The sequence below is a fragment of the Pseudomonas sp. NBRC 111130 genome (assembly GCF_001320485.1).
GTDB classification, from domain to species: Bacteria; Pseudomonadota; Gammaproteobacteria; order Pseudomonadales; family Pseudomonadaceae; genus Aquipseudomonas; species Aquipseudomonas vlassakiae.
Map to the genome: position 1 here is coordinate 115173 of NZ_BCBG01000011.1, position 57671 is coordinate 172843.

The 57671-nt window shown below is 63.9% G+C and carries 47 protein-coding genes and 2 pseudogenes (2 of these 49 cut by a window edge); 18 read left to right on the forward strand and 31 right to left on the reverse strand.

Annotated features, from left to right (window positions below):
* Positions 1 to 4095 carry the 5' portion of an NEL-type E3 ubiquitin ligase domain-containing protein gene (locus APH33_RS06005; RefSeq protein ID WP_054884277.1) on the reverse strand. 1449 nt of this gene lie to the left of the window's left edge, so only the first 4095 of its 5544 coding nucleotides appear in the window; its start codon is at positions 4093 to 4095; its stop codon lies beyond the left edge, outside the window.
* A 173-nt stretch (positions 4096 to 4268) separates the two neighbouring features.
* On the opposite strand from APH33_RS06005, the gene pip reads away from it, so the two are divergent.
* From pip to APH33_RS06040, 7 genes are all read left to right on the forward strand, one after another.
* Positions 4269 to 5240, forward strand: coding sequence for a prolyl aminopeptidase (pip, locus tag APH33_RS06010; protein ID WP_054884278.1), 972 nt, complete (start codon positions 4269 to 4271; stop codon positions 5238 to 5240).
* A complete protein-coding gene (dtd, locus tag APH33_RS06015) occupies positions 5237 to 5674 on the forward strand; it encodes a D-aminoacyl-tRNA deacylase (RefSeq protein ID WP_054884279.1) in 438 nt (145 codons plus the stop codon). Before pip ends, dtd begins: the two co-directional genes overlap by 4 nt.
* A gap of 263 nt (positions 5675 to 5937) precedes the next feature.
* Positions 5938 to 7674 carry a glucan biosynthesis protein G gene (locus tag APH33_RS06020; RefSeq protein ID WP_212632771.1) on the forward strand — a complete coding sequence of 579 codons (1737 nt, stop codon included), beginning with the start codon at positions 5938 to 5940 and terminating at the stop codon, positions 7672 to 7674.
* Entirely contained in the window at positions 7667 to 10240 is a 2574-nt protein-coding gene (gene mdoH / locus APH33_RS06025; protein WP_054884281.1) for a glucans biosynthesis glucosyltransferase MdoH, read from the forward strand. Before APH33_RS06020 ends, mdoH begins: the two co-directional genes overlap by 8 nt.
* Positions 10241 to 10516: 276 nt before the next feature.
* Complete coding sequence (locus tag APH33_RS06030) at positions 10517 to 11314, forward strand: transporter substrate-binding domain-containing protein (RefSeq protein WP_025752328.1); 798 nt, start codon at positions 10517 to 10519, stop codon at positions 11312 to 11314.
* 79 nt (positions 11315 to 11393) lie between these two features.
* Positions 11394 to 12356, forward strand: a complete 963-nt coding sequence (locus APH33_RS06035) for an amino acid ABC transporter permease (protein ID WP_054884282.1) — start codon at positions 11394 to 11396, stop codon at positions 12354 to 12356.
* A complete protein-coding gene (locus tag APH33_RS06040; RefSeq protein ID WP_054884283.1) occupies positions 12349 to 13083 on the forward strand; it encodes an amino acid ABC transporter ATP-binding protein in 735 nt (244 codons plus the stop codon). The genes APH33_RS06035 and APH33_RS06040 overlap by 8 nt, the downstream gene beginning before the upstream one ends.
* A 99-nt stretch (positions 13084 to 13182) precedes the next feature.
* On the opposite strand, the gene APH33_RS27910 is transcribed toward APH33_RS06040, so the two are convergent.
* The 12 genes and pseudogenes from APH33_RS27910 to ubiE form a co-directional block, all read right to left on the reverse strand.
* Positions 13183 to 14076: a methyl-accepting chemotaxis protein gene (locus tag APH33_RS27910; protein ID WP_371263236.1), complete on the reverse strand. Its 894-nt coding sequence runs from the start codon at positions 14074 to 14076 to the stop codon at positions 13183 to 13185.
* 9 nt (positions 14077 to 14085) lie between these two features.
* Positions 14086 to 15375 (reverse strand): annotated as a pseudogene (locus tag APH33_RS27915) (methyl-accepting chemotaxis protein); the annotation flags it as partial.
* Positions 15257 to 17173 carry a methyl-accepting chemotaxis protein gene (locus tag APH33_RS06050; protein ID WP_054884285.1) on the reverse strand — a complete coding sequence of 639 codons (1917 nt, stop codon included), beginning with the start codon at positions 17171 to 17173 and terminating at the stop codon, positions 15257 to 15259. The gene APH33_RS06050 and the pseudogene APH33_RS27915, both read right to left, overlap by 119 nt.
* A gap of 100 nt (positions 17174 to 17273) precedes the next feature.
* Entirely contained in the window at positions 17274 to 17981 is a 708-nt protein-coding gene (locus APH33_RS06055; RefSeq protein WP_054884286.1) for a 16S rRNA (uracil(1498)-N(3))-methyltransferase, read from the reverse strand.
* Positions 17978 to 18769 (reverse strand): twin-arginine translocase subunit TatC, encoded by a 792-nt coding sequence (gene tatC, locus APH33_RS06060; RefSeq protein WP_054884287.1) that lies wholly within the window; start codon positions 18767 to 18769, stop codon positions 17978 to 17980. The genes APH33_RS06055 and tatC overlap by 4 nt, the downstream gene beginning before the upstream one ends.
* Complete coding sequence (tatB, locus tag APH33_RS06065; RefSeq protein ID WP_054884288.1) at positions 18766 to 19143, reverse strand: Sec-independent protein translocase protein TatB; 378 nt, start codon at positions 19141 to 19143, stop codon at positions 18766 to 18768. The genes tatC and tatB overlap by 4 nt, the downstream gene beginning before the upstream one ends.
* A 3-nt stretch (positions 19144 to 19146) precedes the next feature.
* Positions 19147 to 19434 carry a twin-arginine translocase TatA/TatE family subunit gene (locus tag APH33_RS06070; protein ID WP_054884289.1) on the reverse strand — a complete coding sequence of 96 codons (288 nt, stop codon included), beginning with the start codon at positions 19432 to 19434 and terminating at the stop codon, positions 19147 to 19149.
* 25 nt (positions 19435 to 19459) lie between these two features.
* The gene (locus tag APH33_RS06075) at positions 19460 to 19795 is read right to left on the reverse strand and encodes a phosphoribosyl-ATP diphosphatase (protein WP_013974545.1); all 336 of its coding nucleotides are present in this window, start codon (positions 19793 to 19795) and stop codon (positions 19460 to 19462) included.
* A 1-nt stretch (position 19796) separates the two neighbouring features.
* A complete protein-coding gene (gene hisI / locus APH33_RS06080; protein ID WP_027592414.1) occupies positions 19797 to 20189 on the reverse strand; it encodes a phosphoribosyl-AMP cyclohydrolase in 393 nt (130 codons plus the stop codon).
* Positions 20190 to 20261: 72 nt separating this feature from the next.
* On the reverse strand, positions 20262 to 21884 hold the full coding sequence (gene ubiB, locus APH33_RS06085; RefSeq protein ID WP_054884290.1) for a ubiquinone biosynthesis regulatory protein kinase UbiB: 1623 nt from the start codon (positions 21882 to 21884) through the stop codon (positions 20262 to 20264).
* Complete coding sequence (locus tag APH33_RS06090; protein ID WP_054884291.1) at positions 21881 to 22504, reverse strand: SCP2 domain-containing protein; 624 nt, start codon at positions 22502 to 22504, stop codon at positions 21881 to 21883. Before APH33_RS06090 ends, ubiB begins: the two co-directional genes overlap by 4 nt.
* Entirely contained in the window at positions 22504 to 23274 is a 771-nt protein-coding gene (gene ubiE / locus APH33_RS06095; protein ID WP_054884292.1) for a bifunctional demethylmenaquinone methyltransferase/2-methoxy-6-polyprenyl-1,4-benzoquinol methylase UbiE, read from the reverse strand. The genes APH33_RS06090 and ubiE overlap by 1 nt, the downstream gene beginning before the upstream one ends.
* Before the next feature lie 124 nt (positions 23275 to 23398).
* Between ubiE and APH33_RS06100 the strand changes: the two genes are divergently transcribed.
* Positions 23399 to 23674, forward strand: coding sequence for a polyhydroxyalkanoic acid system family protein (locus tag APH33_RS06100; RefSeq protein WP_054884293.1), 276 nt, complete (start codon positions 23399 to 23401; stop codon positions 23672 to 23674).
* A 27-nt stretch (positions 23675 to 23701) separates the two neighbouring features.
* Here the strand turns inward: APH33_RS06100 and APH33_RS06105 are convergent, their stop codons facing one another.
* Positions 23702 to 28366: a DUF6543 domain-containing protein gene (locus tag APH33_RS06105; protein WP_156351899.1), complete on the reverse strand. Its 4665-nt coding sequence runs from the start codon at positions 28364 to 28366 to the stop codon at positions 23702 to 23704.
* A gap of 269 nt (positions 28367 to 28635) precedes the next feature.
* Here APH33_RS06105 and APH33_RS06110 point away from each other — a divergent pair, with 269 nt between their 5' ends.
* Together APH33_RS06110 and APH33_RS06115 are read left to right on the forward strand one after the other, a co-directional pair.
* The gene (locus tag APH33_RS06110; RefSeq protein ID WP_054884295.1) at positions 28636 to 29055 is read left to right on the forward strand and encodes a phasin family protein; all 420 of its coding nucleotides are present in this window, start codon (positions 28636 to 28638) and stop codon (positions 29053 to 29055) included.
* A gap of 10 nt (positions 29056 to 29065) precedes the next feature.
* Complete coding sequence (locus APH33_RS06115) at positions 29066 to 29836, forward strand: phasin family protein (RefSeq protein WP_054884296.1); 771 nt, start codon at positions 29066 to 29068, stop codon at positions 29834 to 29836.
* Between the two features lie 131 nt (positions 29837 to 29967).
* Here the strand turns inward: APH33_RS06115 and APH33_RS06120 are convergent, their stop codons facing one another.
* The 14 genes and pseudogenes from APH33_RS06120 to gshB all read right to left on the reverse strand — a co-directional run bounded on the left by APH33_RS06120 (position 29968) and on the right by gshB (position 44007).
* Positions 29968 to 30582 carry a TetR/AcrR family transcriptional regulator gene (locus tag APH33_RS06120; protein ID WP_054884297.1) on the reverse strand — a complete coding sequence of 205 codons (615 nt, stop codon included), beginning with the start codon at positions 30580 to 30582 and terminating at the stop codon, positions 29968 to 29970.
* A gap of 13 nt (positions 30583 to 30595) precedes the next feature.
* Positions 30596 to 32278, reverse strand: a pseudogene (gene phaC / locus APH33_RS06125) (class II poly(R)-hydroxyalkanoic acid synthase).
* A 67-nt stretch (positions 32279 to 32345) separates the two neighbouring features.
* Positions 32346 to 33197: a poly(3-hydroxyalkanoate) depolymerase gene (gene phaZ / locus APH33_RS06130; RefSeq protein ID WP_054884298.1), complete on the reverse strand. Its 852-nt coding sequence runs from the start codon at positions 33195 to 33197 to the stop codon at positions 32346 to 32348.
* 63 nt (positions 33198 to 33260) lie between these two features.
* On the reverse strand, positions 33261 to 34940 hold the full coding sequence (gene phaC, locus APH33_RS06135) for a class II poly(R)-hydroxyalkanoic acid synthase (protein ID WP_054884299.1): 1680 nt from the start codon (positions 34938 to 34940) through the stop codon (positions 33261 to 33263).
* Positions 34941 to 35293: 353 nt separating this feature from the next.
* Positions 35294 to 35671: a gamma-butyrobetaine hydroxylase-like domain-containing protein gene (locus APH33_RS06140; RefSeq protein WP_054884300.1), complete on the reverse strand. Its 378-nt coding sequence runs from the start codon at positions 35669 to 35671 to the stop codon at positions 35294 to 35296.
* A gap of 171 nt (positions 35672 to 35842) precedes the next feature.
* Positions 35843 to 37186, reverse strand: coding sequence for an ATP-dependent protease ATPase subunit HslU (gene hslU / locus APH33_RS06145; RefSeq protein ID WP_054884301.1), 1344 nt, complete (start codon positions 37184 to 37186; stop codon positions 35843 to 35845).
* Between the two features lie 74 nt (positions 37187 to 37260).
* The gene (hslV, locus tag APH33_RS06150; protein ID WP_054884302.1) at positions 37261 to 37791 is read right to left on the reverse strand and encodes an ATP-dependent protease subunit HslV; all 531 of its coding nucleotides are present in this window, start codon (positions 37789 to 37791) and stop codon (positions 37261 to 37263) included.
* Between the two features lie 244 nt (positions 37792 to 38035).
* Positions 38036 to 39307 (reverse strand): dihydroorotase, encoded by a 1272-nt coding sequence (locus APH33_RS06155; protein ID WP_054884303.1) that lies wholly within the window; start codon positions 39305 to 39307, stop codon positions 38036 to 38038.
* A complete protein-coding gene (locus APH33_RS06160) occupies positions 39304 to 40308 on the reverse strand; it encodes an aspartate carbamoyltransferase catalytic subunit (RefSeq protein ID WP_054884304.1) in 1005 nt (334 codons plus the stop codon). Before APH33_RS06160 ends, APH33_RS06155 begins: the two co-directional genes overlap by 4 nt.
* Positions 40309 to 40321: 13 nt before the next feature.
* Entirely contained in the window at positions 40322 to 40840 is a 519-nt protein-coding gene (pyrR, locus tag APH33_RS06165; protein WP_054884305.1) for a bifunctional pyr operon transcriptional regulator/uracil phosphoribosyltransferase PyrR, read from the reverse strand.
* 61 nt (positions 40841 to 40901) lie between these two features.
* Complete coding sequence (gene ruvX, locus APH33_RS06170) at positions 40902 to 41327, reverse strand: Holliday junction resolvase RuvX (RefSeq protein ID WP_054884306.1); 426 nt, start codon at positions 41325 to 41327, stop codon at positions 40902 to 40904.
* Complete coding sequence (locus tag APH33_RS06175; protein WP_054884307.1) at positions 41327 to 41896, reverse strand: YqgE/AlgH family protein; 570 nt, start codon at positions 41894 to 41896, stop codon at positions 41327 to 41329. Before APH33_RS06175 ends, ruvX begins: the two co-directional genes overlap by 1 nt.
* Positions 41897 to 42056: 160 nt before the next feature.
* A complete protein-coding gene (locus tag APH33_RS06180; RefSeq protein WP_054884308.1) occupies positions 42057 to 42962 on the reverse strand; it encodes an energy transducer TonB in 906 nt (301 codons plus the stop codon).
* 91 nt (positions 42963 to 43053) lie between these two features.
* On the reverse strand, positions 43054 to 44007 hold the full coding sequence (gene gshB, locus APH33_RS06185) for a glutathione synthase (RefSeq protein WP_054884309.1): 954 nt from the start codon (positions 44005 to 44007) through the stop codon (positions 43054 to 43056).
* A gap of 196 nt (positions 44008 to 44203) precedes the next feature.
* Between gshB and APH33_RS06190 the strand changes: the two genes are divergently transcribed.
* The 7 genes from APH33_RS06190 to APH33_RS06220 all read left to right on the forward strand — a co-directional run bounded on the left by APH33_RS06190 (position 44204) and on the right by APH33_RS06220 (position 53781).
* Positions 44204 to 44605 (forward strand): PleD family two-component system response regulator, encoded by a 402-nt coding sequence (locus APH33_RS06190; RefSeq protein WP_054884310.1) that lies wholly within the window; start codon positions 44204 to 44206, stop codon positions 44603 to 44605.
* A gap of 45 nt (positions 44606 to 44650) precedes the next feature.
* Complete coding sequence (pilH, locus tag APH33_RS06195) at positions 44651 to 45016, forward strand: twitching motility response regulator PilH (protein WP_054884329.1); 366 nt, start codon at positions 44651 to 44653, stop codon at positions 45014 to 45016.
* Positions 45013 to 45567, forward strand: a complete 555-nt coding sequence (locus APH33_RS06200; protein WP_054884311.1) for a chemotaxis protein CheW — start codon at positions 45013 to 45015, stop codon at positions 45565 to 45567. The genes pilH and APH33_RS06200 overlap by 4 nt, the downstream gene beginning before the upstream one ends.
* Positions 45568 to 45614: 47 nt before the next feature.
* Positions 45615 to 47639, forward strand: coding sequence for a methyl-accepting chemotaxis protein (locus APH33_RS06205; protein ID WP_189660540.1), 2025 nt, complete (start codon positions 45615 to 45617; stop codon positions 47637 to 47639).
* Between the two features lie 9 nt (positions 47640 to 47648).
* Positions 47649 to 52538, forward strand: a complete 4890-nt coding sequence (locus tag APH33_RS06210; RefSeq protein WP_054884313.1) for an Hpt domain-containing protein — start codon at positions 47649 to 47651, stop codon at positions 52536 to 52538.
* Positions 52531 to 53004: a chemotaxis protein CheW gene (locus APH33_RS06215; protein WP_054884314.1), complete on the forward strand. Its 474-nt coding sequence runs from the start codon at positions 52531 to 52533 to the stop codon at positions 53002 to 53004. Before APH33_RS06210 ends, APH33_RS06215 begins: the two co-directional genes overlap by 8 nt.
* A gap of 159 nt (positions 53005 to 53163) precedes the next feature.
* Positions 53164 to 53781, forward strand: coding sequence for a hemolysin III family protein (locus APH33_RS06220; RefSeq protein ID WP_054884315.1), 618 nt, complete (start codon positions 53164 to 53166; stop codon positions 53779 to 53781).
* 8 nt (positions 53782 to 53789) lie between these two features.
* Here APH33_RS06220 and APH33_RS06225 read toward each other — a convergent pair whose 3' ends face one another.
* The 3 genes from APH33_RS06225 to APH33_RS06235 form a co-directional block, all read right to left on the reverse strand.
* Positions 53790 to 54512: a 16S rRNA (uracil(1498)-N(3))-methyltransferase gene (locus tag APH33_RS06225; protein WP_054884316.1), complete on the reverse strand. Its 723-nt coding sequence runs from the start codon at positions 54510 to 54512 to the stop codon at positions 53790 to 53792.
* 147 nt (positions 54513 to 54659) lie between these two features.
* On the reverse strand, positions 54660 to 56066 hold the full coding sequence (locus tag APH33_RS06230) for an adenosylmethionine--8-amino-7-oxononanoate transaminase (protein WP_054884317.1): 1407 nt from the start codon (positions 56064 to 56066) through the stop codon (positions 54660 to 54662).
* 78 nt (positions 56067 to 56144) lie between these two features.
* Entirely contained in the window at positions 56145 to 56636 is a 492-nt protein-coding gene (locus tag APH33_RS06235; protein ID WP_054884318.1) for a hypothetical protein, read from the reverse strand.
* A gap of 203 nt (positions 56637 to 56839) precedes the next feature.
* Between APH33_RS06235 and APH33_RS06240 the strand changes: the two genes are divergently transcribed.
* Positions 56840 to 57671, forward strand: the start of a protein-coding gene (locus APH33_RS06240) for a flavin monoamine oxidase family protein (RefSeq protein WP_054884319.1). The gene runs 959 nt beyond the window's last position; only the first 832 of its 1791 coding nucleotides appear in the window; it begins with the start codon at positions 56840 to 56842; its stop codon lies beyond the right edge, outside the window.

A 57671-nucleotide genomic window follows, 5' to 3' on the forward strand; every position in this document is an offset into this window, starting at 1 on the left:
GGTAAGGTGGGTGAAGCGCTGAAGCAAAGCGTCCAGCTCCGCCAGTGTCATGCTCACCCGGGTCAGGGTGAGGCTGCGGACCTCGGCGGTAAAAGAGGCTGGAAGCTGCGGCGGGAAATGCGCCAGGGCGACGTCCGTGAGTGCCAGGGGCTCGCGCGCTGCGCCAGTGGGCAGGCGGTCCCAATATTCGACCAACATCCGGTTGATGGCTAACCGGCCAGCCAGGTTCGTATCGAATGGCGACGCCGTATCACTGGCAGTGTCCACCCAATGGGACAGTACCTCACGAAGTTCATCGCGCCCACGGAGGTGTTGCTCAAGCACGCCAAACGAGCCCCGCTGCACGCCCAGATTGAAGGTGAATCGATGGTTCGGGCCGTCAGGGTTGAGCTGGATCTGTTGGCCCACCGAGGCAAGCAGCGAGTTGCCACCCAGTGCAACGCGCGTTTGACGCGCTGCAGGCTCGGCATTGTCCAACAAGAAGCGCGGCAGCTCGATCAGCGAATTGTTGCGCAAAGACACCTCGGCGATGGTGTCTAACGCGTTGGCGTCCAGCCAGCTCGGCCAGCTGTAGAAACCCATGCGGTCGAGCCCCAGATAGTCGAGCGTCATGCCCGGCCCCGGTGCGCCGGCAGTCCACGCCAGGGCATTGCCGCTCAGGTCGAGATGGCGCAGTTGGCCCAGGGTGCCGAGGCGGTTCAGGTCGGCGGTGAGTATCATGGCGCCTTGGTTGACGAAGCTCAGGCGGGTGAGGGCCGGGAATTGGGTCGGAATCTGAATCAGCGCCATGGCGAAGATGGAGTATCTGTGGATCATGAACGCTGGGCGGCTGATTTCCAGGTCGACGACGTTCGCAAAGCGAGCCAGCAATGCCTGAGCCTGGGCCCAGTCGCTAGCCAGAGATGGTGAGGGGGCCAGGTTCATGTCGATGAGCTGCAGGCTGCGCGTTCGTTGGTAGATGAACTCGGGCAACGTGGCCGGGAAATCGTCGATGAATGCTTGCTCCAGACGCAGGGGCAGCCGCATCCAGGTGATTTCCGGCAAGCAGTTGGAGTACCAGTGCTGCCAGATGGCTCTGCCAATGTGGCTGCGGCTGGATGCCCTGGCCTCAGGGTCGGCCAGGGTTGCCGAAATTGCGTTCCATTGGCTCATGGCAAGGTCCAGACGCTGGCGTTCGTCCACCAGTTGCTGAAAGCGGGCGTTGATCTGGTGACGGGTCATGCCGGTTTCTTCCAGTGCCTGCAGAATGCGCTCGACCGAGACCGGCACATGGTCCTGAAAGCCAAGCATCCGCAGGCTGTCGAGCAACGTCTCCCTGAGGATGTAACCGCTCATGGCGCCCCGGCCGCTCAGCAGGTAGCCCAGGCGACCGCCAGCCAGGCGCATTGGCGGTACGTAGCCGGGCGTAACCGCTGGCAGGCCGAGCGCCTCGCGTATGTCTTGGCGAGGCGGTAGCGGAGCCTGCCGGACAAGGTCTCGCAGGCGCTCGCCGTCCCAGGCGCCAGGTACCCCCAAGGCATTGCGTTGGGCATCGGGAAGGGCATGGGCAAGCGCCGCGAAGAGGTTGTCCACCCCGTGCAACTCGCGACCGTCGGCTTCAAGGGCGCTGTAGCCGTCCGCATGACGTGCCAGGATACGAATGATCTGCGCGTCTTGCGGGCCGATACTGTCGATCAAGCTGCCCCGGCTGCCGTTAGCCCTGACTTCGATGCGCACCTGCGCCGACCAGCCCGGCAGGCGCGTCATGATGCGCAGGACCAATCTGTCCGTATCGGCGTTGCTGGCCGCAGGTATCAACAAGCCTTCGCCGGCACGGCTGAGCCGCAGTTGCAGCAGGTAGGCGCGGATCTCCTCGGCCAGGCGCGCGGGCACCTTGCCTTGTGCCAGCTGCGCCCGTTCGCCAGGCGTGGCACCGTGCAGCACTTCGTCGCGCAAGGTGAACGGCAGGTCGGGGTAGACCCGCCGCAACAGGGCGGCATCGCTGTCATCGGTCGCCTGCAACGCCTCAAAGGCGCGCTCGAACCTGAGCCTGCGCTCGGCGGGGCTGAGCTCAGCGGGGATGGCGGCGTCCAGCTTGAGTCGCCAGAGCGTGTCCTGCAATTGTGCAGGCGGGCGCAACTGGTCGGCAAGCGTGCGCCGAAGCACGGCCTCGCTGGTGTCGGTGATCTCCAGGACGCGTGCCGCGGTGGCCTCGTCGAGTGTCGCGCCCAGCGGCCCCAAACGGCGGAACAGCGTGATGCCAGACCATTCCCGAGGCTTGTCCAGTCCATGCAGCCAGGCGCCCGCGCCATTGTGCCGGATCAGCGGCTTGTAACTTTCGGCCCTGGTCGGGTGCGCGAGTGTGAACTGGTCCGCCGCCTGGGTGGCGTCGAGTACGTACCACCGATCCTCCAGGGCGAGCCAGGTCTTGCCCTGATAGGTGTACAAACCTGAGGCGTCTGGCTGCAGGCCTGCTGGCAGGACGATATCGTGGGCAAAGGGTGCCAGGTCGGGTTTCCACAAGCGGATGCTGGCGTCCGGCATTTCAACCGGGCCTAGGTCCTCGATGAATGAAGGTGCCTCCACCGGGATTCGCTCCACCGCTGGAATGGCGCCGCCACCGCCGGCTGCGGCGAGACCTGCCATCAGTGCGACGTTTTCCACCACATCCATCAGGTAGGTCAGCGCTTGATCGCGCTCGTCGCGTGTCCAGCTCTCGATCCCTTCGTAAACCTCGTAGCCCAGCTGCAGCGCCGCCACCCCCAACATCGCGGCGCCCAGCGCAGGCACGAAGAACGCAGCGATGTTAAGTGCCTGCAGCGCGCCCTGGCCGAAGAACGCCAGCAGATGCTCAAACGATTGTTCGTCTCGCACCGCAGTGGGGACGGCATGGAACAGGGCATCGTCCTGCAGGCGCCGGGCTTTCTGGTTGGCCAACTGGGTGAGCATGGGCTGCAGCAGCGGCGACTCGCGCAGGTGCAGTTGCGCCGCAGGGTTGGGTTGGCGCTCCTGCCAGGCTTGACCAGGGGGCTGGGTCCATGGCCGCAGGCGGTTCTCGAGGTGGGTGTTGAGCGCCTGACTTGAGCGGGCGGGGATGAAACGTTGGAAGAACGCCAGGTAATCGCGGTCGAGCAGGCGATCACGCAGTGCATCGGCGAAGGCTTTGCTAGAGGCATAGACCTTCAGTGGCGAGACTGGGTCGTCAGGGATGTACGCAACTATGGGCACGCTCTGGCTGGCACCCTGGCGCGACGGCCCGATGATCAGGATGCTGGTCAGCTCCACGTCCCACAGCTTGAGGAACGAGCAGGTCAGCGTATCGTCAGTCGAGCCTGGCAAGGCGTTGAGAGCGCGGTGCCAAGTGGCATCAATGTCGCCCTTGAGCAATGCCAGATGCGTTTGCAACACAAATGCATGGTGCTCGGCTCCTTTCGCGGCAGCCATCACCGACGCTGCCGTCTCGCCGCCGAGCGGCCGCGCCGGCGGGTTGAAGAGGTTGCGGATACATTGCTGGTATTGGCCGCCCAGGTCCAGCTCACGAACCAGAGCGGCAAACGCGCTTGGCTCGATAGCGACGGGCTTTCCCTGTGGCATGAAGGCCAGGTAGCGGTCGCTGTCGAGTATCTGGGCTTTCAGGTCGCCTTCGTCCAGGCCGCCCTCCCGTGCCTGCGCCGCCTCGAAATTTTGCAGGGCGCATTTCAACAATGGCTGCGTGGCCATTTTCAGCGCCGCTTGCGCCGTGGCCATTGAATCCCGTGCATCGTTGCTGCGCAGTCGGTAAGCGGCGGCCAACCTGGCGTTGAACAAGTAGGTGTGATCGACGTCGATGGTCAGGCCGAAACGCGTCTTGAGGGCGTCGACCAGGCGTGGCCGGGCGAAGTCCTCCAGGCCAGGTAATGGGGCCAGCAGCGTACGCCAGCGCGACTCGGTTTCGCGGTGGCGGGCATAGGCAGGCTGCAGTTCGCGACAGATGGCTGGGTTGGTCAGGCAGGCGTTTTCGAACCACGGCAGCGGCGTACGCAGCGAGTGTCGAAGCGTTTGGTGTGTGTCCGGTGCCGCCTTCATCCAAGCGGGAATTTTTTCGGCTATCAGGGTGTAGTGCGGGGGCAAGGTCATGATCGGGCTCGTGGTGGCGGGGCCTCGATCTTCGATGTGTGCCGGGTGCGGCAGGCGCTAGATATGTCTAGCCTCACGCGCTCGGAGGCTTTGCTGCTGCGCGGGCATGCTCAAACGGCCAATTCAGGTTTATGATGGCCCACGGCCAAATCCCCCTTCACACGGAGTGCGCAATGCAGACCCTCTACCCGCAGATCAAACCCTACGCCCGGCACGATCTGGCCGTGGAAGCGCCGCATGTGCTGTATGTCGATGAAAGCGGCTCGCCGGAAGGTCTGCCTGTGATATTCATCCACGGTGGCCCGGGTGCGGGCTGTGATGCCCAGAGCCGTTGCTACTTCGACCCCAACCTGTACCGCATCATCACCTTCGACCAGCGCGGCTGTGGCCGCTCCACGCCGCACGCGAGCCTGGAGAACAACACCACCTGGCACCTGGTCGAGGACCTTGAGCGCATCCGCAAGCACCTGGGCATCGAAAAATGGGTACTGTTCGGCGGCTCGTGGGGCTCGACCCTGGCGCTGGCCTACGCCCAGACCCACCCCGAACGTGTTCACGGTCTGATCCTGCGCGGCATCTTTCTGTGCCGTCCGCAGGAAATCGAGTGGTTCTACCAGGAAGGCGCCAGCCGCATGTTCCCGGACTATTGGCAGGACTACATCGCACCGATCCCGGCGGAGGAGCGGGGTGACCTGGTCAAGGCCTTCCACAAGCGCCTGACCGGCAACGACCAGATCGCCCAGATGCACGCGGCCAAGGCCTGGTCCACCTGGGAAGGCCGTACCGCCACGCTGCGCCCGAACCCGCTGGTGGTCGACCGCTTCTCCGAGCCACAGCGCGCGCTGTCGATTGCCCGCATCGAATGCCATTACTTCATGAACAACGCGTTCCTGGAGCCCGACCAACTGATTCGCGACATGCCGAAGATTGCCCATCTGCCAGCAGTGATCGTGCATGGCCGCTACGACGTGATCTGCCCGCTGGACAACGCCTGGGCGCTGCACCAGGCCTGGCCGAACAGCGAGTTGAAGGTCATCCGCGACGCCGGGCATGCTGCCTCCGAGCCAGGTATCACCGATGCCCTGGTGCGTGCGGCAGACCAGATGGCGCGCCGTCTGCTCGACCTGCCGCTGGAAGAAGCATGAAGGGCTTGCTGCAACGGGTGCGTGGCGCACGCGTGGAAGTGGGCGGGGAGATTGTCGGTGCCATTGACCAGGGCTTGCTGGTGTTGGTGGCGGTGGAGCCCGAAGATACCCGTGAACACGCCGACAAACTGTTGCACAAGCTGCTGAACTATCGCGTGTTCAGTGACGAGCAGGGCAAGATGAACCTGTCGCTCAAGGATGTCGGTGGCGGCCTGCTGCTGGTGTCCCAGTTCACCCTGGCGGCTGATACCCGCAGCGGCATGCGGCCGAGCTTCTCGACCGCCGCACCACCGGCGCTCGGGGCGGAATTGTTCGACTATCTTTTGAGCAAGGCACGCGGCCTGCATGCCGATGTGGCAAGCGGGCGCTTCGGTGCAGACATGCAGGTGCATCTGGTCAATGATGGCCCTGTGACATTCTTGTTACAAATATGAGGTCGAAAAACCCTTTGTTTATAGGAAAACAAGGGGTTTTGTACGATAAATAGTTAGTCCACACTGATGCGTTGTAACGCATCCTGCTGGATAATCGCGCGCTGCGTGAGCCTGCGTTCGCAGGTTCGTTTCACTCTGACTCGAGTATTGTCTGGACCCGTTTGGGGAATCATTACGCCCTCATGGGGTCCGAACAGTGCTCGCCAACCCGGCATTTGTCGCTGGCCGTTGGTTTCATGATCTGTTTTCGGCGAGGGTTGCTCGTGATTGTTAGTCCCCAAAAAGCATCAAGAATCCCCGGCACCGGGCTGCGCAAGGCCCTGATGGCCAGTGTGGCACTGGTCGGCCTGATGAGCGCGGGCCAGCTGTGGGCATTCAATCTTGACGATGTTGCAGCCAAGGCAAAGGATCTGGCCGGCCAGAAATACGAAGCACCGAAGAGCAATCTGCCTGCGGTGTTCCGCGACATGAAGTTCGCGGACTACCAGAAGATCCACTTCCTGCAGGAAAAGGCCGAGTGGGCCAAGGACAAGACCCCGTTCAAGCTGTCCTTCTACCATCAGGGCATGCACTTCGACACACCGGTGAAGATCAACGAGATCACTGCCTCCCGTGTCGAGGAAATCAAGTACGACTCGAGCCGCTTCGAGTTCGGTGACGTGCCGCACGACCCGGAAACCGTCAAGAACCTCGGTTACGCCGGTTTCCGCGTGCTTTACCCGATCAACAAGGCCGACAAGCAGGACGAGATCATGACCCTGCTGGGAGCCAGCTATTTCCGCGTGGTCGGCAAGGGCCATGTGTACGGCCTGTCGGCCCGTGGCCTGGCCATCGACACCGCGCTGCCGTCGGGCGAGGAGTTCCCGCGCTTCACCGAGTTCTGGGTCGAGAAGCCCAAGCCGGCCGACAAGCATCTGGTGATCTACGCCCTGCTTGATTCGCCACGCTCCACCGGCGCCTACAAACTGATCCTGCGCCCGGGTACCGATACCGTGGTCGACGTACAGTCGCGCGTGTTCCTGCGTGACCAGGTCAGCCGCCTGGGTATCGCCCCGCTGACCAGCATGTTCCTGTTCGGCCCCAACCAGCCCTCCAAAGTGCTGAACTATCGCCCGGCCCTGCATGACTCCGAAGGCCTGTCGATCCACGCCGGCAACGGCGAATGGCTGTGGCGTCCGCTGAACAACCCGAAACACCTGGCCGTGAGCAACTTCAGCGTCGAAAACCCGCGTGGTTTCGGCCTGATGCAGCGCCAGCGCGCCTTCAGCGACTTCGAAGACCTCGACGACAACTACCAGAAGCGTCCAAGCGCCTGGATCGAGCCGAAAGGTGACTGGGGCAAGGGCACCGTCGACCTGGTCGAGATCCCGACCGCCGACGAAACCAACGACAACATCGTTGCCTTCTGGAGCCCGGAGAAGCTGCCTGAACCAGGCAAGCCGTTCGAATACGCCTACCGCCTGCACTGGACCATCGACGAGCAGCAGTTCCAGGCCCCCGACCTGGGCTGGGTCAAGCAGACCCTGCGCTCCACCGGTGACGTCAAGCAGTCCAACCTGATCCGCCAGCCAGACGGCAGCGTCGCCTTCCTGGTCGACTTCGCCGGTCCAGCCCTTGCCGCCCTGCCGGAAGACACTCCGGTGCGCAGCCAGATCAGCGTTGGCGACAATGCCGAGGTGGTCGAGAACAATCTGCGCTATAACCCGGAGACCAAGGGCTGGCGCCTGACCCTGCGGCTGAAGGTCAAGGAAGCCAACAAGTCCACCGAAATGCGCGCTGCGCTGGTGCGTGACGTGCCGGTCGAGCCGGCCAAGCCTGCTGCTGAAACCAAGCAGGAAAAGGCAGCAACCAAGCACGCCAAGCATGAGAAAACCGCCAAGGCGGAACCAGCCAAGGCCGAACAACCCGCCGCCGATGCGGCACCCACCAACGGGACCCCGGCCACCACTGAAAAAGTGCTGACCGAGACCTGGAGCTATCAGTTGCCTGCCGATGAGTAACTCAAGCGCAAGGCCAGAATCGCTTGGCGAATACCTGGCCCACCTCCCACTGAGCGATGAGCAGCGCGCGGAACTCGCCAGCTGCACTTCGTTCAGTGAGCTGCACCAACGCCTGGCGGCCAACCCGGTCGCCAACGCCACCGAGGCCGTGCAGGCCTCGGTCGGCCCGCGCCTGACCGTGGGCAGCGCCGCCGAGCTGGAAGATGCCGAGATGCTCGGTGTCGACGGCAGCGGCCGCCTGTGCCTGAAGATCGCGCCGCCGATCAAGCGCACCAAGGTCGTGCCCGAGCCATGGCGCACCAATGTGCTGATCCGCATGTGGCGGCGCATGACTGGCCGTGCCAACGCGCCGCAGCCGCCCAAGCGCGAGCTGCCAGCTGCGCGCTGGCGCACGGTCGGCTCGATCCGTCGTTACATCCTGCTTGCCCTCATGATTGGCCAGACCATCGTCGCTGGCTGGTACATGAAGGGCATCCTGCCATACCAGGGCTGGTCGTTCGTCGACCTGAACGAAGTCGTCAGCCAGCCGCTGTGGGACACCGTGGTGCAGGTTTGGCCGTATGCCTTGCAGACGTCCATCCTGGTGCTGTTCGGCATTCTCTTCTGCTGGGTGTCGGCAGGCTTCTGGACCGCGCTGATGGGCTTCCTCGAGCTGCTCACAGGGCGCGACAAATACAAGATTTCCGGCAGCAGTGCCGGCAACGAGCCGATTGCCCCCGAGGCGCGTACCGCGCTGGTGATGCCGATCTGCAACGAAGACGTGCCGCGTGTGTTCGCGGGCCTGCGGGCGACCTTCGAGTCGGTGGCGGCCAGCGGCAACCTCGACCGTTTCGACTTCTTCGTGCTCAGCGACACCAACGACACCGACATCGCCGTGGCCGAGCAACAGGCCTGGCTGGACGTGTGCCGCGAAACCAAGGGCTTTGGCCGTATCTTCTACCGCCGCCGCCGTCGCCGTGTGAAGCGCAAGAGCGGCAACCTCGACGACTTCTGCCGTCGCTGGGGTGGTGAGTACAAGTACATGGTCGTGCTCGACGCCGACAGCGTTATGAGTGGCGAGTGCCTGAGCAGCCTGGTGCGCCTGATGGAGGCCAACCCGGACGCCGGCATCATCCAGACCGGGCCGAAAGCCTCGGGCATGGACACCCTGTATGCGCGCATGCAGCAGTTCGCCACTCGCGTGTACGGCCCGCTGTTCACCGCCGGCCTGCACTTCTGGCAGCTGGGCGAATCGCACTACTGGGGCCATAACGCGATCATCCGTATGAAGCCGTTCATCGAGCACTGTGCCCTGGCCCCGTTGCCGGGCAAAGGTGCGTTCGCCGGCGCCATCCTTTCCCACGACTTCGTCGAAGCTGCGCTGATGCGCCGTGCCGGCTGGGGCGTGTGGATTGCCTATGACCTGCCGGGCAGCTACGAAGAACTGCCGCCTAACCTGCTCGACGAGCTCAAGCGCGACCGCCGCTGGTGCCACGGTAACCTGATGAACTTCCGCCTGTTCCTGGTCAAGGGCATGCACCCGGTGCACCGTGCGGTGTTCCTCACCGGGGTGATGTCTTACCTGTCGGCGCCGCTGTGGTTCCTGTTCCTTGTGTTGTCGACGGCATTGCTGGCGACCAACACCCTGATGGAGCCGCAGTACTTCATCGAACCGTACCAGCTCTACCCGCTGTGGCCGCAGTGGCACCCGGAGAAGGCGGTGGCGCTGTTCTCCACCACTATCGTGCTGCTGTTCCTGCCCAAGCTGCTCAGCGTCATCCTGATCTGGGCCAAGGGTGCCGTCGAGTACGGTGGGCGCATCAAGGTCACCCTGTCGATGCTGATGGAGATGCTGTTCTCCATGCTGCTGGCGCCGGTACGCATGATCTTCCATACCCGCTTCGTGCTGGCGGCGTTCCTCGGCTGGGCGGCAACCTGGAACTCGCCGCAGCGTGACGACGACTCCACCCCCTGGAGCGAAGCGCTGCGCCGCCATGGTCCGCAGACCCTGCTGGGCTTCGCCTGGGCCGGGCTGGTGGCCTGGCTGAACCCGAGCTTCCTGTGGTGGCTGGCGCCAATCGTTGGCTCGCTGGTGCTGTCGATCCCGGTATCGGTCATCTCCAGCCGCACGCGCCTGGGCCTGGCGGCCAAGGACGAGAAGCTGTTCCTGATTCCCGAGGAATATGCGACGCCGCAAGAACTGCTGGCCACCGACCAGTACACCCACGAGAACCGCTGGCATGCCCTGCATGACGGCTTCGTGCGTGCGGTGGTCGACCCTCGGCAGAACGCGCTGGCCTGCGCCATGGCCACCGCCCGCCACGGCCAGGCCGCGCCGATCGAGGCGCTGCGTGCCGAGCGCGTGGCCAAGGCGATCGAGGTCGGGCCGAAAGGGCTGGACCTCAACACCCGCCTGGCCTTGCTCAGCGACCCAGTGGCCTTGAGCCGCCTGCACGAGCGGGTCTGGGCCGAACACAATGCGGCGTGGATCGATGTCTGGCGTGCCTCGATCAAGAACGACCCGCATTCGCCGCTGCTGCCACTGCATCCGGAGAATGAAGGCCAACCGGCACTCGTCGGCGCCTGATGACCTTGGGGCCGCTTTGCGGCCCTATCGCGACACAAGGCCGCTCCTACAGGGATATGCATTCTCTTGTAGGAGCGGCCTTGTGTCGCGAAACGAGGGCAGAGCCCTCGCCTGCGATAGTCCTGCATAACGGATTTTGGCCAACAAAGTCTCCCCCGGCTCTAGGTCCGAGAGCCGCCATGCGTTAGCATCCCTCTCCGATAATCCGCATTGGCCGGTACGGCCGTGCCACGACAATAAGATTCGCTTCTTTTCTTGCTAGGGGACTTGGTGATGATCAAGAAATATCTTTCGCGACTGCTGGTCGGTGTCACCGCCCTGGTCGCCGTGACTGCGGCCCAGGCCGGCGCCATTGACGACGCAGTCAAGCGCGGCACCCTGCGGGTGGGCATGGACCCAACCTACATGCCGTTCCAGATGACCAACAAGCGCGGCGAGATCATCGGCTTCGAAGTCGATATCCTCAAAGCGATGGCCAAATCCATGGGTGTGAAATTCGAGGCTGTTTCCACCGCTTATGACGGCATCATCCCGGCCCTGCTGACAGACAAGTTCGACATGATCGGCAGCGGCATGACCCTGACCCAGGAACGCAACCTGCGCCTGAACTTCAGCGAACCTTTCATCGTGGTTGGCCAGACCCTGCTGATCCGCAAGGAGCTGGCGGGCGAGATCAAGTCGTACAAGGACCTGAACAACGAGAAGTACCGCCTGACCTCCAAGCTCGGCACCACCGGCGAGATGGTGTCCAAGAAGCTGATCGGCAAAGCCAAGTACCACGGCTACGACAACGAGCAGGAAGCGGTGATGGACGTGGTCAACGGCAAGGCTGACGCCTTCGTCTACGACGCGCCGTACAACGTGGTGGCGGTCGAGAAGGCCGGTGCTGGCAAGCTGCTGTTCCTCGAAGAACCATTCACCTACGAGCCGCTGGCCTTCGGCCTGAAGAAAGGCGACTACGACAGCATCAACTTCATCAACAACTTCCTGCACCAGATCAAGCATGACGGGACCTACGATCGTATTCACGACAAGTGGTTCAAGAACAAGGATTGGCTGAAGGAAATGGAATAAGGCCCAGGCCACAAGCCCGGCTTTATGACCCCGACGCGCAGGCAAACCCTGCGCGTTCGCATTTACGGAAGTACCCCACGTGATCAAACACAAGAAAGCCCAGTGGCCCTGGCATGGCTTGACCGCCCTGGTCCTGGTGGGCCTGGCGTTCAGCCTGTACATGGCCACTTCGATGATTTCCTACGAGTGGCGCTGGAACCGCGTACCGCAATATTTCGCCTACAAGGCTGAAGAAACGCAACGCGCAGCCGGTTACGGCACCGTGCAGGAAATCGTCATCTCCGGCGACAATGCCCGCGTCACGCTGAAGGATGAAAGCGGCGCCGAGCAAGTGCTCGAGGTGGCCAAGGACAGCCTGCAACTGAGCCGCGGCGACGACGTCGCCGAAGGCGACCAGATCGGCGTGACCCGTCATTGGGCCGCTGGTCCGCTGGCCTGGGGCTTGTGGACCACCTTGTGGATCTCGGTGGTGTCCGGTGCGCTGGGCCTGGTGATCGGCCTGTTCGCCGGCCTGTGCCGGTTGTCGAACAACCCGACCCTGCGCGACCTGTCGACGGTGTACGTCGAACTGGTGCGCGGCACGCCATTGCTGGTGCAGATCTTCATCTTCTACTTCTTCATCGGCACCGTACTCAACCTGTCCCGGGAGTTTGCCGGGGTGGCCGCGCTGGCGCTGTTCACCGGCGCCTATGTGGCGGAAATCGTCCGCGCCGGCGTGCAGTCCATTGCCAAGGGCCAGAACGAGGCTGCTCGCTCGCTGGGCCTGAACGCGGGCCAGTCGATGCGCCACGTGATCCTGCCGCAGGCGTTCAAGCGTGTGCTGCCACCGCTGGCCGGGCAGTTCATCAGCCTGGTCAAGGACACCTCGCTGGTGTCGGTGATCGCCATCACCGAGCTGACCAAGAGCGGCCGCGAGGCCATCACCACGTCGTTCTCGACCTTCGAGATCTGGTTCTGCGTGGCAGGCCTGTACCTGCTGATCAACCTGCCGCTGTCGCACATCGCCAGCCGGCTCGAGCGGAGGCTTGCGCAAAGTGATTGAAGTCCGTGACCTGCTGAAAGTCTTCGACACCCGTGGCCATGTGGTGCGGGCTGTGGATAACGTCACCACCCAGGTTGCCAAGGGCGAAGTGGTGGTGGTGCTCGGCCCGTCGGGTTCGGGCAAGTCGACCTTCCTGCGCTGCCTCAATGGCCTGGAGCATTTCGACGAAGGCCGCGTGGCCATCGACGGCCTGCAACTGGCCGACCCGAAGACCGACATCAACGCCTACCGCCGCGAAGTCGGCATGGTGTTCCAGCACTTCAACCTGTTCCCGCACATGACGGTGCTGGAAAACCTGTGCCTGGCGCAGAAGGTGGTGCGCAAGCGCAACAAGGCCGAGCGTGAAGCCAAGGCCCGGGCGTTGCTGGAGAAAGTCGGGATTGCGCAGAAGGCCAACGAGTATCCGTCGCGCCTTTCCGGCGGCCAGCAGCAGCGGGTGGCGATCGCCCGTGCCCTGGCGATGGACCCGAAGGTGATGCTGTTCGACGAACCGACCTCGGCGCTCGACCCGGAAATGGTCGGCGAGGTGCTGGACGTGATGAAGACCTTGGCCCAGGAAGGCATGACCATGGTCTGCGTCACCCACGAAATGGGCTTTGCCCGTGAAGTGGCGGACCGCGTGCTGTTCTTCGATCACGGCAAGCTGCTGGAAGACTCGGCACCGGCCGCCTTCTTTGCTGCGCCGAAAGACCCGCGTGCGCAGGCGTTCCTGCGCCAGGTGCTGTAACCGCACCGGCCCCTTCGCGGGCTTGCCCACAGGTACTGCAACGCCATCGGGGCAATGCAGAATCCTGTGGGGCAAGCCCGCGAAGCAGGCGATTCGGTCTCAAAGGCTGAACCGTCCCACCATCCCCCGCAACTGCCGCCCCAGCTGCTCCAGCTCCCCGCTCGAAGCCGCGGTCTGTTCACTGGCCGTACTGGTCTGGTCCGACACATCCCTGACGCTGATCACGCTGCGGTTGATCTGCTCGGCCACCACGCTCTGTTCCTCGCTGGCCGTGGCGATCTGCTGGTTCATGCCCTGAATGCTCGATACCGTGTCGGTGATCTGCCCCAAGGCTTGCCCGGCTCTGCGGCTCAGCTCGACGCTTTGCTCGGTAAGACTCTTGCTGCTGTCCAGCAGCCGGTTCACTTCGTCGGTGCCGTTGTGCAGGCTGTCGATCAGCTGGCCAATCTCTTCGGTCGCGGTCGAGGTTCGCTGGGCCAGGCCGCGCACTTCATCGGCCACCACGGCAAAGCCGCGTCCCGCTTCACCGGCCCGTGCCGCTTCGATGGCTGCATTCAAAGCCAGCAGGTTGGTCTGTTCGGACACCGACTTGATCACATCGAGGATGCTGCCGATGCGCTGGCTCTCGCCGGCCAGGTGCTGCATGGCGGCCAGGCAATGGTCCATCTGCCCCGCCAGTTGTTCGATACGGCCAATGGCGTCGCTAACCACCTGGTCACCCAGTTGCGCTTGCTGGTCGGCATTGGTGGCCGCCAGGGAAGCCTGTTCGGCGTTCTGCGCCACCTCCTGCACCGTGGCGCTCATCTGGTTCATGGCGGTGGCGACCTGGTCGGTTTCCTCGCGCTGCTGGTTGATGCGCAGCTTGGTGTCCTCACTGCTCGTTGCCAGCTGTGATGCCGCCTGGGAGAGCTGTCCGATACCCTGGTCGATGCCACCGATAAGTTCGCGCAGGCTGGCGATCATCTCGCTCATGCGGGTCTGTAGTTGTCCCATTTCGTCACGGCGCTGCACCGGTTCGAGCTGGCTCAGGTCGCCCTTGGCGATGCGCGCGGCCAGCGCCAGCGTCTGGCGCAGCGGTTGGGTGATCTGCTGGGTAATCAACCACCCGGCGATGACACCAACGATCAGAGCCAGCAGCGCCACACTGGTGAGCAAGGCGCGGGCAGCCACGGCCTCGCTGTCGCGTTGCTCCACCTTCCTGTCGCTCAGCTCCAGGCTGACGGCCCTGAGCTCGGTGCCCATCTGTTCCATTTCATTCTGCAACTGCTCGACCTGCAACGCCGTTTGGCGGTACTGCTCGAGGCTGCTGCGGTACTTGCCCAGTTCGATCCCGGGCTGTTGCGTCAGCGTGCGTGGCAGCCCCAGTGGTGCAAGGCCTTTGAGCAGTTGGCCGAGGCTGGTATCGGCGGCGCTCAGTGCGACATCGCCAACCTTGGCGAAGTCCTCAAGGGGCGAGAAGGTGTAGGCCGGCACCAGGCTTTGTTGATTGGCAGTGTCGACCTGACGGCTCAGGTTATCCATCAGCCCCAGCACGCTGCCCTGACTATCAGCAGGCATCTTCAGCAGAGCCTGGGTCTGCAGCTCGTCGATGACGTCATTGAGCTTCTGCTCTTGGGCCTGCATCGCTGCGCGGACGGAACGGCGCTCGTCGACACTGCGTTGCAGTGTGGAGAAGATATCGCGCAGGCGCTGCAGCAGCTGCAGCTTCTGGGTCAGCATCTGGCGTGATTCATCGACGCTGCTGCGCTGCTGCAGGGTGGTCAGCATGGCGTCGAGCTGCTGCAGAATGCTGGCGATCTGCGCCTTGCTGGCGTCATCCGCCAGTACCCGGTAGGTGATGCGCTCGGCGCGCAGGTCCTTGACCAGATCATTGATCTTGCCGATTTCGCTGAGCTGTTCCGAGCGGGTGATGGCGCCGTCCAGAGCGCGCCAGCCGCTGACCGTGGTGACCATGGTCAGCGCGAGGACCACGGCGAAGCCCAGGGCGAGCTTGGCGCCGACACTGATGTTGCCGAGCCTGTGATTGAGGTAGCCGAACATGGCAAGTCTCCGTCCAGTTGGTGGGGATGAGATGCTGGCGTAGTGCTGGCGTCTCATCCCTGCCAATCGGCGGAGGGCTTGTAGGACTTGACCTGAAAGTTCTGTAGGAAAATTCAGCGCAAGTGTAGAGGCGTCAGAGCCTGAATCGCCCGACCAACCCTTGCAGATGGGTGCCCAGGCGCGCCAGTTCGACGCTTGAACTGGCGGTCTCCTCACTCGCTGCGGAAGTCTGGTCAGAGATATCGCGAACATTCATCACGCTGCGGTTGATCTCCTCGGCGGTGGCGCTCTGCTGCTCGGCGGCGGTGGCGATCTGCTGGTTCATGGCCTGGATCGACGACACCGTGTGGGTGATGGTTTCCAGCGAGCTGCCGGCGCGGCGGGTCAGTTCGACGCTGCTGTCGGTCAATTGACGGCTGGCGTCCATCACACTGGCCACGCGCTGCGTGCCGTTTTGCAAGCCGGCGATCAGCTCTTCGATTTCCTCGGTGGATTGCTGGGTACGTTGGGCAAGGCTGCGCACCTCGTCGGCGACCACTGCAAAGCCGCGCCCGGCTTCACCCGCACGCGCCGCTTCGATGGCGGCATTGAGCGCCAGCAGGTTGGTCTGTTGCGCCACCGACTTGATCACATCAAGCACGCTGCCGATCTTGTCGCTTTCGGCCTTGAGCTGGTTCATCGCTTCGCTGGAGTTGACCACTTCGCTGGCCAGGCGCTCGATCTGCGCGACCGCTTCGCTGACGACACGATCGCCTTCGCGTGCCTGCTGGTCGGCCATGGCTGCCGCTTCCGAAGCTTGCTCGGCGTTGCGCGCCACTTCGTGGACGGTGGCAGCCATCTCGTTCATCGCAGTCGCTACCTGGTCGGTCTCGACCTTTTGATTGTTGACCCCGGCGCTGGTCTGCTCAGTGACCGCCGACAGCTCTTCGGCGGCGCTGGCGATCTGCGTCACGCCATCACCGATGCCGCCGATCAGCTCGCGCAGGCCCTGGGTCATGCGCTGCATGCTGGCTTGCAACTGACCGAGTTCGTCGCGGCGAGTCGAAAGCAGGTCCTGGCGCAAGTCGCCGTTGGCCACGCGCTCTGCGGCAGCCAGGGTCTGACGCAAGGGGACGATGATCTGCCGGGTAATGGCCCATGCCGCGAGCAGGCCCAGTACCAGGGCCAAGGCCGTGGCACCGCCGAGCATGACTTTGGCCTGGGCGGTGCCGGCATCGCGCACTTCGGTTTGCGAAACGGTCATTGCCTCACTGGTCTGCAGCAGCAGCGAGCCCTGTTCAGCCATGCGCTGCAGGGCCTGCTCGCTGGCGCTTTGGGCAGTGCCGAACTGAGTTACCGCATCGCGGTAAGCGGCCAGAGCGGTGGCCGAGTCGTCGAGGCTGGCGGCATATTCGGCCGGCAGCCTGGCGGGAAGTGCCTTGAGCTCGGCCAGTGCCTGGTCGATGGCCTGCAGCGCGGTTTGCTGGTAGTCAGCGTTGCCGCTGTAGGTGTAGCCGCGTACCTGGAAGCGCGCCTGTTGCACCAGTGTGCTGACGTCCACGGCATGCTGGTACTGGCTGATGTCGCCACCCTGCAGCAGGCGTTGCTGCACACGGCTGATCAGCTCGGCGGCCTTGTCGGCGCTGTCACCCAGCACACCACGAGCGGCATCGCGGCGTTGACCGGCTTGCTTGAGCTCGTTGAAGGCCTGCTGGTACTGGCTGACTGCGGCCTGCTGCTGTTGCAGGCGCTGACGGTCGGTGGGTTGCTCGATCTGCCCGAGCATGAAGGTGATCTGGCGCTCCAGATTGCCCAGGGCCTTTTCCAGCTCTCCGATGGCCGCGTCGTTGCGGTCGCGCTGGTAGTGCTGGCGGGCGATGCGCAGCTCCTGGGTGTACTGGTGGATCACCGAGATGTTGCCCAGTTTGTCACCACGCTCGGTGACACTGTTCAAACCCTGCCAACCGGTAAAGGTGATGGCCAGGGTCAACACCAGCACCAGGCCAAAGCCCAGCCCCAACTTGCGATTGACGCTTACATTCCCGAGCGATTGGGAAAACCATTGGTACATGTTCGACTCCCCGGCAACGTGGCAGCACAGATTATTGTAGTGTTGCCAACGCCATCGGCTTGCGCCGGGGAAACTTGATAGATAAAAGCTGACCCGTCTGTCAGAAAATCCGTGAGAGCAAGGCGGTTACCGCGGTTTCCACACGAAGAATGCGCTCACCCAGCTGTACAGGTGCCAGGCCAGCCTTGCCGAACAGCTCGATTTCGTAAGGAATCCAGCCGCCTTCGGGGCCGATGGCCAAGGTTACGGGGCCTTCAACCGCGCGTGGGCAGGCCGGGTAGGGGCCAGGGTGGCCAACCAGGCCGAGAGTGCCTTCGGCAATGGCAGGCAGGCGGTCTTCGACGAACGGTTTGAAGCGCTTTTCGATGATCACTTCGGGCAGCACCGTGTCGCGGGCCTGCTCAAGGCCGAGAATCAGGTTTTCGCGGATGGTTTCAGGGTTGAGAAAAGGCGTTTGCCAGAAGCTTTTCTCTACCTTGTAGCTGTTGACCAGGATCAGCCGCGGCACACCCAGGGTGGCCACGGTCTGGAACAGCCGGCGCAGCATCTTCGGACGCGGGACGGCCAGCACCAGGGTCAGCGGCAGTTTGGCCGGCGGCTGTTGGTCGAAGGCGACCTCCAGCTCGGCTTCATGCTTCTCAAGGCGCAGCACGGTGGCCTTGCCCATCAGCCCGTTGATGCGGCCCACGCGCAGCGTGTCGCCCACCGCGACACCGTGGATTTCCTGCATGTGGGTGAAGCGCCGATCAGCGAGAACGACACGCTCGGCCGAGACGAAATCGGCCTCTTCAAGAAGTAACAGGTTCACGGCTGGGTCGCTGGCGGCTGGTCGTCAGGGTCGTTGGTGGCTTCTTCGTCGGCATGGCTGCGTTTGCGGATCAGGCTGCCACACAGCACGCCAATCTCGAACAGCAGCCACATCGGCACCGCGAGCAGTGTCTGCGAGAAGATGTCTGGCGGCGTGAGGATCATGCCGACCACGAAGCAGCCGATGATCACGTACGGGCGGACCTTCTTCAGGTACTTCACGTCGACCACGCCGATCCACACCAGCAGCACCACGGCTACCGGGATCTCGAAGGCGACACCGAAGGCGAAGAACAAGGTCATGACGAAGTCGAGGTAGGCGGCGATGTCGGTCATCATCGCCACGCCTTCCGGCGTGGCTTTGGCGAAGAAGCTGAACATCAGCGGAAACACCAGGAAATAGGCGAAAGCCATCCCGGCGTAGAACAGCAGGATGCTCGATACCAGCAGCGGAATGGCAATGCGCTTTTCATGGCGATACAGGCCTGGCGCGATGAAGCCCCAGATCTGCTGGAGAATGAACGGGATCGCCAGGAACAGCGAGACGATCATTGTCAGCTTGAACGGCGTGAGGAACGGCGAGGCCACGTCGGTGGCGATCATCGTCGCATTGGCCGGCAAATGGTCGCGCAGCGGCGCCGACACCAAGGTATAGATCTGCTGGGCGAAGGAGAACAGCCCGGCAAAGATCAGGAAGATGACTGCCACACAGCGCAGCAGGCGGGTGCGCAGTTCGGTCAGGTGCGAAACCAGCGGCATTGGCTGGTCATGTTCCGGGTTCTCGCTCATGGGGCTCGCGGCGGTTGAGGCGGTTCAGAAGATGTGGCCGGTGCGGCAGATGGCTCGACCGGCCTGGCTTCGAGCCCGGCAGGTGGCTGCACGCTGGCCGTGGTTACCGGCGGCTGCGCGGGTGGCGTCAGTGGGTTGAGGATGCGCTTGGCTTCCTCTTCCATCTGCAGGATGTGCTCGTTATGCAGCTGGCGGCGGATGTCGTCGGCGCCGATTTCGCGCTCGACCTCCATCTTGATCGCGTTGAAGCTGCGTTTCAGCCGCCCGATCCACAGCCCCGCAGTACGCGCGGCGCCAGGCAGGCGCTCGGGGCCGAGCACCAGCAAGGCGACCAGGCCGACGAGCAGCAGCTCGCTGAAGCTGATGCCGAACATGGGTCAGTCTTTCCGCTGCGGCTCTTGGACCGGCTGGGCCTGGCCCTCGATGGTGTGGCCTTGCTGCGGCTGCGCGCTGCTCTGCTGGTGAGGCGCCTGCACTGGCGGCACGGGCTGGGCGGGCGGTGGGGCCTGCTCGGCCGGCTTGTTCTCTTCATCGCTCATGGCCTTGCGGAAGCCCTTGATCGACTCGCCCAGGTCGCTGCCGAAGTTCTTCAGCTTCTTGGTGCCGAAGACCAGGACGACAACCACCAGCAGGACGATCCAGTGTTTCCAGTCAAAAATACCCATGGTGCTCTCCTAGAATTCTATTGGCTCAGGCCGAAGGCTGACGCGCGGCCTTTTCATCGTGCCCGGAAAGCCCGAAGCGGCGCTCCAGTTCATCTAGCACGGCTTGCGGATGCTGGCCCAGCGCACTGAGCATGACCAGGCTATGGAACCACAAGTCTGCGGTTTCATAGATGACATCACTGTAATCCTTGCTCACGGCAGCGTCTTTGGCTGCGATGATGGTCTCGACGGACTCTTCGCCGAGCTTTTCGAGGATCTTGTTCAGGCCCTTGTGGTACAGGCTGGCCACGTAAGAGCTGTCAGGAGCCGCTTGTTTGCGCTCTTCGAGCACTTCGGCCAGGCGATTGAGGGTGTCGCTCATGTCAGTGTCCTGCGCTATAGATGGCATCCGGGTCTTTCAGAACCGGGTCGACGGTTTTCCACTGGCCGTCCTCGAAGACGCGGTAGAAGCAGCTTTCACGGCCGGTATGGCAAGCAATGTGGCCCAGCTGCTCGACCATCAGGATGATCACGTCGGCATCGCAGTCCAGGCGCATTTCATGCAACTTCTGCACATGGCCGGACTCCTCGCCCTTGCGCCACAGCTTGCCACGGGAACGCGACCAGTAGATGGCGCGTTGTTCGGCGGCGGTCAGCGCCAGCGATTCGCGGTTCATCCAGGCCATCATCAGCACACGTCCGGTCTTGTGGTCCTGGGCGATCGCCGGTACCAGGCCATCGCTGTTCCACTTGATCTCGTCCAGCCAGTCTTTCATCGTCGACTCCAAAGCGGGCCCGCTCCTGTGCCGGGCCCTTTGCGCTAGTGTGCCAGCCAGCAGCGCGGCTGGCTATTGGCGCACAATCAGGTAAAGCCCGGCGGCCAGCATCAGCCAGGCCGGCCAGGCGCCAGGTGCGGCCAGGCTGGCGGCCTCGGCGGCGCCGGTGGCCAGCACCGCACCGCCGCCAAGCAGGCCGGCACCGAGCAGGCGCAGCGCCCAGCGGTCGCCCTGGCGGCGATGTTCCGGCAGTTGCGGGTCTTCCAGGTGAGGCTGCGACAGACGTTCGAGCAGGTCGCGGGCCATGCCAGCCAGGTGCGGTAGCTGCTCGACCTGGCCATGAATGTTGCCGAGCACCGCCTTGGGGCTCATGCGTTCGCGCATCCAGCGTTCGAGGAACGGCTTGGCGGTGCTCCACAGGTCCAGGTCAGGGTACAGCTGTCGGCCCAGGCCTTCGATATTGAGCAGCGTCTTCTGCAGCAGCACCAGCTGCGGCTGGACTTCCATGTTGAAGCGCCGGGCGGTCTGGAACAGGCGCATCAGCACCTGGCCAAAGGAAATATCCTTTAACGGTTTTTCGAAGATCGGCTCGCACACGGTGCGAATCGCCGCTTCGAACTCATTGACCTTGGTATGCGCTGGTACCCAGCCCGAGTCGATGTGCAGTTCGGCAACGCGGCGATAGTCACGCTTGAAGAAAGCGATCAGGTTGCGCGCCAGGTAGTCCTGGTCTTCGGCGGTGAGGCTGCCGACGATGCCGCAGTCAATGGCGATGTACTGCGGGCTCCACGGTTTGACTGTGCTGACGAAGATGTTGCCCGGGTGCATGTCGGCGTGAAAGAAGCTGTCGCGGAACACCTGGGTGAAGAACACTTCCACGCCACGTTCGGCCAGCATCTTCATGTCAGTGCGCTGGTCAGCCAGGGTGGCCATGTCGGTCACCGGCACGCCGTAGATGCGCTCCATCACCAGCACCTTGGGGCGGCACAGGTCCCAGTACACCTGGGGCACGTACATCAGCTCGGAACCTTCGAAGTTGCGCCGCAGCTGGCTGGCATTGGCCGCTTCGCGCAGCAGGTCGAGTTCGTCGTAGATGGTCTTTTCGTAGTCGCCGACGATTTCCACCGGGTGCAGGCGGCGGGCGTCGGCCGAGGCGCGCTCGGCGGCCTTGGCGATCTGGAACAGCCAGGCCATGTCCTGGGCGATGACCGGCTTCAGGCCAGGGCGCACCACCTTGACCACCACCTCTTCGCCACTCTTGAGGCGGGCGGCATGCACCTGGGCGACCGAAGCAGAGGCCAGTGGCTCTACGTCGAAACGGCTGAACACTTCGCCGACCTTGGCGCCGAGCTGATCTTCGATCAGTGCCACGGCTTTTTTCGGGTCGAACGGCGGCACGCGGTCCTGCAACAGCATCAACTCGTCGGCGATGTCGGTGGGCAGCAAGTCGCGGCGGGTGGACAGCAACTGGCCGAACTTGATGAAGATCGGCCCCAGGTCCTGCAGCGCCAGACGCAGGCGCGCACCGCGGCTGAGCGCTGATGGCTTGCGCGGCAGCCAGCGCCAGGGCATCAGCAGGCGCAGGCTGGCCAGCCACCAGGGCAGCAGGGGTTGTTCGAACAGCAGGTCATCGAGACGGTAGCGGATTACCACGCGCTGGATGCGAAAAAGACGGCGGACGGCGAGCAGCTTCATGCGTTTTCGCTGGTATCAAGGGATCGGGAGAGGCGCTTGAGGCGGGCCTCGAGGCGTTCTGTGTCGAGCTTAAGGGCATCGAGTTCGCTGAAGGCGGCTTCAGCTTCGCGCTTGCCCACCAGGGTACGGGACTCTTCGGCCAGGTATTCGGACAGGTTCTGGCTGAAACGTGCCAGGCCCTGGCGGGTCCAGCGTGCGCGCAGGCGGATGTGCCCGGCCAGCATGGCCGTGGCAACCGGGCCGAGCCAGCGCTGTAGCTCGTGTTCCCAGTCCAGTTCCAGGTCCTGCAGCATGCCGAACAGGTCGAGCAGCACGGCACTGTCGCCATGCAGTTCGACCTGCGGGCTGTGCAGCACGGCGGTCTTGTCCCGGGCAACGGCCAGTTGTACCAGGCTACCGGCCGGGGCGCGCAGGCTGCAGTCGACTGCGCCTTCCCAGTGGGCGGCGAGCATCAGGCCTTCTTCATCGGGCAGGATGAACACCTGCAGGGCCGGCTGGCGGCAGTCGATCTCGATGACCTTGCCTGCGAGCGCGGCCAGCCGCGGCAAGGCCGTGCTGTCCATGCGCAGGACACGGTTCAGGCCATGTTCGACACTGGCGAGCAGCCCGGCCAGCAGCATCAGGGCTTGATTCCCCGGTGCACGGCAACGATGCCGCTGGTCATGTTGTGGTAGGTGACGCGGTCGAAACCGGCCTCGACCATCATGCTCTTGAGGGTTTCCTGGTCGGGGTGCATGCGGATCGACTCGGCGAGGTAACGGTAGCTTTCGGAGTCATTGGTGATCAGCTTGCCGGCCAGCGGCATGAAGGCGAACGAATAGGCATCGTAGGCTTTGGACATCAGCTTGTTGGTCGGCTTGGAGAACTCCAGGATCAACAGGCGCCCGCCCGGCTTGAGCACCCGCAGCATCGAGCGGATGGCCTGGTCCTTGTGGGTGACGTTGCGCAGGCCGAAGGCGATGGTCACGCAGTCGAAGTGGTTGTCCGGGAACGGCAGTTTTTCGGCGTCGGCCTGGACGAACTCGATATTGCCGGCCACACCACGGTCGAGCAGGCGGTCACGGCCGACCTTGAGCATCGAATCGTTGATATCGGCCAGAATCACCTGGCCCGTCGGGCCGACCAGGCGCGAGAACTTGGCGGCCAGGTCGCCGGTCCCTCCCGCGATGTCCAGCACGCGGCTGCCGGCGCGCACGCCCGACAGTTCGATGGTGAACCGCTTCCACAGGCGGTGCATGCCGCCGGATAGCACGTCGTTCATCAGGTCGTACTTGGCGGCGACCGAGTGGAACACTTCGGCGACTTTCTTCGCCTTCTGGCTTTCAGGGACGTCCTGGTAGCCGAAATGGGTGGTGGGTTCGGCGTGGTCGCCTTTGCGCTGGTCGTTCATATCGCTTCACCGGAAAAAATTACCGCCATTCTAGGGCGAACGGGCGGATTTGTCTTGGCGGGGTGTGCCTGGGGGCAGGGGCGGGCATAATGCAGATTATGTCTACATACCCAGGAACACCCGCATGACCCAGATCAGCGTCGAACGCAAACACTCCCTCGGCCGCGATGCCGCCCGCGCCAAGGCCGAAGCGCTGGTCGACAAGCTCAGCCGCGAATACGACCTCAAGGCCACCTGGAACGGTGACCGGGTCGACGTGGCGCGCAGTGGCGCCAGCGGTAGCGTGCACATCGCTGAAGACAGCATCCGCGTTGAGCTGAAACTGGGCATGATGCTGTCGATGATGAGCGGTACCATCAAGGGCGAGATCGAGCGCGCCCTGGACAAGGCCCTGGCCTGAGGCCGGGCCTTGCGTTTGCCGGCCGCCTCAGGCAGCGGGGAACGGAATGATGTCGGCGATCTGCTCCAGACGCAGGTCGCCACGGTAGATCTCCAGTCGCTGAGCGGCGGTTCCCGCTTCCTCGAGCCGGGCCTCGCGCTCCTTGCCACGCGCTTCCCAGAATTTCAGATGTGCCTTGGCGAATGCGCGCGGCGCCGCGTCGGCACTGCGGTAATGGAAGTGCGCTTCCCACAGCACTTTATGCGGGGCCTCACGGTCCCGTACTTCATACACGTCAAGAAAATCATTGGCCGTGCGCAGCGGCTTGCGTGACGTACTCAGGCTGATCTGCAGGCGCCCTTGCTCATGCAGGTAGCGCAGGGCGTTGGCGTCCGGGTGGCGGGTGTTGAGGTAGGCATCGGTGAGCAGGCGTCGTTTTTCCCCGCGGACCAGGATGATGGCATCGCTCAGCTGGCTGCTCAGGCGACGGGCTTCGGGGGCTTCTACGTTTTCCAGCTGCTGTGCGACCTGGCGCAGGTCGTCGATGTGCCAGTCCATGAGGTCTGCCAGGCTGTTCGGTTCGTTGCCATAGCGCGCTGCCAGGGCGAGCCGCTGGTCCGTTTGCGCCAGCAGGCGCGCAGCACGGCGGCCTGGCTCTGCGCTGCCCTGTGGCGCAGGTTGCTCCGCTGCAGTGAGTTCGTGCCATTGATCGCCACGTAGTTCATAGGCGCCTGCGGGCTGCTCGTTGACGGGGTTGCGCAGGACCGCGCGCTGGCCCGCCTGGTCACGCTCCACCAGCACCGAGCGGCCGTGGGACGTACGGATCAGCATGCGTCGGCCAGGTCGGACACGATGGGGCGGGCGCGGCAAGGCAGGTGCGGCACCGCTCTCGATGCTGGCCAGGACATTGCTCAGCTGGGTTTCCGTCTGGCGCACCAGGCTACTGAGTTCTTGCACGTAGGCTTCCAGCATTTCGCCATTCACTGCCTGCGACGTGAAGGACTGCATGTAATGGGCCTTGCCGAGGATCACTCGGTATTCGCGCAGTGCCTGGTTCAGTACCTCAATTTGCTGTTCGCGGGGCAGGTCGGCGGAGGCCAGGCCATCATGGCTCCATATCGTGGCCGATAGCGCCTTGTTGCTCAGAGCATCTTGCAGCGGCACCAGGTCGGTAGCCGCTTCGGCTGTCAGCCGGGTCTTGTCAAGGGTCAGATAGGCCTGGTCGCTGAGCAGTTGCGCGCGGATGATCAATGTCGAATAGGGGCGCTGGCGAATGGCCTGGTCAACCTTCTCACGCTTGTTGGGAAAGTCGATTCGGCTGTCGTCGAGCACTTCAGGAAACAGGGTGTCCAGTTGCTCGCTGACCTCAAGTAGTTGGCGGGTGGTAACCAGCGTTTGCTGGGTCAGATCGCGAAACGCCACGTAGCGTTGCATCTGCTCCGGCGTTTGCGGATGCTTGAGCAAGCCGATGGATTGCTCCCGGAGCATATCGTGGTCGGTCAGCTCCAGCAGACGTCGAAATAGCATCATGTCATTGTCGATGGCCGCCACCGACCAGCTGCTGAGGCGCCGCTGGAAATCGGTCTTATGGCTCATCCTGAGGAAGCGCGGCTCAAGCAGTTGCCTGAAGAAGCCGATGTTTTCATGCAGCAACTTCTTTTGCTTTTCCAGGTAGAGGGCAGCTGCCCTGAGTTCGGGATGAAGTTGCCGGCGAAGCACCAGCAACGCCTGGCGCTGCTCAATCAGTGATTCGGGGAGCTGAGCGAGGTCGCGGGTGGGCATTGCATTGAACGCTTGGCTGAATGCATCGGCCATCTCGTCATAGGTTTGAAGCTGTGTGGTGTTGCGGTCCATCAGGGTTTGCAGCTTGGCCAGCGCATCCCCATTGGCCTGAGCAGCGGCGCGCAGCGCGTCGAACTGCCGCTGGTTTTCGGCATGGATGGCTTCCCTGCTTTTCGGCATGCCGCCTGCCAAGGCCAGGTCCAGCCTCCATTCGCCGTTCCAGCGTGCCAGCCATGGGCCCTTGAGCCGTTCGCGGCCAACGATGTGGTAGTCATCAGGCGCGCCACCCCAGTGGGTCTGCCATTCTTCCTGGCTGACGTCCGGGCCGATGATCTGCATGCCGCCGTAGGTTTCCCGCACCTCGAAGGGGATTCCCTGAAGCCTTGTGTAGAGGCGTTGTTCGACCCGGTACAGGCCGCGCAAGCGGCCGCTGGTAATGGCGTCCTGGCTGTTCAGGGAAACGTGGGCCTGCAGCCTGGCCAAGTCGCCGCGTTGCGCTGCGGTCAAATAACCAAGGCGTTGCTTGTTGCGCCAGCTGGTTATCTGCAACGTGGCCGGTCTGTGCGGCTGCCAGGTGGCTTTGTCTGGCTTATCGGCCACTTCCGGGTCATTGGCGCTGCGGCCAGCCGGTTCGTCAAGACGTGTTGTGTGCGGCACGGCTTCTACAAGAATGCCCTGTTTTTCCCGGGCGCCACGGTGGGCCAACAGCATCGCCAGATTGGTCAGCAGGTCGGTAGCGGCCACGCCCCTTTGCTCCGCGCTGGCGTGGAGCACTTCGTCGAAGTCTTCTTTCAAGGCGGGCACCGCGCTCATCAGCCATACCAAATTCGCCAGGGTACCGTGCAGGAACAGCGTGGCGCCGTTGAACGCGGCCCAGGCAGCTTGCTTGGCCAGCGCCCATTTCTCTTGCGCGTTGGACGTGCTGCTGTTGGATGCCAACAGGATCATGGCCTCGATTCTGGCGTCGAACAGTTTGCTGGGCAGCTGCTCGGTCCAGGGATCGAATGCTGCGCTGACCGGGCGTTTGAGGCTTTCCAGAATGTTGTCCACCAAGGACGCGCCTGGGCCGACCAGGTGAGCCAGTTGCGAGAGCCCCGGATGCAGATGAGGTCGCGTAAAACCATCATCGGCATAGACCGGCCGGGCATCCTCGTCCAACCAGTCGAGAACGCTCTGCTGCAATTCGCCTGGTGCGCGAATCGCTGCCATCAGCAGCTCCAGGCTGGCGAACTCGCGAACGCTATCTTGCTGATAGAACGGGCGATACAGTACCCAGCCCGTGCTCCGGGGCAACTGGAGCAGAAACATCCCATGCACGATATCGTGTGCCGAGGCGCCTGGCGCGGCCAGCAGTGCCAACGGTGCGAGCCGTGCCTGGTCGGCCTGCTCGCTCATGGCTTGAGAAAAGTCGACCAGGGCCTGGCATGCGGCCTCACTCAGGTTTTTCTCGACACGGCCCTGTAGTGCGCGCAGCAACAGCGCGTTCCGCCATTCCCGGTGGTACTGGCTGACACGCTGTGCCAGTCGGGGTGGTGCGTAGGCCAGTGTTCTCACATAGCGCGGATATTCGGCACCCACGTCAACGGCATGCACCAGCGCCCTGACCTGTTCCAGCGTCAGCCAATCGTGAATAGCCTTGCCATTGGCATCGCACAAACCGGTCATCACTTCGCCGGCATTCAGCCGCAAGCGCGCTATGGCGAGTTCCGTCAGGGTTTCGGACCTGAGATAGAGCGCGCGCGCGTCAGCAGGGAAGCTGGCCGGTATGGCCTGGGAAATCCGGACCAGCACGCGATCTGGATCGTGCTGTGCCACGTCAGGATGGGCCGCTTGCAGTTGCTCGCGAAGGCGCCGGTTGGCGAAGCTGTTGAGGTCTTCAATGTCGGCAAATGGTGCCTTGTCGCTGGCTTGCCCCTGCAGGGCGGCCAGGTCGAGCAACGCGGCGTGGTAGTGAAAGCGATTATCAGGACCAGCTGTTTCCAGCCAGGATGGCAGCGCGATGGCCGGCCGCTGGAGAGTGGGCAGTGGCTGGTTGAGAAACTGTGGTGCCGGGTTGCTCACGGCCCTGAAGATAGTTTCCAGGGCACCGACACTGGGGATGCCGGCCAGGCGCACCCGGCGAATATCATCGAGGGTGACATTCAGTACCTGGGTTGCCTGATAAGCCAGAGGATCGCCTTGCACAAGCTGATGTGCCCAACTCAGCCTGTCGAAGCGATAGCGCTCCGCCAGCTCATCGCGCAGCGCCGTGGCGAAAGCATTCTCGTCGGGGTAGCTGCGAACGATGCCAGAGGGTTGGCAGCACAGCGTGCGTGAGCCGCTGCCGGTTATCAGCAGATGGGGTACTGGCGGGTGCCAGCTGCTGGTGCCCAGGCTAAGGGTGACCTGCAAGGCATGAATGGACACGTCCTGTTCACTCCCCACAAGCAGGTTGAAGACCATGCGTTTCTCGTCGGCATCCAGATACTGCCGGTGAACGTTGTCGAGCAACGCTGCCTTTATGACCTGCTCAAGCCAACCCAGGCGGGATATTTCCGTGCCGTCATCGCAGCCATTCCAGTAGGCCGTTTGCGCCAGCTGATAAGCCTGGGGTAGTGCGGCCAGGCATGAATCCAGGTCGCTGCCGAGCTTCTGCAGGTCAAGGTCGATTTGCGGTTTTGGGTTGCTGTAGTCATCTCGCTCCTGGGCACGGAAGACCTCCGGTGGCGCTGTGCTGAGATGATCCGCGTTGGTAAGCGAAAGACTCTTGCCGCTCAGGAAACTGTTCAGCAGTGTGTCCAAAAGGTCGCTCTGACGGGCTGCGGTTGTGGGCGTCGCGGCGTGGAGGATACTGAAGCCCTCAAGCGAACCGAGTCGGGGATGCTGTTGGCTGATCCATGGGTAGCGGTCGAGCAGGGCGGTAAAACCCTCGTGGGCGATGACGTCACGCAAGGTTGGCCGGTCTGCAAAGTGATTGGCGACAAGCTGTCTGAAGGAAAGGGACGGTGTGGCAGAAGGATCGTGCATGTTGGTAAGGCTCGGCTGAAATGAGCCCTGCACGCTAGGCCTGAAATGGCCAGCCAGGTGGTCAATAAATCTAGGCACGGATGCGCAGCGGCATCCAGCTTAGGGTGAGGTTTCTAATTTTCTTGCCTACCTTGTGCTCAAGCCCAACCTCCATGGGCGGTTTTTCCTCCACTCATGAACATGAGGTACACAGCATGGCCAAAGTGACTGCGAAGAAAAAGGAAGAAGCCCTGGGCACGCTTGGCGAGGTGCGTGGTTACGCCCGCAAGATCTGGCTGGCCGGTATCGGCGCCTATGCCCGCGTCGGCCAGGAAGGTTCCGACTACTTCAAGGAGCTGGTCAAGGCCGGTGAAAGCGTCGAGAAACGTGGCAAGCAACGCATCGACAAACAGCTCGATGCCGCCAACCACCAGCTCGACGAGGCCACCGAGGAAGTCAGCCGCGTACGCGGCAAAGTCGAAGTTCAACTCGACAAGATCGAAAAAGCTTTCGACGCACGGGTAGGTCGCGCCTTGAATCGCCTTGGCATTCCGTCTAAACATGACGTTGAGGCGTTGTCCATCAAGCTTGAACAGCTGCATGAGCTGCTCGAGCGCGTCGCGCACAAACCATAAGGAGAGCAGGATGGCTGGCAAGAAGAATTCCGATAAAGAAGGCAGCTCCTGGATCGGCGGGATCGAGAAGTACTCCCGCAAGATCTGGCTGGCGGGGCTGGGTATCTATTCGAAAGTCGATCAGGACGGCCCGAAGTTGTTCGACTCGCTGGTGAAGGATGGCGAGAAGGCCGAAAAGCAGGCGAAGAAGACTGCCGAAGACGTGGCGGAAACGGCCAAGTCCTCGACCACTTCGCGTGTGTCTGGGGTCAAGGATCGCGCACTGGGCAAGTGGAGCGAGCTCGAAGAAGCTTTCGACAAGCGGCTGAACAGTGCCATCTCGCGTCTGGGCGTGCCGAGCCGCAACGAAATCAAGGCCCTGCACCAGCAAGTCGACAGCTTGACCAAGCAGATCGAGAAACTGACCGGCGCGTCGGTCACCCCGGTCTCCTCGCGCTCTGCAGCCGCCAAACCGGCAGCGAGCAAGGCAACGGCCAAACCATTGGCCAAGCCCGCAGCAAAAACGGCGGCTGCCAAGACTGCGGCTAAACCGGCAGCGGCCAAACCCGCAGCCAAGACCGCAGCGGCCAAGCCTGCGGCAAAATCGACTGCCAAGCCGGTTGCAGCCAAGCCTGCCGCAGCGAAGAAGCCAGCGGTGAAGAAGGCACCGGCCAAACCGGCAGCCGCCAAGCCAGCAGCAGCGGCCAGCGCCGCTCCGGCTGCTACCGCAGCGCCGGCGCCTACTGCGGCTCCAGCCAGCAACCCGCCTTCGGCTCCAGCCAGCACCGGCTCTCTGCTCTGATAGCGGCGTAACACCCTTCGCGGGTAAACCCGCTCCCACAGGTACAGCGCCGGGTCCAGCATCAGCGCTGTACCTTGTGGGGGCGGGTTTACCCGCGAAGACGTCGGTGCAGCAATACATCTCCTACCGGTTCAACCCTCCAGATACCGCACCGCCAGCTCCTGCGCTGCGGTTCGTGCCTGCACCTGCAGATGCGGCGCCACCAGCATCATTACCTGGTACACCACGATCCCCGAATCCCCCTCGCGCCCCAGTACCCGCTGGTAGTCGAGCGAGAACATCAAGGTCAGGGTGATCTGCTCCACCAGTTGGCCCAATGCCTGCGTCTCACTGACCACTTGCCCCTGACCCTTCAGGCTTGCCAGCAGTGCCGCCAAGGTTCGTTTGAGTGCGTTGATCAGGCTGCGCATGCCCCTTGCCAGCTTCGGCAGGCGCCCGGTCAGGTTGGAAAGGTCCTGGAACAGAAACCGGTACTGGGCCATGCGCTCGACGATCAGGTGCAGGAACAGCCAGTAATCCTCGGCCTCCAGGCGCACCTCCAGCGGTGGGTCAAGCAATGGCATCAACGCTTCCTCGAAACGGTCGAACAGCCCGTGAATCAAGGGTTCCTTGCCGTGGAAGTGGTAATACAGATTGCCCGGGCTGATGCCCAGTTCGTTGGCGATCTCCAGGGTCGATACATTGGGCTCGCCCTGCGCATTGAACAACTGCAGGGCGCATTCGAGGATACGGTCGCGGGTTTTCATCCAGTGGTGGTGCTCATCGGGTCAGGACATAGGTGCCTGGCGCAGGGCCCAGCGGTGGATACGTGGCGTTGCCCAATTCCGTGCGTGGCGCCTTGAGCGGGCCGGAGCGCGGCGTGATCCACTCCAGCCACAGCGGCCATCAGCTGCCGTCACGGCGCTGTGCGTCATGGAACCAGGCACGCGGGTCGCTCGACAGCCTGGGGTTTTCCAGGTAGTACGCCTTGGGGTTGCCGGGCGGGTTGATGATGCTCTGGATGTGCCCGCTGTTGGCCAGCACGAACTGCCGGTCGCCACCGAGCAGCAAGGCCGAGCGATACACCGCGTCCCAAGGCGTGATGTGATCGTTGCTGCCAGCCACGGTGAAGCTGTCGAGGCCGACCTGCTTGAGGTCGATCGGTGTGCCGCACACTTCCAAGCCAGCTGCGCGGGTCAGCGGGTTGACCTTGAAGAAGTCCAGCAGGTCACCGTGCAGCGCGGCCGGCAGGCGCGTGCTGTCGGCATTCCAGTAGAGGATGTCGAAGGCCGGCGGCGTCTTGCCAAGCAGGTAGTTGTTGACCCAGTAGTTCCAGATCAGGTCGTTGGGCCGCATCCAGGCGAAGATCCGCGCCACCTCCCCGCCTTCCAGCACACCGCGCTGGTACGAGCGACGCTTGGCCGCCTCGATCGTCTGTTCGTCGGCGAACAGGCTGGCCGGGCTGTCGAACTTGCTGTCGAGCAGGCTGACCAGGTAGGTAGCACTGCGTACCCGGCGCAATTGGTGCTTGGCCTGCAGGTGGCCCTGCAGCGCCGCCATGGTCAAACCGCCGGCGCAGGCGCCCATCAAGTTCAGGTCGCGGCTGCCGCTGATGCTGCGGCAGGCGTTCAGCGCCTCTTCCAGCGCCTGTACATAGCTCGACAGGCCCCACTCGCGGTGGCGAGGGTCAGGGTTGCGCCAGCTGACCATGAACACCTGCAGGCCGTTCTTGAGCATGTACTGGACGAAGCTGTTGGTCGGCTGCAGGTCGAAGATGTAGTACTTGTTGATTTGTGGCGGCACCACCAGCACGGGCCGGGCATGCTGCTTTTCACTCATCGGCCTGTACTGGATCAGCTCCAGCTGGTCGTTGCGAAACACCACGGCGCCGGGCGTGGTCGCCAGGTTTGCGCCCACTTCGAAGGCGCGCTCATCGACCTGACGGGGCAGCCCGTCGTTGTGGCGAAGGTCGTCGAGCAAGTGGGCGACACCGCGCACCAGGCTCTGCCCACCGGTGTTGAACAGTTCCTTGACCGCCAACGGGTTGAGCAGCGAGTTGCTCGGTGCCAGCGCATCGTTGATCAGGTTGAACAGAAAGTGCGCACGGGCCCGGTCATCGTCGTCCAGGTGGCTTTCCTCGATCCACAGGCGGGTCTGTTTCTGCCATGCCAGGTAGGCCTGCAGGCCGCGTCGGTAGAACGGGTTCTGGCTCCAGGTCGGATCGTTGAAGCGTGCATCACGCGCGCTCGGCTGATAGGGCGTGTCGCCGAGCATCACCCTGCCCAGTTGTCCGCCCAGGGCCAGCAGGTGGCGGGCGGTATGCAACGGGTTGTGCAGGCCATGACGGCCAACACTGCGCAAGGTGGAAATCAGGTCGCGACCCCGCAAGCCGAGGATGGCGTTCTGTACGTTCATGCTGGTGGCGGGAAGCGTTGACGTTCCTTTGGCCGGTTTTTCTTTCATGGCAACAACTCCCTTGTCAGGCCACGGTCGTACTCATCAGTCGTGCTGTGCAACAGCAAGCAACAATTCAGCCACCAGAGGCCGGACGGGGGTGCATGACCGCGCGCTGACGCTCTTGCTGGAGAAACTTCATGATGATGGGTGCGACAGCCTCGGCCCGGGTGATCAGGAACAGATGACCGTCGTCGATAATGTGTAGCTGGGCATTGGGAATTCGCCAGGCCAGCAGGCGCATGTTGATCAGCGGAATCAATGGGTCGTCATCGCCCGCCAGCACCAGGGTCGGTTGCTGGATCTTGTGCAGCCAGTGGATGCTGGTCCAGCCAAGGCCGGCGAACAGTTGCCAGTAATACCCCAGCTTGCCGCCCGAGCGCACTTTGGCCGCATGGTGCATGGCCAGGTCGGGGTCACGGCGAAAACCGCCACCGTAGATCAGCGGCGCGATGCGGATGACATGCGATGGCTGCACGTAGCGCCTGGGGCTGGCCATCATCCACAGCACCTTGGGCTTGCCCGGCACCATCACCGCACCGGCGGCGGTGGCTGCCAGTACCAGCTTCTTGCAGCGCTCGGGGTAGTCGTGGGCGAATTGCTGGGCCAGCGCGCCTCCCCAGGACACACCGATGGCATTCACCTGGCCGTAGTCCAGGTAATCCAGCATGCGTGCGGTCAGCTTGGCCAGGCCGGGAAAGCGGTACGGGTGGCGCGGGGTGGACGAGCCCCCCACGCCGGGCACGTCGAAGGCAATGACTTCCAGGTCTGGGTCGAGTGCCTCGATGAAAGGGAACACCAGCTCCAGGTTGGCGCCGATGCCGTTGAAGATCAGCAGCGGCGTCAGGTGCGGCTTGCCCGGGCGCACCGCAGTACGGATGGATTGGTCGTCCAGCTCGACGGTGCGGAAGATGTAGGGTAGCGGCATGCGCGTGGCTCTATGGCTTGAAAATGTACCGTGGCACGCTCCAAGCGGCCACGGCATTGCGACTCAACGCTCGTGTACGTAAGTGCCTGGTGCTGCCTCGCCGGCGGCATAGGCACGGTTGCCCAGTCGCGTCGGGGCCTTTTTCAGGTCGCCAGCGCGCTCGCCCAGCCAGGCCTGCCAGTACAGCCACCAGGAATCGGCATGCTTTTCGGCATTTTCCTGCCAGGCCACCGGGTCACCGGGGCGGTCGGCGCCGGTCATGAAGCGGGCCTTGGGATTGCCAGGCGGGTTGAGGATGCTCTGGATGTGCCCGCTGTTGGACAGCACGAACTCGATCTTGCTGCCGAACAGGTGCGCCGAGCGGTAGCACGATTGCCACGGGGTGATGTGGTCGGAGGTGCCGGCGACACTGAAGATGTCGCACTGGACGTTTTTCAGGTCGATGGCGGTGCCGCACACTTCCAGGGCTCCCGGGCGAGTCAGCGGGTTGTTCTTGAACAGTTCGATCAGGTCGCCATGGAACGCGGCAGGCAAGCGTGTGGTGTCGTTGTTCCAGAACAGGATGTCGAACACCGGTGGCTCGTTGCCGAGCAGGTAGTTGTTGACCCAGTAGTTCCAGATCAGGTCGTTGGGGCGCATCCAGGCGAACACCTTGGCCATGTCGCTGCCCTCGAGCACGCCGGACTGATAGGAGTGGCGCTTGGCGGCTTCGAGCGTCTGTTCGTCGACGAACAGTGCGACCTCGGTGTCCAGCGTGGTGTCCAGCACGCTGACCAGCAGGGTCAGGGCATTGACCTTCTGTTCACCCAGCGCGGCATAGTGGCCGACCAGCGCCGTGCAGGTGATACCGCCGGAACAGGCGCCAAGCATGTTCAGGTCTTTGCTGCCGGTGATCGCCAGTACCGCATCGACCGCCTCCTTCAGGGCGTCGATGTACGTCGACAGGCCCCATTCGCGCTGGGCCTTGGTCGGGTTGCGCCAGCTGATGATGAAGGTCTGCTGCTGCGAGCGCAGGCAGAAGCGCGCCAGGCTCTTTTCCGGGCTGAGGTCGAAGACGTAGAACTTGTTGATCTGCGGCGGGACCACCAGCAGCGGGCGGGTATGTACCTGCTCGGTGATGGGGTTGTACTGGATCAACTCCAGCACATCGTTGCGGTAGACCACGGAGCCTTCGCTGGTGCCCAGGTTCTTGCCGACCTCGAACGCGTCCATGTTGACCTGGCTGGGCATGCCGCCGTTGTTGACCACATCCTTGGCCAGGTTGGACAGGCCGTCCAGAAGGCTCTTGCCGCCGGTTTCGAAGAAGCGTTTGATGGCCGCCGGGTTGGACAGGGTATTGGTCGGCGCCATGGCCTCGGTCAGCAGGTTGATGACGAACTGGCCGCGGGCGATGTCCTGAGGCGACAGGTCACTGTTGCCGACCCACTCCTGCAGTTCCTTGCGCCAGGCCAGGTAAGTCTGCAGGTAACGGCGGTAAAGCGGGTTCTTGCTCCAGGCCGGGTCCTGGAAGCGACGGTCGTCACCTTCCGGGGCGAGGCTGGACTTGCCCAGCAGCACGTTCTTCAGCTCCAGGCCGAAGTGCGCCACATGCTTGGCACTGTGCAGCGGCTGGCGCACGGCCTGACGCAGCACGGTACGCGCAGAGCTCAGCAGGTCCTTGCGGCGGATGCCGATGACCGGGTTCAGCCCCAGGGTGTTTTCCGAGGCCTGCCGCTGCAACTCATCGTTGTTCTTGTTACTCATCTACGACGCTCCGTTGTCCTGAGACGAGTACCGGATTGCTGTGGCGCACTGCACAGCGGACAGCCCGGTACTGCTACTCGGGTGACCAATGATAAGGAACAGCGGTGCTGCGGGCCGGATGCTTTCGGCGATGAGCTGCGGGGGATTCTGCGTGTGAAGACAGCCTGCTTTCGCTCGCGACCTCTACATACCGGCCAGTGCCTGATTGCCTTCAAGGCGATGCAGGGAACTTGCCAGCTCCATTGGTTACCCGACTTTCATGTAATGCGCAAGACAACCCGTTCAAGAGTTGTCTGTAAGGCATTCAAACAGATGAGATTAGAAAATGCGCTCTAAAGCCTGGAAGGCTTGCGCTAGAGCATGAGTTTGACCACCGATTCCGCCGGGTCGCGGGACTTGCCGGCCTTGTGCAGCTCTTCGAGGTAGTCGGCCCACAGCTGTTCCTGGCGCAGGCACAGCTGTTCGAGGTATTCCCAGGTGAACAGGCCGCTGTCGTGACCGTCGTCGAAGGTCAATTTCAGTGCATATTGGCCGGCAGGTTCCAGGCCGATGAGGCCGACGTTGATCTTGCCGAACTGCAGGATGGGGTTGCCGTGGCCCTGAACCTCGGCGGAGGGGGAGTGCACCCGCAGGAATTCGGCGGGCAGCTGATAGACCTCGCCGGGGGCATAGGTAAGGCTGAGGGTCTTGGAGGCTTTGTGCAGGTTGATGGCGGTGGGCAGGCGGGCCATGGTGGGAATCTCTCGGGAGCTGGTGGTGCAAGCTTCGAGTGATTCAGGCCATTGTGCAAGGGGGCTGCTGCGCAGCCCTTTCGCGACACAAGGCCGCTCCTACAGAAGATCGCGGTCTCTTGTAGGAGCGGCCTTGTGTCGCGAAAGGGCCGCGAAGCGGCCCCTGCGGTCTTACAGGATGTAGCGCGACAGGTCTTCGTTCTGCGCCAGCTCACCGAGGTGGCCGTTCACGTATGCAGCATCGATGACAATCGGCGCTTCGTCGTGGCTGCTGGCCAGGTCGCCGGCACTGAACGACAGCTCTTCGAGCAGGCGCTCGAGCAGCGTGTGCAGGCGGCGGGCACCGATGTTCTCGGTCTTCTCGTTCACCTGATAGGCAATCTCGGCCAGGCGCTTGATGCCGTCGGCGGCGAAATCGATGTTCAGGCCTTCGGTCTTGAGCAATGCACTGTATTGCTCGGTCAGCGACGCGTGTGGCTCTTTCAGGATGCGCTCGAAGTCTTCCGGGGTCAGCGCCTTCAGTTCGACACGGATCGGCAGACGGCCCTGCAGCTCCGGTACCAGGTCGCTCGGCTTGCTCAGGTGGAACGCACCGGAAGCGATGAACAGGATGTGGTCGGTCTTGACCATGCCCAGCTTGGTGTTGACGGTGCAGCCTTCGATCAGTGGCAGCAGGTCGCGTTGCACGCCCTCACGGGAGACATCGGCACCGCCGACGTTGCCACGCTTGGCCACCTTGTCGATTTCGTCGATGAACACGATGCCGTGCTGCTCGACCGCTTCCAGAGCCTTGCCCTTGAGTTCTTCCTCGTTGACCAGGCGGCTGGCTTCTTCGTCGCGCACCATCTTCAGGGCGTCCTTGACCTTCAGCTTGCGGGTCTTGCGCTTGCCTTTGCCCATGTTGGCGAACAGGCTCTGCAGCTGGTTGGTCATCTCTTCCATGCCGGGCGGCGCGGCGATTTCCACGCCCATGTTCTCGGCCACTTCGATCTCGATTTCCTTGTCGTCCAGCTGGCCTTCACGCAGGCGCTTGCGGAACAGCTGGCGGGTGTTGGAATCGGTGCTGGTCTGCGCGGCTTCCTCGCTGAAGCTGCTGACCCGCGCCTGCGGCAGCAGGGCGTCGAGGATGCGGTCTTCGGCGGCGTCCTCGGCACGGTGGCGCACGCGAACGATTTCCTGCTCGCGCAGCATCTTCAGCGCGGCATCGGCCAGGTCACGGATGATCGACTCGACATCGCGACCGACATAGCCCACTTCAGTGAACTTGGTGGCCTCGACCTTGAGGAATGGTGCGTTGGCCAGCTTGGCCAGGCGGCGGGCGATTTCGGTCTTGCCCACGCCAGTAGGGCCGATCATCAGGATGTTCTTTGGGGTCACTTCGGCGCGCAGCTCGACCGGCAGCTGCATCCGCCGCCAGCGGTTGCGCAGGGCAATGGCGACAGCGCGCTTGGCGTCGTCCTGGCCAATGATGTGACGGTTGAGTTCGTGGACGATCTCGCGGGGGGTCATGGACATGATGAAAATGGTCCTCGAGCGGAGTAGGTCAGCGTGGAAAAGTCCCGCCATGAGCGGGACGCCAGAACAGCTGATTACTCGGCCAGGTCCTGCTCCTCGATGGTCAGGTTGTGGTTGGTGAACACGCAGATGTCACCGGCGATGTTCAGGGCAGTCTCGGTGATCTCCCGGGCCGACAGGTCGGTCTTGTTCAGCAGGGCGCGGGCTGCAGCCTGGGCGTAACCGCCACCGGAGCCCATGGCGATCAGGCCGTCTTCCGGCTCGACCACGTCACCGTTGCCGGTGATGATCAGCGATGCATCCTTGTTGGCCACTGCCAGCATGGCTTCCAGGCGGCTGAGGGAGCGGTCGGTACGCCATTCCTTGGCCAGCTCGACGGCGGCACGCACCAGATGGCCGGAGTGTTTCTGCAGCTGGGCTTCGAAGCGCTCGAACAGGGTGAAGGCGTCGGCGGTGGCACCGGCGAAGCCGGCGATCACTTGACCGTTGTACAGGCGACGGACTTTCTTGGCGTTGCCTTTCATCACGGTGTTGCCGAGGGATACCTGGCCGTCGCCGCCCATGACGACTTTGCCGTTACGGCGGACAGAAACGATGGTGGTCAAGGGGAGAGTCTCCACGCAGCGGGGCAAAATTGCCTGATGCAGACTCATATGGGGGTGGGGGGAAGGATTTCAACCGCGGGGGATGAATGGTCGCCGCACGCTCAAGGTCGAGCGCGATCAATGTGGGAGCGGCCTTGTTTCGCGAAAGGGTCGCAAAGCGGCCCCGGCAATCTATGCAAGATGCCGAGATCCTGGGGCCGCTACGCAGCCCTTTCGCGACGCAAGGCCGCTCCCACAGGGTTACTCAGGCCTCGTGGCAGACGTGCCCATCGACCAAGGTATAACGCACCGCAGCCGGCAGGCAGTGGCCGATGAACGGGCAGTTCTCGCCACGCGACAGCCATTGCTCACCGGCAATCGTCGAGGCCTTGGCGTCGAACAGCACCAGGTCGGCGGCGCTGCCGACTTTCAGCTCACCGGCCGGCAGGCGCATGGCCTTGGCCGGGCCGCTGCTCAAGCGGGCGAGCAGGGTCGGCAGGTCGAGCAGGCCGTCCTCGACCAGGGTCATGGCCAGCGGCAGCAGCAGTTCGACGCTGCTGATACCCGGCTCGGTGGCGCCGAACGGGGCCAGCTTGGCATCGCGCTCGTGGGGCTGGTGGTGGCTGGAGATCGCCTGGATCACCCCCGATTTCACCGCCGCGCGCAGGCCGTCGCGGTCGGCGGCGGTGCGCAATGGTGGCTGCACGTGGTACAGGCTGGAGAACTCACGCAGCGACTCGTCGGTAAGGATCAGCTGGTACAGCGCCACGTCGGCGGTCACCGGCAGGCCCAATTGCTGGGCCTGCTCGATCAGCCGTGCACCCCTGGCGCTGGTGATCTGGGTGAAGTGCGCACGCACGCCGGTCTGTTCCACCAGCAGCAGGTTGCGCGCCAAGGCTACGGTCTCGGCGGTCTCCGGGATGCCGGGCAGGCCGAGGAAGCTGGCCATGGCGCCTTCGTGGGCCAGGCCACCCTGGGCCAGGTCGCGGTCCTGTGAGTGGAACACCACGGTCAGGTCGAAAGTGGCGGCGTATTCCAGGGCACGGGCCAGGGTACGGTTGTTGGGGATTTCCTTCAGGCCGTTGCCGAAGGCCACGCAACCGGTGTCGCGCAGGGCAACCAGTTCGGCCAGTTGCTCGCCCTCCAGGCCCTTGGTCAGGGCGCCGATCGGGTAGACCTTGCTGTTGGCCGCTTCGCGGGCGCGGTCGAGGATCAGTTCGGCCACAGCCGAAGTATCCAGCACCGGCCTGGTCTGTGGTGGGCAGCACAGGCTGGTGACGCCACCGGCCACGGCGGCGCGGGTTTCACTGGCGATCGAGCCCTTGCGGCTGTAGCCCGGCTCGCGCAGCGAGACGCCGAGGTCGACCAGGCCGGGTGCGGCGATCAGGCCGCCAGCTTCGATCGTTCGGCTGGCGCTGAAGCCGGCCGGGGCGGCGCCGATTGCGGCGATGCGGCCGCCATCCAGGTGCAGGTCGGTGACCTGGTCCAGGCCGCTGACAGGGTCGATGACCCGGGCGCCAAGAATGCTGATGGTCACTGAGCGTTCTCCTGGTCGAATTGACGTTGCGCGTTCTGCCCGCTCATGGCCATGGACAGCACGGCCATGCGCACGGCGATGCCGTAGGTGACCTGGTTGAGAATCACCGAGTGTTTGCCGTCGGCCACCGCCGATTCGATCTCCACGCCGCGGTTGATCGGGCCCGGGTGCATGACGATGGCGTCGGGCTTGGCGCCGGCCAGGCGTGCGGTGGTGAGGCCGAACAGGCGGTAGAACTCGCCTTCACTAGGCAACAGGCCACCGGCCATGCGCTCGCGCTGCAGGCGCAGCATGATCACCACGTCGACGTCCTTGAGGCCTTCGGCAAGGTCGGTATAGACCTTCACACCGTACTGCTCGATACCGACCGGGATCAGGGTTTTCGGGCCGATCACGCGGATGTCCGGGCAGCCCAGCGCCTTCAGCGCGAGCATGTCGGAGCGCGCCACGCGCGAGTGCAGGATGTCACCGACGATCGCCACCGAGAGGTTCTCGAAGCTGCCCTTGTGACGGCGGATGGTCAGCATGTCGAGCATGCCCTGGGTCGGGTGCGCGTGGCGACCGTCACCGCCGTTGATCACGGCGACGTCCGGGCACACGTGCTCGGCGATGAAGTGCGCGGCGCCGGAGTCGGAGTGACGCACGACGAACATGTCGGCAGCCATGGCCTCGAGGTTGCGCAGGGTGTCGAACAGGGTCTCGCCTTTGCTGGTCGAGGAGGTCGACACGTTCAGGCTGATCACGTCGGCCGACAGGCGCTGGGCGGCCAGTTCGAAGGTGGTGCGGGTACGGGTCGAGTTCTCGAAGAACACGTTGCACACGGTCTTGCCGCGCAGCAACGGGACCTTCTTCACGGCCCGGGCGCCGACTTCGAGGAACGAGTCGGCGGTGTCGAGTATCTCGGTCAGCAGTTCGCGGGGCAAACCGTCGAGCGAGAGGAAGTGGCGCAGCTGGCCCTGATCATTGAGCTGCAGCGGGCGCTTGGCGTCGATTGGCGTCATCGCGGGGGGACTCTTAAAGGGCAGAAGCGGTGGCGAGGTCCTGGCGCTCGAGGGCGAGCGGTGCGGGTCCGGTCAATTTTACCCGTTCATGGGCGGCCAGCGACAGGGTGGCGCCGAGTACATTGGGGCGGATCGGCAGTTCGCCGGCATCCAGGTCGAGCAGGCAGACCAGGGTGACACTGGCCGGGCGGCCATAATCGAACAATTCGTTGAGCGCGGCGCGGACGGTGCGGCCACTCATCAGCACGTCATCGATCAGCACCAGGTGCTGGCCTTCGACTTCGAATGGCAGCTCCGAGGGGCGCACCTGCGGGTGCAGGCCGTTCTGGCTGAAGTCATCGCGGTAGAACGACACGTCCAGGGTGCCGAGCGGGCTCTGGTCGGCCATTTCCGCCTGCAGGGCCTGGGCAACCCAGACGCCGCCGGTACGGATGCCGATGAAGCGCGGCTCGGTGATGTTGCGGCGGGCCAGATGGGCGCGAAGGTCGACAGCCATCTGCCGGATCAGGTCGGCGGGATTGGGTAGGCTCATTGCGTATCTCCTGGGGGGCGCCGAGGGCGTTGTGATTGCCCCGACGTAAACGCGGGAAAAATCAGGTATTGGCCTCCAGCCAGCCTTGCAGCAGCAGGGCGGCGGCGATGGCGTCGACCGGGTTGTCACGGTAGCTGCCGCGCTGGCCGCCACGGGCCATGCGCTCGCCCTTGGCCTCGAAAGTGGTCAGGCGTTCGTCGTGGGTGTGCACCGGCACGTTGAAGCGGCCATTGAGGCGGCGGGCGAACTTTTCCGCGCGCTCGCTCATTTCGCTGGGTGTGCCGTCCATGTTCAGCGGCAGGCCGACGACGATGGCATCGGGCTTCCACTCGCTGATGAGTTTTTCCACCTGGGCCCAGTCCGGCACGCCGTTCTGCGCCTTCAAGGTGCACAACTCACGCGCCTGGCCGGTTATCACCTGGCCGACGGCGACGCCGATCTGTTTGCTGCCGTAGTCGAAGCCCAGCAGCAGGCGTAATTCGGCCATCAGGCGTGCCCCGCCTGGCTGGTCAGCAAGCTGAGGTTGATCCCCAGGCTGCGGGCGGCGGCCCCCAGGCGTTGCTCGCTGGCCATGGCGAAGAGGATGTCCGGGTCGAACGGGCAGTTGAGCCAGGCGTTGTCGGCCAGTTCCGCTTCCAGCTGGCCCGCTTCCCAGCCGGCATAACCCAGGGTGATCAGGCTTTGCTGTGGCCCTACGCCTTCGGCGATGGCGAACAGCACGTCCTGCGAAGTGGACAGCGATAGGCCCTGCAGTTCGACGGTGGCCTGGTAGCTGCATTCGCTGCTGTGCAGGACGAAGCCGCGGTCAGTCTGCACTGGGCCACCTTGGTAGATAGGCACGTGCAAGGTGCTGGCCGGAGGTACCTCGTTGGGGCGCAACTGCTCGAGAATGTCGGCCAGGTTCAGCTCCTGTGGTCGGTTGACCACCAGGCCCATGGCGCCATTGGCGTTGTGCTCGACGATGTACGTGAGGGTCTGGGCGAAGTTCGGATCGGCCATGTGCGGCATGGCGATCAGGAACTGATGCTTGAGGTAGCTCGGGGTGAGGGTTTTCATGGGGGATAGTGTGGCGCCAGGTGGCGAGGCTGACAAGGTGCGGATATGTGTCAGATGTGCCGGCCTCTTCGCGGGCTCGCCCGCTCCCACAGGATTACTACAAGCCCGGGAATTGTGAGAATCCTGTGGGAGCGGGCGTGCCCGCGAAAGGGCCGTCGGATCAGTTACTGGACAGGCGGTCGCCGCGGGCGAAGCGCCAGGTGCGGATGATCTCCAGCCGGTCGAACTCGGCCAGGTCGCCGGTAAACGGCGCAAAAGGCGCCGCCAGGCGCACGATGCGCTGGGCTGCCTGGTCCAGCACCGGCTGCCCGGACGACTCCAGTACCAGCACCTCGTACAGCGAGCCATCGCGGTTGATCGAAACCATCATCCGCAAGTTGCCGTAGATCTGTTGCCGGCGTGCCTCGTCGGGGTAGTTGAGGTTACCCACCCGCTCGACCTTCTTGCGCCACTCTTCCTTGTACCAGGCGCCCTTGTCGCGCATGGTCGAAGCCGCATTGAGGCGGTGAATCTTCGGGCGCTTGGCGTACATCTGCTGTTCGTTGGACAGCTCCGCCTCAAGGCTGGCGATCTGACTCGACAATTGCGAGCTGTCGAAATCCGGGGTGGCCGCTGCCGGCTTGGGCTGCGGCTTGCTTTCCTTGGGCTTGGGCTCGACTTTCTGCGCTTTCGGCGCCTTGGTTGCCACGGCGGATTTCTCCGGCACGGGCGGTGGTGTTACTTCAGGCTTGGCGGCAGGCGGCGGGGTGACCTTGTTGATCTTGCTGTCCTGGAACGGCGCCAGCTCGGTGGTGGTCGGTACCGCTTTCTTTTCCAGGGTGCCGCTGCCCTGCTGATTGGCCTGGGCCTGGAAATCAGCCTTGTTCGGCGCCTTCTCGCTCTTGAAGGTGGCCAGGGTGATGTCCATGGTCTGGCGAATTTCGGCCGGTTTGACCACGGTAAAGCCCACGCCAAGGATCAGCGCCAGGTGCACCAGGGCAGCCACGAACAGGGTAAAGCCAAGCCGGTCCACCGGGCGAATGCGCGGTGGCAGCAGGTCGGAAGGGATGTCGGCAGGCAGCGTCATCAGGTATCCAGCAACCGCAAGGCGGGGCAGCAGCTCAGTCGAAAAGGACCGGCATCATACCCCACTCCGCGCATTTGCTCCGCGTCGGCGGTCAGCGCGCCTTGAGCTGGCGATCAATGGCATCCATCAGCTTGCCACCGATATCGGTGTTGTAGGCAGCGTCGATCTCGCGGATGCAGGTAGGGCTGGTGACGTTGATTTCGGTGAGCGAGTCGCCGATCACGTCCAGGCCGACGAACAGCAGGCCCTTTTCACGCAGGGTCGGGCCGACCTGGGCAGCAATCCAGCGGTCGCGCTCAGTCAGTGGGCGGGCTTCACCACGGCCACCGGCGGCCAGGTTGCCACGGGTTTCGCCGCTGGCCGGGATGCGTGCCAGGCAGTAGTCGACCGGTTCGCCGTCGATCATCAGGATGCGCTTGTCGCCGTCCACGATCTGCGGCAGGTATTCCTGGGCCATGATCTGCTGGGTACCGTGCTGGGTCAGCGTTTCCAGGATGACCGACAGGTTGGGGTCGTCCTTGCGGTGGCGGAATACCGATGCACCGCCCATGCCGTCCAGCGGCTTGAGGATCACGTCACCACGGCTTTCGGCGAACTCGCGCAGGATGTCGACGCGACGGCTGACCAGGGTTGGCGCCATGCACTGCGGGAACTGAGTGGCGAACAGCTTTTCGTTGCAGTCGCGCAGGCTCTGTGGGCGGTTGACCACCAGCACACCTTCGCGCTCGGCCTGCTCCAGCAAGTAGGTGCTGTAGACGAACTCCATGTCGAAGGGCGGATCCTTGCGCATCAGGATCACGTCCAGCTCGGCCAGGGCGCTGTCCTGTTCATCGCCCAGTTCGAACCAGCGCGCGGGGTCGGCGAATACCTTCAGCGGGCGCATCTGCGCACGGGCCTGGCCGGCACCCAGATAAAGGTCGCGCTGCTCCATGTAGAACAGCTCCCAGCCACGGGCCTGGGCGGCCAGCAACATGGCCAGCGAGCTGTCCTTCTTGTAGGAGATGGACGCGATCGGGTCCATGACAATGCCGAGGCGAACGCTCATGGGGTGGTTCCTCTTGGCGGCCCGTGGCCGCGGTGAATCGAAAGAAAAGTGGCTCAGGGTGGCGCCGTGAACGCCGCGGGTCAAGGGGGTGGCAGATGGAACGGGCCCCCGGAGTGTGCTAAAAATGCCCTCAGCTTCAAGCGTCAAGCCATCCGTGGCTTGCCGCCCACCTAGTGCAGCGATGGTAGCGCGACTTATGGAACAGCCCCTGAAGGTGATGGTGATCGACGATTCCCGCACGATCCGCCGCACCGCGCAGATGTTGCTCGGCGAAGCGGGCTGCGAGGTAATCACCGCCAGTGACGGCTTCGATGCCCTGGCCAAGATCATCGATCACCAGCCACAGATCATCTTCGTCGACGTGCTGATGCCCCGTCTGGACGGTTATCAGACCTGTGCAGTGATCAAGCACAACAGTGCTTTCAGGGACATCCCGGTGATTCTCCTGTCGTCTCGCGATGGCCTGTTCGACAAGGCCCGCGGCCGGGTGGTCGGTTCCGACCAGTTCCTGACCAAACCATTCAGCAAGGAAGAACTGCTCGACGCAATCAGGGCCCATGTGCCCGGTTTCGCCGCGCCCGAACAACCCGCACCCTGATCACGCCGCGCTGGCGCGGCTTTCAATGTCCTGATGGGGAACAGCATGGCCCGAGTTCTGATTGTCGACGACTCGCCGACAGAGATGTACAAATTGACCGGATGGCTGGAAAAGCATGGTCACCAGGTGCTCAAGGCCAGCAACGGTGCCGACGGCGTGGCCCTGGCCCGCCAGGAAAAGCCCGATGCGGTGCTGATGGACATCGTCATGCCCGGCATGAACGGTTTCCAGGCCACCCGCCAGTTGAGCAAGGACCCTGAAACCCGCGCCATTCCCGTGGTGGTGGTGACCACCAAGGACCAGGAGACCGACCGTATCTGGGCCACGCGCCAGGGTGCCCGCGACTTTCTGACCAAGCCGGTGGAAGAGGACGCGCTGATCGCCAAGCTCGAAGAAGTACTGGGCGCTTGACCACCCGCCCACAGGGCGCGTCGCTGACCGCCTTCGAGCTGTTGCTGGACATCGACCGGCGCTGCCGCCTGCTGGTGGCCGACCAGCCGCCGCAGGACACGCGCCTGCAGCAATGGAGCGGCATCGGTTTTCGCGTCGCCGGGCAGTGGTTCGTCGCCCCCATGGGCGAGGTCGCCGAGGTGCTGCGCGAGCCACGCAGCAGCCGCGTGCCAGGCGTGCAGCCGTGGGTGTGCGGGGTGGCCAACCTGCGCGGCCGGTTGTTGCCGGTGATGGACCTGAGCAGTTTCTTCGGCCTTGGCCCCGCTGCGCCAGGCAAGCAGCGACGGGTGCTGGTGCTGGACCATGACGACCTGTTCGTCGGCTTGCTGGTCGATGAGGTGCTGGGGCTGCAACATTTCGCCCTGAGCAGCCTGGACCTGTCGCCCCCTCAACCATTGCTGCGGGCTGCTGCCCGCTTCGTGCAGGGGCACTTTCCGCGTGAACGCAACTGGGCGATCTTCAGCCCCTTCGCCCTGGCCCAGGCGCCGGGCTTTCTTGACGTGGCGCTATAGGACTTTCGAACGTGAACAAGCCGGCCACACCCGTCGCCCCCGCCAGCATGACCCCTCGCACGCGCAGCATCGTGCAGATCACCGTGCTGTTCGTGATCCTGATTCTGTCGATCATTCTGCTGTTCGCCAACTTCGCCTACCTCAACACCCAGGCCAATCACGACAAGCAGTACATCGGCCATGCCGGCGAACTGCGGGTGTTGTCCCAGCGTATCGCCAAGAATGCCACCGAGGCCGCGGCGGGCAAGGCCCTGGCCTTCAAGCTGCTGTCGGATGCGCGCAACGACTTCGAGCGGCGCTGGAGCTACCTGCGCGAAGGTGACAAGTCCACCGGCCTGCCAGCGGCGCCGCCTGCAGTGCGCGATGAAATGGAAGCGGTGCGCCAGGACTGGGAAAACCTGCGCAAGAACACCGACACCATTCTGGCCAGCGAACAGACCGTGCTGTCGTTGCATCAGGTGGCGGCGACCCTCGCCGAAACCGTACCGCAATTACAGGTCGAGTATGAAAAGGTGGTCGAGATCCTGCTGCAAAGTGGTGCCCCGGCCAATCAGGTCGTGGTAGCCCAGCGCCAGCTGCTGCTGGCAGAGCGTATCCTTGGGTCGGTCAATACCGTTTTGGCTGGCGATGACACCGCGGCGCAGGCCGCCGATACCTTCGGCCGCGATGCCAGCCGCTTCGGCCAGGTGCTCGAGGGCATGCTCGGCGGCAACCCGGCGATCCAGGTGACCCGCGTCGAGGACGCCGACGCCCGCGCGCGCCTGGCGGAAATCGCCGAGCTGTTCCAGTTCGTGGCAGGGTCTGTCGATGAAATCCTCGAAACCTCGCCCGAGCTGTTCCGCGTGCGCGAAGCGGCGGGCAACATCTTCAGCCTGTCGCAAACCTTGCTCGATGAGGCCTCGCACCTGGCCAACGGCTTCGAAAACCTCGCCAGCGGCCGCACCTTGGATACCGTCGGCGGTTATGCGTTGGGCCTGCTGGCGCTGGCGTCGATCATCCTGATCGGCTTGGTGATGGTCCGCACCACCCACCGCCAGTTGCAGGAAACCGCGGAAAAGAACGAACGTAACCAGCAGGCGATCATGCGCCTGCTCGATGAAATCGAAGAGCTGGCCGATGGCGACCTGACCGTCACCGTGTCGGTGACCGAAGACTTCACTGGCGCCATCGCCGACTCGATCAACTACTCGGTCGACCAGCTGCGCGACCTGGTGGCCACCATCAACCACAGCGCCGAGCAAGTCGCGGCTGCCGTGCAGGACACGCAGAACACCGCGCGCCAACTGGCCAAGGCCTCGGAGCACCAGGCCGAGCAGATCAGCGAGGCGTCCGAGGCGGTCGGCGATATGGTCGAGTCGATCGACCGGGTTTCCGCCCACGCCTATGAGTCGGCCAAGGTCGCCGAGCGCTCGGTGGCGATCGCCAACAAGGGCAACGAGGTGGTGCATAACACCATCAATGGCATGGACAACATCCGCGAGCAGATCCAGGACACCGCCAAACGGATCAAGCGCCTGGGCGAATCCTCCCAGGAAATCGGCGACATCGTCAGCCTGATCGACGACATTGCCGACCAGACCAACATCCTTGCCCTCAATGCCGCGATTCAGGCCTCGCTGGCAGGCGAGGCCGGTCGCGGCTTTGCCGTGGTCGCCGACGAGGTGCAGCGCCTGGCCGAGCGCTCGTCCTCGGCAACCCGGCAGATCGAAGCGCTGGTGCGGACCATCCAGGCGGACACCAACGAGGCCGTCATCTCCATGGAGCAGACCACCGCCGAGGTGGTGCGCGGTGCGCGGCTGGCCCAGGATGCCGGCGTGGCACTGGCCGAGATCGAGGGCGTATCGCAGAACCTTGCCGAGCTTATCCACAGCATCTCTGATGCAGCACAGCTGCAGACCTCTTCCGCAGGGCAGATTTCCCACACCATGGCGGTGATCCAGCAGATCACCGCGCAGACGTCCGCCGGCTCCAGCGCCACCGCCGACAGCATCCGCCACTTGGCGCGGATGGCCAGCGAAATGCGCCGCTCGGTCTCCGGTTTCACCCTGCCGGCGCCCGCCGAGCGAAGCTGAGGACCAGCCATGGCTTCTGCCGTCGTAAGCCCTGAACGCCACGATACCGTGGCCCTGGCCTGGACCCGGGCCGCCATCCTCGATTGCCTGGGCCAGGCCCGTCAGGCCCTGGAACGCTTTGCCGGCGAGACCGACGACTTGTCGATGCTGGCCTTCGTCGTGGATAACCTGCATCAGGTGCACGGCTGCCTGCGCATGCTCGAGCTGCGCGGTGCCGCCCGCCTGGCCGAAGAGCTGGAATTGCTGGCCAAGGCTTTGGCCGAGGGGCAGTTAAGCCCCCGCGGCGACTGCCTGGGGCCGCTGTTCCGCGGCCTGGAGCAGTTGCCGTCCTATCTGGAGCGGTTGCGCGGAGCGCGCCATGACCTGCCACTGGTGATGCTGCCGCTGCTCAATCAACTGCGCGCCTGCCGCGGCGTCGAGCCGTTGGCCCAGGCCAGCCTGATCAGCGGTGCCGCGCAGCGCTTTGCCGGCTCCGATGACCTGGCCAACCTTGACTTGTCCTTGGGCAACTGGCGGGAGCAGATGCAGGCCGGGCCGGGGCGTGACGCCTTGCGCTCGGTGATCAGCGCCCTGTGCGACGACCTGATGCGGATCAAGGAGCGCCTGGACCAGTTCGTGCGCGGCGACCGCCAGCACAGCGAGGACCTGGACGCACTGCTCGCACCGTTGCGCCATGTGGCCGACACCCTGGCAGTGCTGGGGTTCCAGCAGCCACGCCGGGTCATCATCGACCAGGTGCTGGCGCTGCAGGCCCTGGCCCAGGGGGAGCGCGTGGTGGACGACGCGGTATTGATGGATGTGGCCGGTGCGCTGCTGTATGTGGAGGCCACGCTCAACGGCATGGTCCTGCCGCTGGAGGAGGGCGGGCAGGGCGGCCTGCCCGGCTCGGACCTGGCCGAGATTCGCCAGCTGGTGCTGAACGAGTCACTGTCGGTGTTGCAGCAGGCCAAGGACCTGATCGGCGATTGCCTGGAATCTGGCTGGCCCCGTCAGCGCCTGCAGCCTCTGCCGGGGCTGTTGCAGCAAGTGCGTGGCGCGTTGGCGATGCTCATGCTGCCGGCGGCCGCCGAAGTGTTTGCCGGCTGTGCGGGCTATGTGCAGGGCTGGCTGCAGCACCTGGAGGAGGAGCCGCCTGCGGACGAGCTGACCCACCTGGCCGAGGCCCTCAGCGCCGCCGAGTGCTACCTGCAATGGCGGGTCGCCGACGCGCTGGCCGATGCTCAGCCGTTTCTCGACATGGCCCGCGCCAGCCTGACGGCGCTGGGCGTGCAGTGCACCCATGCGGGCCCGTCCGAGGCGCAGGATGGCAGCGATGGCATCGATGACGAATTGCGTGAAGTGTTCCTCGAGGAGGCCGGCGAATTGCTACCGGAGATCGAGCGACACTGGTTGCGCTGGCGCGCCGACAACAGCCTGCGCGACGCGTTGATCGAGGTACGCCGTGACCTGCATACGCTCAAGGGCAGCGGGCGCATGGTGCATGCCGAGGCGGTAGCGGAGCTGGCCTGGGGCGGTGAACACCTGCTCAACCGGGTGCTGGAGGGGCGCATCGCCCTGACCCCGGAAGGCGCAGTAGCGCTGCAGCAGGTGTTCGTCCATCTGCCGGACCTGCTGGCCGACTTTGCGGCTGGCCAGTTGCCGCAATTGAGCGAAATCGAACAGTTGGCGAGCCACCTGCACGCCTTGGCCGAGAACGATACCCCGGCCAGCGCCGACATCGATGGCCTCGACCCGCAACTACTGGATATCTTCCGCAACGAGGCGCAAGGCCACCTGGCCAGCCTGGAAGGCTTTCTGCAGGGCGCCGACGGCCAGGGCAGCGAAGTCAGCGACAGCCTGCAGCGCGCCTTGCACACGCTCAAGGGCAGCGCTGCCATGGCCGGGGTCATGCCGATCGCCGAGTTGGCCACTGCCTTCGACCGCCTGGTACGTGAGTACCGGGGCCACCAGCTGCCGTTGCAGGCAGCGGAGATGCAGTGGCTGCACACCGCCCATGGCCTGTTCCTGCAGGGCCTGGCGCAGCTCGGCAGTACCCCTTTGGCGACCATCCCGGGGGCGGCGCAGCTGATCGAGCAGGTCGGCGAGGCGGTGGACCTGCGCCTGGCCAGCCTGCATGCCGAGCCTCAACATACACGCAGTGGCAAGCGCGACCCACAGCTGATCGCCAGTTTCCTGGCCCAGGCCATGGACATCCTGCTGGACGCCGAGTCGCTGCTGTTGCGTTGGCAACAGCAGCCCGGGCAGCGCGAACCGCTGGAGACCTTGCTCGATGAGCTGACCAGCCTTGGCCACGCCGCGCACCTTGCCGACCTGTGGCAGATGGATGCCATCTGCGAGGCACTGCTCGATCTCTACGGCGCGGTGGAGGAGGGCAGCCTGGGCGCCAGCCCGCGCTTTTTCGCCGTTGCCCTGCAAGCCCATGAAGCCCTGCTGGACATGCTCGACGAAGTGGCCGCCGGGCAGGCGCTCAGCCCACGGCCTGACTGTATCGACGCCCTGCGCGACGTGTTGGAGGGGGCGCTGGCGGCCGATGCCACCGGCTTGGTAAGCGCTGATGCGGTTACGCCGCTTGCTGGCGCGCTGGAGCACGAAGAGGATGCTGACAGCCCAGGCGACAAGGAGCTGCTCGAGGTGTTCCTCGAAGAAAGCTCGGACATCGTCGAAAGCGCCGCCGCAGCCCTGGCGCGCTGGCAGGCCGACCCGCGCAGCGGCGTCGAGGTGGAGAACCTGCTGCGTGATCTGCACACCCTCAAGGGTGGCGCGCGCATGGTCGAGATCAGCGCCATCGGCGATCTGGCCCATGAGCTGGAATTCCTTTACGAGCTGCTCGCCGCCGGGCGCCTGCCGCCGAGCTCGGCGTTGTTCGCACTGCTGCAGAACTGCCATGACCGCCTGGCGCATATGCTCGACGCCGTGCGCCTGGGCCAGCCGCTGCACACGGCTACCGCGCTGATCGACTACATTCGTAACTTCAGCAGTGCCGCACTGACCGACAGCGCGGCCAGCCAGGCCACGGCGGACACCGCACCCGCCGAAATACCGGTGGCGGCACCGGAGCGGGCGCCGGGTGACATGGTCAAGGTCGACGCCGAGCTGCTCGACGACCTGGGTAACCTGGCCGGCGAGCATTCGGTCATTCGCGGCCGTATCGAACAGCAAGTCAACGATGCCCAGTTCGCCCTCAACGAGATGGAAACCACCCTGGAGCGCATGCGCGACCAGCTGCTGCGCCTAGACATCGAGACCCAGGGGCGGATCAGCAGCCGCCAGGCGTTCGAGGGAGACGCCTACGAAGATTTCGACCCGCTGGAGATGGACCGCCATTCGCAACTGCAGCAGCTGTCGCGGGCCCTGTTCGAGTCGGCCTCCGACCTGCTCGACCTCAAGGAAACCCTTGCCCAGCGTGCCCAGGAGGCCTACAGCCTGCTGCAACAACAGGCCCGGGTGAACAGCCAGTTGCAGGAAGGCCTGACCGCGACCCTGATGGTCCCGTTCGAGCGCCTGGTGCCGCGCTTGCAGCGGGTCGTGCGCCAGGTGGCCAGCGAGCTGGGCAAGCAGGTCGAACTGGTGGTCGGCAATGCCGAGGGTGAACTGGACCGCAGTGTGCTGGAACGGATGGTCGCGCCACTGGAGCACATGCTGCGCAATGCAGTCGACCATGGCCTGGAAGCGCGCGAGATACGCCTGGCCGCGGGCAAGCCGGAGCAGGGCACCATTCACCTGAACTTGCTGCATGAAGGCGCAGACATCGTCATCGAAATGACCGACGACGGCGCCGGCGTGCCGCTGGAGGCGGTCCGGCGCAAGGCAATCAAGCGCGGCCTGCTGGACCCGCAGGCGCACCTGAGCGATCACGAGATCCTGCAGTTCATCCTGCGCCCGGGCTTTTCCACGGCGGAGAAGATCACCCAGATTTCCGGGCGCGGCCTGGGCATGGACGTGGTCCACGAAGAGGTCAAGCAACTGGGCGGCTCGATGAGCATCGAGTCGGCACAGGGCAAGGGCGCACGGTTCCTGATCCGCTTGCCGTTCACCGTGTCGATCAACCGGGCCTTGATGGTGCACCTGGGCGAGGAGCAGTACGCCATACCGCTCAACACCATCGAAGGCATCGTGCGCGTACCACCGGCCGAACTGGCCACCTGTTATCAGCTGGACGCCCCGCGTTATGTGTATGGCGGCCACGAGTACGAGTTGCGTTACCTCGGCGAGCTGCTGCAGGGGCTGCCGCGCCCGGTGCTGCTGGGGCAGAGCGTGCCGCTGCCGGTGTTGCTGCTGCATTCCCAGGAGCAGTCGTTCGCCATCCAGGTAGATAGCCTGTCGCCGAGCCGTGAGATCGTGGTCAAGAGCCTTGGCCCGCAGTTCGCCGCCGTGGCGGGTTTGTCGGGGGCGACCTTGCTCGGTGATGGCCGCGTGGTACTGATCCTCGACCTGCTGGGCCAGCTGCGTGGCCAGCAGCGGCGGCTGGCGCGTCTGCCGGGTGGCAGCGGGGTGCAGCGCACCTTGTTCGGCCCGGCACCCCGGCGGGCCACGCTGGTGATGGTGGTGGATGACTCGGTAACCGTGCGCAAGGTCACCAGCCGCCTGCTGGAGCGCCATGGCATGAGCGTGATGACGGCCAAGGATGGTGTCGATGCCATGGCCCTGCTGGAAGAGCACCGCCCCGATGTGCTGTTGCTGGACATCGAGATGCCGCGCATGGATGGTTTCGAAGTGGCCACCCGCATTCGCCGCGACGAGCGTCTGAAAGACCTGCCGATCATCATGATCACCTCGCGCACCGGGCAGAAGCACCGCGACCGGGCCATGGCCATCGGCGTCAACGATTACCTGGGCAAACCCTATCAGGAGTCGGTGCTGCTGCAGAGCATCGCCCACTGGAGCCAGACCCATGCTTGAACTGATTGCAGGGCAACGCAGCAGCCTCACAGGCCTGCTGCTGCCGCTGGGCGACCGTACGCTGGTATTGCCCAATGTTGCTGTGGTCGAACTGATCGGCCAACGCAACCTGGTGTGCGAACCGGGAGACCCGGCTTGGCACCTGGGGTGGATCGACTGGCGACAGCAGCATCTGCCGTTGATCGGTTTCGAGGCCGCCTGCGGCGGTGAGACGCCCTGTGGCGAGCGGGCGCGGATCGTGGTGCTGAATGCGCTCGGGGACACCGGCTTGCGCTACCTGGCAGTGCTGCTGCAGGACATTCCGCGCTCGTGCAAACTGGACAGTCAGCTCAACTATGTGGATGTGCCGTTGGGCAGCCTGGAGCTGGCGGCGGTGCAGGTAGGCGAGCAAGTGGCGCGTGTGCCGGACCTGGTCGGGCTGGAAAGGCTGGTGCGTGACGCTGAACTGCAACCTGTGCTTGGGTAGGATGTTCGGGCTCATGGCCCTTTCGCGGGTAAACCCGCTCTCACAGGTACTGCACTGCCCTTGAAACATGTGCGATCCCTGTGGGAGCGGGCATGCCCGCGAAGAGGCCGGAACAGGATGACTCAGGAACCCAGCCCACCTCAGGAGGTCTGTGTTTGCATGTACTACGGTGAACGCTTCAATGCCTGGACCCACCTGGTCGGTGCCGTCCTGGCCTGTATCGGTGCCATCTGGCTGATCGTCGCTGCTGGCCTGCAGGGCGACCCCTGGAAGATCGTCAGTTTCTCCATCTACGGCAGCACCTTGCTGTTGCTCTACAGCATCTCCACCCTCTATCACAGCACCCGCGGGCGGGCGAAGGTGATCATGCGCAAGCTCGATCACCTGTCGATCTACCTGCTGATCGCCGGCAGCTACACCCCGTTCTGCCTGGTCAGCCTGCGCGGGCCCTGGGGCTGGAGCCTGTTCGGCGTGGTCTGGGGCCTGGCGGTGATCGGCATGCTGCAAGAGATCAAGCCGCGCTCGGAAGCGCGTATCCTGTCGATCATCATCTATGCGCTGATGGGCTGGATCGTGCTGGTGGCGGTGAAGCCGCTGCTGAACAGCCTCGGTACTGCCGGCTTCACCTGGCTGGCGGCCGGCGGCGTGTTCTACACCGTCGGCATCATTTTCTTCGCCCTCGACAGCCGCTTACGCCATGCACATGGCATCTGGCACCTGTTCGTGATTGTCGGCAGCCTGATGCACTTCGTGGCGGTGTCGCTGTACGTGCGTTAGCTTTTTGTTTACGAAAAATCACCCCACAACTGCTGCGCTACCGACAGCGCCACCACCGGCGCTGTCTCGGTACGCAATACCCGCGGCCCGAGGCGTGCGGCATGGAAGCCCGCAGCCTTGGCCTGATCGACTTCCGCCTCGCTCAGGCCGCCTTCCGGGCCGATCAGGAACGCCAGCGTTGCCGGCTTGTCATGGCTGGTCAATGGCGCGGCGACCGGGTGCAGCACCAGCTTGAGGTCGGCTTCGGTGCCCTTGAGCCATTCGGCCAGGGTCACCGGTGGATGAATGACCGGCAGGGTCGAGCGGCCGCATTGTTCGCAGGCACTGATTGCCACCTGGCGCCAGTGGGCCAGGCGCTTGTCGGCACGTTCGTCCTTCAGGCGCACTTCACAGCGTTCGCTGACAATCGGGGTGATTGCGTTGGCGCCAAGCTCGGTGGCCTTCTGGATCGCCCAATCCATGCGCTCGCCGCGGGACAGGCCTTGGCCGAGGTGGACGTGAAGCGGTGAGTCGGGCTGGCCGGCCAGGGCCTGGTCGAGGTTGACGCGTACCGTCTTCTTGCCGACCTCGAGCAGTTGGCCGAGGTATTCCTGGCCACTGCCATCGAACAGTTGCACGGCGTCGCCAGGGGCCATGCGCAGGACGCGGCCGATGTAGTGGGCCTGGGCTTCGGGCAGGTCGTGCTCGCCCAGGCTCAGGGGGGCGTCGATGAAGAAGCGGGACAGTCTCATGGGTTTGCTCGGTATAAGAGAGACATAGATCCCCTGTGGGAGCGGGCGTGCCCGCGAATTAGGCACCGCGGTGCCTGGCAAGGGCTTCGCCCTTGTTCGCGGGCATGCCCGCTCCCACAGGGAAAGTGGTATGGCGAACGGTCGGATTTAGCCCGGGTCGCGGAAGTCGGGGTGGAAGTTGGCCGGTACGGCGACGCTGACGCTGTCGCGGGTGGCGATGTCGATGCCTTCGCTGGCCACTTCGGCGAGGAAGTCGATCTGCTCCGGGGTGATTACGTACGGCGGCAGGAAGTACACCACGCTACCTAGCGGGCGCAGCAAGGCGCCGCGGGTCAGGGCGTGCTCGAACACTTTCAGGCCACGACGCTCCTGCCACGGGTAGGCAGCCTTGGTCGCCTTGTCCTGGACCATCTCGATGGCCAGGGCCATGCCGGTGTGGCGGATCTCGGCGACGTGGGCGTGATCGGCCAGGTGCGCGGTGGCGCTGGCCATGCGCGTGGCCAGGGCCTTGTTGGCCTCGATCACATTGTCCTGCTCGAAGATGTCCAGCGTCGCCAGGGCCGCGGCGCAGGCCAGCGGGTTGCCGGTGTAGCTGTGCGAGTGGAGAAACGCGCGCAGGGTCGGGTAATCGTCGTAGAAGGCCTGGTACACCTTGTCGGTGGTCAGGCAGGCGGCCAGCGGCAGGTAGCCACCGGTCAGGGCCTTGGACAGGCACAGGAAGTCCGGGCGGATGCCGGCCTGCTCGCAGGCGAACATCGTGCCGGTGCGGCCGAAACCAACGGCGATCTCGTCATGGATCAGGTGCACGTCATAACGGTCACAGGCTTCGCGCAGCAGCTTGAGGTACACCGGGTGATACATGCGCATGCCTCCAGCACCCTGGATCAGCGGTTCGATGATCACTGCCGAGAGGGTTTCGTGATGCTCGGCCAGGGTCTGTTCCATGGCGGCGAACATGTTGCGCGAGTGCTCTTCCCAGCTCATGCCCTCGGGGCGCAGGTAGCAGTCGGGGCTTGGCACCTTGATGGTGTCGAGCAGCAGTGCCTTGTAGGTTTCGGTGAACAGGGGCACGTCGCCGACCGACATCGCGGCAATGGTCTCGCCGTGGTAGCTGTTGGTCAGCGTCACGAAGCGCTTTTTCGCCGGTTTGCCGATGTTCTGCCAGTAATGGAAGCTCATCTTCAACGCCACTTCGATGCACGACGAGCCGTTGTCGGCGTAGAACACCCGGTCGAGCCCGGCGGGGGTCATGGCGACCAGGCGTTCGGACAGCTCGATCACCGGTTGATGGCTGAAGCCGGCGAGGATGACATGCTCCAGCTGGTCGACCTGATCCTTGATGCGCTGGTTGATGCGCGGGTTGGCATGGCCGAACACGTTGACCCACCAGCTGCTCACGGCATCCAGGTAGCGTTTGCCGTCGAAGTCCTCGAGCCACACGCCTTCACCACGCCGGATCGGGATCAGTGGCAGCTGCTCGTGGTCTTTCATCTGGGTGCAGGGGTGCCACAAGACCTTGAGGTCGCGTTGCATCCACTGATCGTTGAGGCCCATGGGCACTTCTCCTGGCTTACTGCCTGCTTTGACCGCGTAAGCCTAAGCAAAGCCAGGGGGCAGGACAACCGCTAGTGGTCAATGACGGCAGGTGCGGGTCCATTCCAGCTTGCGAATATGTACGGTGCCAGCCTGTGAAGTGGATATGGTCAGGCGACGGAAGGGTCCCTCGATGAGCTGATGATAGGGTTGGGTGGAGATCGGGCCCGGCCTGAAGTCGGTATAGCCGCTGCCGGACAGGGTGAGCCAGTAGAAATTGCGCGGTATCGGGGCGATCAGTTCCATGTCGTAGCCATCGGTATCCAGCAGCACCTGCACATCGTCGAAGTGCTGGTCGCTGACGACGTAATACTCCAGCCGCAGGCATTCGACTTCCTGGTTGAAGGTGATTTCCACGTCACTGTGCTCGCCAATCACCAGCTCGGTGCCTTCATCGCCTTTGAAGGCTTCATGCAGGCCGGTCCATGACGTACCGTTGGAGCGGATTTTCAGGCCTGAGGGGGTGCGTACCGTCTGGTTGTGCCACAAGAATTGCCTTTCTACCTGTGCGAAATGCTCCACATAGGTCATGGCGCAGCTCCTTTTGTCGGTTTTTTCAGCCAGCTTCGCCTAATGGCCAGAAGCCTGGCTACTGACAAAAATGCCAGTTGCCAGAGGCACTTGATGTCGCCGTGCTGGCAGGGTCCAGATACCTGACGTATTCTTAGCGCATCGACTCTCGGGGCATTCCCGCCTCTTCCCATCCCTGCTATTTCAACTCGGAGTTCGCCGACATGGCTGCTGCTTGGGTGCGCCTGTGCGCGTTGGTATTGATCGGTGTGTCCAGCGGCGCCGCGCTGGCAAAGGACAAGACACCTTCGGCAATCGTCGTGGGTGGCGGCCTGGCTGGCCTGACTGCGGCCTATGAACTGCAGAACAAGGGTTGGCAGGTCACCCTGCTGGAGGCCAAGTCAGGCATGGGTGGCCGTTCGGGCCTGGCCACCAGCGAATGGATCGGTAACGCCAAGGCCCAGCCGGTGCTGAACCAGTACCTTGACCGTTTCAAGCTTGAAACACTGCCCGCTCCGGAGTTCGTCCGTACCCCTGGCTACCTGATCGACGGCGAGTACTTCAGCGCCGCCGACCTGACCACCAAGCAGCCGGCTACCGCCGAGGCCCTCAAGCGCTACGAAAAGACCCTCGACGACCTGGCCCGTTCGATCGATGACCCGCTCAACCCGCAGGCGAACAGCACCCTGTTCGCCCTGGACCAGATCAACGTCGCCACCTGGCTCGACAAGCTGCAATTGCCGGCCACCGCACGGCAGTTGATCAACCAGCAGATCCGTACCCGCTACGACGAGCCATCGCGCCTGTCGCTGCTCTACTTCGCTCAGCAGAACCGCGTCTACCGCGGCGTCAGTGATCGCGACCTGCGTGCCGCGCGCCTGCCAGGCGGCAGCCCGGTGCTGGCCCAGGCATTCGTCAAGCAACTGAAGACCATCAAGACCAGCTCGCCGGTCACGGCGATCGTGCAGGACAAGGACGGCGTCAGCGTCAAGGTCGGCAGCACCGACTACAAGGCCGATTACCTGGTGATGGCGGTTCCTCTGCGGGCGCTGGCCA

What these genes read in the sequence shown, in the direction of transcription:
- hslU (WP_054884301.1), bottom strand. Translation starts at nt 37,186, where the DNA reads ATGTCCATGACCCCCCGCGAGATCGTCCACGAACTCAACCGTCACATC.
- APH33_RS06210 (WP_054884313.1), top strand. Translation starts at nt 47,649, where the DNA reads ATGGCTTCTGCCGTCGTAAGCCCTGAACGCCACGATACCGTGGCCCTG.
- mdoH (WP_054884281.1), top strand. Translation starts at nt 7,667, where the DNA reads ATGAGTAACTCAAGCGCAAGGCCAGAATCGCTTGGCGAATACCTGGCC.
- APH33_RS06215 (WP_054884314.1), top strand. Translation starts at nt 52,531, where the DNA reads ATGCTTGAACTGATTGCAGGGCAACGCAGCAGCCTCACAGGCCTGCTG.
- APH33_RS06140 (WP_054884300.1), bottom strand. Translation starts at nt 35,671, where the DNA reads ATGGCCCGCCTGCCCACCGCCATCAACCTGCACAAAGCCTCCAAGACC.
- phaC (WP_054884299.1), bottom strand. Translation starts at nt 34,940, where the DNA reads ATGAGTAACAAGAACAACGATGAGTTGCAGCGGCAGGCCTCGGAAAAC.
- tatB (WP_054884288.1), bottom strand. Translation starts at nt 19,143, where the DNA reads ATGTTCGGCATCAGCTTCAGCGAGCTGCTGCTCGTCGGCCTGGTCGCC.
- APH33_RS27910 (WP_371263236.1), bottom strand. Translation starts at nt 14,076, where the DNA reads ATGGGACAACTACAGACCCGCATGAGCGAGATGATCGCCAGCCTGCGC.
- APH33_RS06205 (WP_189660540.1), top strand. Translation starts at nt 45,615, where the DNA reads ATGACCCCTCGCACGCGCAGCATCGTGCAGATCACCGTGCTGTTCGTG.
- phaZ (WP_054884298.1), bottom strand. Translation starts at nt 33,197, where the DNA reads ATGCCGCTACCCTACATCTTCCGCACCGTCGAGCTGGACGACCAATCC.
- APH33_RS06075 (WP_013974545.1), bottom strand. Translation starts at nt 19,795, where the DNA reads ATGAGCGACACCCTCAATCGCCTGGCCGAAGTGCTCGAAGAGCGCAAA.
- pip (WP_054884278.1), top strand. Translation starts at nt 4,269, where the DNA reads ATGCAGACCCTCTACCCGCAGATCAAACCCTACGCCCGGCACGATCTG.
- ubiE (WP_054884292.1), bottom strand. Translation starts at nt 23,274, where the DNA reads ATGAACGACCAGCGCAAAGGCGACCACGCCGAACCCACCACCCATTTC.
- APH33_RS06050 (WP_054884285.1), bottom strand. Translation starts at nt 17,173, where the DNA reads ATGTACCAATGGTTTTCCCAATCGCTCGGGAATGTAAGCGTCAATCGC.
- APH33_RS06190 (WP_054884310.1), top strand. Translation starts at nt 44,204, where the DNA reads ATGGAACAGCCCCTGAAGGTGATGGTGATCGACGATTCCCGCACGATC.
- pyrR (WP_054884305.1), bottom strand. Translation starts at nt 40,840, where the DNA reads ATGAGCCTACCCAATCCCGCCGACCTGATCCGGCAGATGGCTGTCGAC.
- hisI (WP_027592414.1), bottom strand. Translation starts at nt 20,189, where the DNA reads ATGAAAGACTGGCTGGACGAGATCAAGTGGAACAGCGATGGCCTGGTA.
- APH33_RS06120 (WP_054884297.1), bottom strand. Translation starts at nt 30,582, where the DNA reads ATGAAAACCCGCGACCGTATCCTCGAATGCGCCCTGCAGTTGTTCAAT.
- ruvX (WP_054884306.1), bottom strand. Translation starts at nt 41,327, where the DNA reads ATGGCCGAATTACGCCTGCTGCTGGGCTTCGACTACGGCAGCAAACAG.
- APH33_RS06070 (WP_054884289.1), bottom strand. Translation starts at nt 19,434, where the DNA reads ATGGGTATTTTTGACTGGAAACACTGGATCGTCCTGCTGGTGGTTGTC.
- APH33_RS06115 (WP_054884296.1), top strand. Translation starts at nt 29,066, where the DNA reads ATGGCTGGCAAGAAGAATTCCGATAAAGAAGGCAGCTCCTGGATCGGC.
- APH33_RS06180 (WP_054884308.1), bottom strand. Translation starts at nt 42,962, where the DNA reads ATGACGCTGCCTGCCGACATCCCTTCCGACCTGCTGCCACCGCGCATT.
- tatC (WP_054884287.1), bottom strand. Translation starts at nt 18,769, where the DNA reads ATGAGCGAGAACCCGGAACATGACCAGCCAATGCCGCTGGTTTCGCAC.
- pilH (WP_054884329.1), top strand. Translation starts at nt 44,651, where the DNA reads ATGGCCCGAGTTCTGATTGTCGACGACTCGCCGACAGAGATGTACAAA.
- APH33_RS06220 (WP_054884315.1), top strand. Translation starts at nt 53,164, where the DNA reads ATGTACTACGGTGAACGCTTCAATGCCTGGACCCACCTGGTCGGTGCC.
- ubiB (WP_054884290.1), bottom strand. Translation starts at nt 21,884, where the DNA reads ATGAAGCTGCTCGCCGTCCGCCGTCTTTTTCGCATCCAGCGCGTGGTA.
- dtd (WP_054884279.1), top strand. Translation starts at nt 5,237, where the DNA reads ATGAAGGGCTTGCTGCAACGGGTGCGTGGCGCACGCGTGGAAGTGGGC.
- APH33_RS06175 (WP_054884307.1), bottom strand. Translation starts at nt 41,896, where the DNA reads ATGAAAACCCTCACCCCGAGCTACCTCAAGCATCAGTTCCTGATCGCC.
- APH33_RS06090 (WP_054884291.1), bottom strand. Translation starts at nt 22,504, where the DNA reads ATGCTGCTGGCCGGGCTGCTCGCCAGTGTCGAACATGGCCTGAACCGT.
- APH33_RS06225 (WP_054884316.1), bottom strand. Translation starts at nt 54,512, where the DNA reads ATGAGACTGTCCCGCTTCTTCATCGACGCCCCCCTGAGCCTGGGCGAG.
- APH33_RS06235 (WP_054884318.1), bottom strand. Translation starts at nt 56,636, where the DNA reads ATGACCTATGTGGAGCATTTCGCACAGGTAGAAAGGCAATTCTTGTGG.
- APH33_RS06100 (WP_054884293.1), top strand. Translation starts at nt 23,399, where the DNA reads ATGACCCAGATCAGCGTCGAACGCAAACACTCCCTCGGCCGCGATGCC.
- APH33_RS06110 (WP_054884295.1), top strand. Translation starts at nt 28,636, where the DNA reads ATGGCCAAAGTGACTGCGAAGAAAAAGGAAGAAGCCCTGGGCACGCTT.
- APH33_RS06160 (WP_054884304.1), bottom strand. Translation starts at nt 40,308, where the DNA reads ATGACGCCAATCGACGCCAAGCGCCCGCTGCAGCTCAATGATCAGGGC.
- APH33_RS06230 (WP_054884317.1), bottom strand. Translation starts at nt 56,066, where the DNA reads ATGGGCCTCAACGATCAGTGGATGCAACGCGACCTCAAGGTCTTGTGG.
- gshB (WP_054884309.1), bottom strand. Translation starts at nt 44,007, where the DNA reads ATGAGCGTTCGCCTCGGCATTGTCATGGACCCGATCGCGTCCATCTCC.